Annotated in this window: 55 protein-coding genes (2 of these 55 only partly in view); 19 read left to right on the plus strand and 36 right to left on the minus strand. The window is 55.6% G+C overall.

Translation table 11 applies throughout. The features are described from left to right. From nth to blr, 10 genes are all read right to left on the minus strand, one after another. Positions 1–242: the 5' end (the start) of an endonuclease III gene (nth, locus tag B3511_RS08650; protein ID WP_046885983.1), read on the minus strand. The gene continues 394 nt to the left of window position 1, outside the view; the window shows 242 of its 636 coding nt (coding positions 1–242); it begins with the start codon at positions 240–242; its stop codon lies beyond the left edge, outside the window. Then, positions 242–931 (minus strand): electron transport complex subunit E, encoded by a 690-nt coding sequence (locus B3511_RS08655; protein ID WP_046885984.1) that lies wholly within the window; start codon positions 929–931, stop codon positions 242–244. The genes nth and B3511_RS08655 overlap by 1 nt, the downstream gene beginning before the upstream one ends. 2 nt (positions 932–933) lie before the next feature. Beyond that, positions 934–1,554 (minus strand): electron transport complex subunit RsxG, encoded by a 621-nt coding sequence (rsxG, locus tag B3511_RS08660; protein ID WP_046885985.1) that lies wholly within the window; start codon positions 1,552–1,554, stop codon positions 934–936. A gap of 10 nt (positions 1,555–1,564) precedes the next feature. Further along, entirely contained in the window at positions 1,565–2,614 is a 1,050-nt protein-coding gene (gene rsxD, locus B3511_RS08665; RefSeq protein WP_286781774.1) for an electron transport complex subunit RsxD, read from the minus strand. Beyond that, positions 2,615–4,717 (minus strand): electron transport complex subunit RsxC, encoded by a 2,103-nt coding sequence (rsxC, locus tag B3511_RS08670; RefSeq protein WP_286781776.1) that lies wholly within the window; start codon positions 4,715–4,717, stop codon positions 2,615–2,617. It abuts the gene before it with no gap. Beyond that, positions 4,710–5,285, minus strand: coding sequence for an electron transport complex subunit RsxB (gene rsxB, locus B3511_RS08675; protein ID WP_212477993.1), 576 nt, complete (start codon positions 5,283–5,285; stop codon positions 4,710–4,712). The genes rsxC and rsxB overlap by 8 nt, the downstream gene beginning before the upstream one ends. Further along, entirely contained in the window at positions 5,285–5,866 is a 582-nt protein-coding gene (gene rsxA, locus B3511_RS08680) for an electron transport complex subunit RsxA (protein ID WP_046887210.1), read from the minus strand. The genes rsxB and rsxA overlap by 1 nt, the downstream gene beginning before the upstream one ends. A 76-nt stretch (positions 5,867–5,942) precedes the next feature. Beyond that, positions 5,943–6,383: a DUF2569 domain-containing protein gene (locus B3511_RS08685; RefSeq protein ID WP_040075890.1), complete on the minus strand. Its 441-nt coding sequence runs from the start codon at positions 6,381–6,383 to the stop codon at positions 5,943–5,945. An 84-nt stretch (positions 6,384–6,467) separates the two neighbouring features. Next, positions 6,468–6,683 (minus strand): transcription modulator YdgT, encoded by a 216-nt coding sequence (gene ydgT, locus B3511_RS08690; protein ID WP_040078505.1) that lies wholly within the window; start codon positions 6,681–6,683, stop codon positions 6,468–6,470. A 230-nt stretch (positions 6,684–6,913) separates the two neighbouring features. Further along, positions 6,914–7,042 carry a division septum protein Blr gene (gene blr / locus B3511_RS08695; protein WP_172657838.1) on the minus strand — a complete coding sequence of 43 codons (129 nt, stop codon included), beginning with the start codon at positions 7,040–7,042 and terminating at the stop codon, positions 6,914–6,916. A 246-nt stretch (positions 7,043–7,288) separates the two neighbouring features. Between blr and B3511_RS08700 the strand changes: the two genes are divergently transcribed. After that, a complete protein-coding gene (locus B3511_RS08700; RefSeq protein WP_286781781.1) occupies positions 7,289–8,329 on the plus strand; it encodes an oxidoreductase in 1,041 nt (346 codons plus the stop codon). Between the two features lie 73 nt (positions 8,330–8,402). Here the strand turns inward: B3511_RS08700 and add are convergent, their stop codons facing one another. The 3 genes from add to malX all read right to left on the minus strand — a co-directional run bounded on the left by add (position 8,403) and on the right by malX (position 12,568). Continuing rightward, positions 8,403–9,404 (minus strand): adenosine deaminase, encoded by a 1,002-nt coding sequence (add, locus tag B3511_RS08705; protein WP_286781783.1) that lies wholly within the window; start codon positions 9,402–9,404, stop codon positions 8,403–8,405. Between the two features lie 350 nt (positions 9,405–9,754). After that, positions 9,755–10,927, minus strand: a complete 1,173-nt coding sequence (locus B3511_RS08710) for a MalY/PatB family protein (RefSeq protein WP_286781785.1) — start codon at positions 10,925–10,927, stop codon at positions 9,755–9,757. A gap of 48 nt (positions 10,928–10,975) precedes the next feature. Beyond that, positions 10,976–12,568: a maltose/glucose-specific PTS transporter subunit IIBC gene (gene malX / locus B3511_RS08715; RefSeq protein ID WP_040075885.1), complete on the minus strand. Its 1,593-nt coding sequence runs from the start codon at positions 12,566–12,568 to the stop codon at positions 10,976–10,978. Between the two features lie 177 nt (positions 12,569–12,745). Between malX and B3511_RS08720 the strand changes: the two genes are divergently transcribed. The 5 genes from B3511_RS08720 (at position 12,746) to B3511_RS08740 (ending at position 19,211) form a co-directional block, all read left to right on the plus strand. Beyond that, positions 12,746–13,774, plus strand: a complete 1,029-nt coding sequence (locus tag B3511_RS08720; RefSeq protein ID WP_207293644.1) for a Mal regulon transcriptional regulator MalI — start codon at positions 12,746–12,748, stop codon at positions 13,772–13,774. Between the two features lie 188 nt (positions 13,775–13,962). Next, the gene (locus B3511_RS08725) at positions 13,963–14,817 is read left to right on the plus strand and encodes a ChaN family lipoprotein (RefSeq protein WP_286781788.1); all 855 of its coding nucleotides are present in this window, start codon (positions 13,963–13,965) and stop codon (positions 14,815–14,817) included. Continuing rightward, on the plus strand, positions 14,814–15,596 hold the full coding sequence (locus B3511_RS08730; RefSeq protein WP_286781790.1) for an energy transducer TonB family protein: 783 nt from the start codon (positions 14,814–14,816) through the stop codon (positions 15,594–15,596). The genes B3511_RS08725 and B3511_RS08730 overlap by 4 nt, the downstream gene beginning before the upstream one ends. Before the next feature lie 185 nt (positions 15,597–15,781). Next, positions 15,782–18,001, plus strand: coding sequence for a TonB-dependent receptor domain-containing protein (locus B3511_RS08735; RefSeq protein WP_286781792.1), 2,220 nt, complete (start codon positions 15,782–15,784; stop codon positions 17,999–18,001). 34 nt (positions 18,002–18,035) lie between these two features. Further along, on the plus strand, positions 18,036–19,211 hold the full coding sequence (locus B3511_RS08740; RefSeq protein ID WP_286781794.1) for a YncE family protein: 1,176 nt from the start codon (positions 18,036–18,038) through the stop codon (positions 19,209–19,211). A 50-nt stretch (positions 19,212–19,261) separates the two neighbouring features. On the opposite strand, the gene B3511_RS08745 is transcribed toward B3511_RS08740, so the two are convergent. Continuing rightward, positions 19,262–20,797 carry a YdgA family protein gene (locus B3511_RS08745; RefSeq protein ID WP_286781796.1) on the minus strand — a complete coding sequence of 512 codons (1,536 nt, stop codon included), beginning with the start codon at positions 20,795–20,797 and terminating at the stop codon, positions 19,262–19,264. A gap of 100 nt (positions 20,798–20,897) precedes the next feature. Beyond that, positions 20,898–22,070 (minus strand): mannose-6-phosphate isomerase, encoded by a 1,173-nt coding sequence (manA, locus tag B3511_RS08750; protein ID WP_286781798.1) that lies wholly within the window; start codon positions 22,068–22,070, stop codon positions 20,898–20,900. 198 nt (positions 22,071–22,268) lie between these two features. Here manA and fumA point away from each other — a divergent pair, with 198 nt between their 5' ends. Both fumA and fumC read left to right on the plus strand, forming a co-directional pair. After that, positions 22,269–23,915: a class I fumarate hydratase FumA gene (gene fumA / locus B3511_RS08755; RefSeq protein ID WP_040075875.1), complete on the plus strand. Its 1,647-nt coding sequence runs from the start codon at positions 22,269–22,271 to the stop codon at positions 23,913–23,915. Positions 23,916–24,051: 136 nt separating this feature from the next. Further along, on the plus strand, positions 24,052–25,446 hold the full coding sequence (fumC, locus tag B3511_RS08760) for a class II fumarate hydratase (protein WP_040075874.1): 1,395 nt from the start codon (positions 24,052–24,054) through the stop codon (positions 25,444–25,446). On the opposite strand, the gene tus is transcribed toward fumC, so the two are convergent. From tus to B3511_RS08775, 3 genes are all read right to left on the minus strand, one after another. Further along, on the minus strand, positions 25,447–26,376 hold the full coding sequence (tus, locus tag B3511_RS08765) for a DNA replication terminus site-binding protein (protein ID WP_286781801.1): 930 nt from the start codon (positions 26,374–26,376) through the stop codon (positions 25,447–25,449). A 73-nt stretch (positions 26,377–26,449) separates the two neighbouring features. After that, positions 26,450–27,751: a two-component system sensor histidine kinase RstB gene (gene rstB, locus B3511_RS08770; protein ID WP_286781803.1), complete on the minus strand. Its 1,302-nt coding sequence runs from the start codon at positions 27,749–27,751 to the stop codon at positions 26,450–26,452. A 122-nt stretch (positions 27,752–27,873) separates the two neighbouring features. Next, positions 27,874–28,755, minus strand: coding sequence for an oxidoreductase (locus tag B3511_RS08775; RefSeq protein ID WP_286781805.1), 882 nt, complete (start codon positions 28,753–28,755; stop codon positions 27,874–27,876). A 135-nt stretch (positions 28,756–28,890) separates the two neighbouring features. Here B3511_RS08775 and B3511_RS08780 point away from each other — a divergent pair, with 135 nt between their 5' ends. Next, on the plus strand, positions 28,891–29,493 hold the full coding sequence (locus B3511_RS08780; RefSeq protein ID WP_207293653.1) for a TetR/AcrR family transcriptional regulator: 603 nt from the start codon (positions 28,891–28,893) through the stop codon (positions 29,491–29,493). 30 nt (positions 29,494–29,523) lie between these two features. Here the strand turns inward: B3511_RS08780 and B3511_RS08785 are convergent, their stop codons facing one another. Next, positions 29,524–30,858, minus strand: a complete 1,335-nt coding sequence (locus tag B3511_RS08785) for a PLP-dependent aminotransferase family protein (protein WP_286781808.1) — start codon at positions 30,856–30,858, stop codon at positions 29,524–29,526. 106 nt (positions 30,859–30,964) lie between these two features. On the opposite strand from B3511_RS08785, the gene B3511_RS08790 reads away from it, so the two are divergent. Then, complete coding sequence (locus B3511_RS08790; RefSeq protein ID WP_286781810.1) at positions 30,965–31,858, plus strand: DMT family transporter; 894 nt, start codon at positions 30,965–30,967, stop codon at positions 31,856–31,858. 84 nt (positions 31,859–31,942) lie between these two features. Here the strand turns inward: B3511_RS08790 and B3511_RS08795 are convergent, their stop codons facing one another. Continuing rightward, positions 31,943–32,548: a TetR/AcrR family transcriptional regulator gene (locus tag B3511_RS08795; protein WP_207293655.1), complete on the minus strand. Its 606-nt coding sequence runs from the start codon at positions 32,546–32,548 to the stop codon at positions 31,943–31,945. A gap of 145 nt (positions 32,549–32,693) precedes the next feature. On the opposite strand from B3511_RS08795, the gene B3511_RS08800 reads away from it, so the two are divergent. Together B3511_RS08800 and catA are read left to right on the plus strand one after the other, a co-directional pair. Next, the gene (locus B3511_RS08800; protein WP_286781813.1) at positions 32,694–33,095 is read left to right on the plus strand and encodes a RidA family protein; all 402 of its coding nucleotides are present in this window, start codon (positions 32,694–32,696) and stop codon (positions 33,093–33,095) included. Between the two features lie 325 nt (positions 33,096–33,420). Continuing rightward, positions 33,421–34,098 carry a type A chloramphenicol O-acetyltransferase gene (catA, locus tag B3511_RS08805; protein WP_286781814.1) on the plus strand — a complete coding sequence of 226 codons (678 nt, stop codon included), beginning with the start codon at positions 33,421–33,423 and terminating at the stop codon, positions 34,096–34,098. Positions 34,099–34,340: 242 nt separating this feature from the next. Here catA and B3511_RS08810 read toward each other — a convergent pair whose 3' ends face one another. After that, positions 34,341–35,444: an NADH:flavin oxidoreductase/NADH oxidase gene (locus B3511_RS08810; protein WP_286781816.1), complete on the minus strand. Its 1,104-nt coding sequence runs from the start codon at positions 35,442–35,444 to the stop codon at positions 34,341–34,343. A 105-nt stretch (positions 35,445–35,549) separates the two neighbouring features. Next, on the minus strand, positions 35,550–36,098 hold the full coding sequence (locus B3511_RS08815; protein ID WP_286781818.1) for a hypothetical protein: 549 nt from the start codon (positions 36,096–36,098) through the stop codon (positions 35,550–35,552). 120 nt (positions 36,099–36,218) lie between these two features. Here B3511_RS08815 and B3511_RS08820 point away from each other — a divergent pair, with 120 nt between their 5' ends. Beyond that, the gene (locus tag B3511_RS08820; protein WP_286781820.1) at positions 36,219–37,133 is read left to right on the plus strand and encodes a LysR substrate-binding domain-containing protein; all 915 of its coding nucleotides are present in this window, start codon (positions 36,219–36,221) and stop codon (positions 37,131–37,133) included. 52 nt (positions 37,134–37,185) lie between these two features. On the opposite strand, the gene B3511_RS08825 is transcribed toward B3511_RS08820, so the two are convergent. The 3 genes from B3511_RS08825 to rstA form a co-directional block, all read right to left on the minus strand. After that, a complete protein-coding gene (locus tag B3511_RS08825; protein ID WP_286781821.1) occupies positions 37,186–39,282 on the minus strand; it encodes a pyrroloquinoline quinone-dependent dehydrogenase in 2,097 nt (698 codons plus the stop codon). A 10-nt stretch (positions 39,283–39,292) separates the two neighbouring features. Then, positions 39,293–39,658 carry a hypothetical protein gene (locus B3511_RS08830; protein ID WP_046887235.1) on the minus strand — a complete coding sequence of 122 codons (366 nt, stop codon included), beginning with the start codon at positions 39,656–39,658 and terminating at the stop codon, positions 39,293–39,295. A gap of 215 nt (positions 39,659–39,873) precedes the next feature. Continuing rightward, positions 39,874–40,584 carry a two-component system response regulator RstA gene (gene rstA / locus B3511_RS08835; RefSeq protein ID WP_212478019.1) on the minus strand — a complete coding sequence of 237 codons (711 nt, stop codon included), beginning with the start codon at positions 40,582–40,584 and terminating at the stop codon, positions 39,874–39,876. A 129-nt stretch (positions 40,585–40,713) separates the two neighbouring features. Between rstA and B3511_RS08840 the strand changes: the two genes are divergently transcribed. Then, the gene (locus tag B3511_RS08840) at positions 40,714–41,049 is read left to right on the plus strand and encodes a GlpM family protein (RefSeq protein WP_040075852.1); all 336 of its coding nucleotides are present in this window, start codon (positions 40,714–40,716) and stop codon (positions 41,047–41,049) included. Here B3511_RS08840 and folM read toward each other — a convergent pair. The 3 genes from folM to ydgH form a co-directional block, all read right to left on the minus strand. Beyond that, entirely contained in the window at positions 41,046–41,768 is a 723-nt protein-coding gene (folM, locus tag B3511_RS08845) for a dihydromonapterin reductase (RefSeq protein WP_040075851.1), read from the minus strand. The two genes, B3511_RS08840 and folM, sit on opposite strands and share 4 nt — an antisense overlap. Positions 41,769–41,807: 39 nt before the next feature. Next, a complete protein-coding gene (locus B3511_RS08850; RefSeq protein WP_046887237.1) occupies positions 41,808–43,190 on the minus strand; it encodes an amino acid permease in 1,383 nt (460 codons plus the stop codon). A 187-nt stretch (positions 43,191–43,377) separates the two neighbouring features. Beyond that, positions 43,378–44,322 carry a DUF1471 family protein YdgH gene (gene ydgH, locus B3511_RS08855; protein ID WP_046887238.1) on the minus strand — a complete coding sequence of 315 codons (945 nt, stop codon included), beginning with the start codon at positions 44,320–44,322 and terminating at the stop codon, positions 43,378–43,380. Positions 44,323–44,854: 532 nt separating this feature from the next. Between ydgH and pntA the strand changes: the two genes are divergently transcribed. From pntA to B3511_RS08870, 3 genes are all read left to right on the plus strand, one after another. Next, positions 44,855–46,384 (plus strand): Re/Si-specific NAD(P)(+) transhydrogenase subunit alpha, encoded by a 1,530-nt coding sequence (gene pntA / locus B3511_RS08860; RefSeq protein WP_286781826.1) that lies wholly within the window; start codon positions 44,855–44,857, stop codon positions 46,382–46,384. Positions 46,385–46,394: 10 nt separating this feature from the next. Beyond that, positions 46,395–47,783, plus strand: a complete 1,389-nt coding sequence (gene pntB / locus B3511_RS08865; RefSeq protein WP_040075846.1) for a Re/Si-specific NAD(P)(+) transhydrogenase subunit beta — start codon at positions 46,395–46,397, stop codon at positions 47,781–47,783. A 112-nt stretch (positions 47,784–47,895) separates the two neighbouring features. Next, a complete protein-coding gene (locus tag B3511_RS08870; RefSeq protein ID WP_286781828.1) occupies positions 47,896–49,017 on the plus strand; it encodes a mechanosensitive ion channel family protein in 1,122 nt (373 codons plus the stop codon). Positions 49,018–49,052: 35 nt separating this feature from the next. On the opposite strand, the gene uspE is transcribed toward B3511_RS08870, so the two are convergent. From uspE to B3511_RS08885, 3 genes are all read right to left on the minus strand, one after another. Continuing rightward, on the minus strand, positions 49,053–50,003 hold the full coding sequence (gene uspE / locus B3511_RS08875; protein WP_040075844.1) for a universal stress protein UspE: 951 nt from the start codon (positions 50,001–50,003) through the stop codon (positions 49,053–49,055). A gap of 234 nt (positions 50,004–50,237) precedes the next feature. After that, positions 50,238–50,516 carry a biofilm development regulator YmgB/AriR family protein gene (locus B3511_RS08880; RefSeq protein ID WP_046887241.1) on the minus strand — a complete coding sequence of 93 codons (279 nt, stop codon included), beginning with the start codon at positions 50,514–50,516 and terminating at the stop codon, positions 50,238–50,240. Between the two features lie 11 nt (positions 50,517–50,527). Continuing rightward, entirely contained in the window at positions 50,528–50,767 is a 240-nt protein-coding gene (locus tag B3511_RS08885; protein ID WP_046887242.1) for a hypothetical protein, read from the minus strand. A gap of 477 nt (positions 50,768–51,244) precedes the next feature. On the opposite strand from B3511_RS08885, the gene B3511_RS08890 reads away from it, so the two are divergent. After that, positions 51,245–51,379 carry a hypothetical protein gene (locus B3511_RS08890; RefSeq protein WP_233804409.1) on the plus strand — a complete coding sequence of 45 codons (135 nt, stop codon included), beginning with the start codon at positions 51,245–51,247 and terminating at the stop codon, positions 51,377–51,379. A 94-nt stretch (positions 51,380–51,473) separates the two neighbouring features. On the opposite strand, the gene fnr is transcribed toward B3511_RS08890, so the two are convergent. The 5 genes from fnr to B3511_RS08915 all read right to left on the minus strand — a co-directional run bounded on the left by fnr (position 51,474) and on the right by B3511_RS08915 (position 57,278). Further along, complete coding sequence (fnr, locus tag B3511_RS08895; RefSeq protein ID WP_286781829.1) at positions 51,474–52,247, minus strand: fumarate/nitrate reduction transcriptional regulator Fnr; 774 nt, start codon at positions 52,245–52,247, stop codon at positions 51,474–51,476. A gap of 183 nt (positions 52,248–52,430) precedes the next feature. Continuing rightward, the gene (ogt, locus tag B3511_RS08900; RefSeq protein ID WP_212478022.1) at positions 52,431–52,946 is read right to left on the minus strand and encodes a methylated-DNA--[protein]-cysteine S-methyltransferase; all 516 of its coding nucleotides are present in this window, start codon (positions 52,944–52,946) and stop codon (positions 52,431–52,433) included. Positions 52,947–52,956: 10 nt separating this feature from the next. Then, positions 52,957–54,483 carry a p-aminobenzoyl-glutamate transporter gene (abgT, locus tag B3511_RS08905; protein ID WP_286781830.1) on the minus strand — a complete coding sequence of 509 codons (1,527 nt, stop codon included), beginning with the start codon at positions 54,481–54,483 and terminating at the stop codon, positions 52,957–52,959. A 39-nt stretch (positions 54,484–54,522) separates the two neighbouring features. After that, positions 54,523–55,968 (minus strand): M20 family metallopeptidase, encoded by a 1,446-nt coding sequence (locus B3511_RS08910; protein ID WP_286781831.1) that lies wholly within the window; start codon positions 55,966–55,968, stop codon positions 54,523–54,525. Continuing rightward, entirely contained in the window at positions 55,968–57,278 is a 1,311-nt protein-coding gene (locus B3511_RS08915) for a M20 family metallo-hydrolase (protein WP_286781832.1), read from the minus strand. Before B3511_RS08915 ends, B3511_RS08910 begins: the two co-directional genes overlap by 1 nt. Before the next feature lie 175 nt (positions 57,279–57,453). Here B3511_RS08915 and B3511_RS08920 point away from each other — a divergent pair, with 175 nt between their 5' ends. Further along, a protein-coding gene (locus tag B3511_RS08920) for a LysR family transcriptional regulator (protein WP_286781833.1) crosses the window boundary here: on the plus strand, positions 57,454–57,671 show its 5' end (the start). The gene runs 706 nt beyond the window's last position; the window shows 218 of its 924 coding nt (coding positions 1–218); the start codon lies at positions 57,454–57,456; the stop codon falls past the right edge of the window.

A 57,671-nucleotide genomic window follows, 5' to 3' on the forward strand; every position in this document is an offset into this window, starting at 1 on the left:
AGGCCAATCGTTTTGATGTACTGCTTTACGCCATCCACGCCCAGCGCCAGCATCGCTTCCGGGGTATTTGCCACCGGATAGAGTAGCGCGGTGGCCTTGTTGACGCTGACGTCCGTCGCCTGGGCTGAGAGCAGCACAGCAATCAGCAGTTCGAAAGGCGAAGTAAACTTCAGCTCCGTCGTCGGGTGCGGATTTTCATCGTGCAGGCGTTGCAGAATCGCAATACGCTTCTCTTTGTTCATCAGGCTTTCCCGGCCGCGCCATCTTCAACGCTTACGCTGCGGGCTGCCGCACGACGTTTGCGTTTCTCATCAATCAGGTATTTTACCGCCAGCATCATGCCAAGGCCGATAAAGGCACCGGGTGGCAACATAGCCAGCAGGAACGGAGTATCGGTATGGAAGACTTCAATGCGTAGCGCCTTCGCCCAGCCGCCCAGCAGTGCATCTGCACCGTCAAAGAGCGTCCCGTTACCCAGAATTTCACGCATCGAACCGAGCACAAACATGGCGCAGGTGGCGCCCATGCCAATAGAAAAGCCGTCTAGCGCAGAGATGGCCGGATCGTTCTTCACCGCAAAGGCTTCCGCACGGCCTACTACGATGCAGTTGGTTACGATCAGCGGAATAAAGATCCCCAGAGATTGATACAGACCAAAGGCATAAGCGTTGATCAGCATCTGCACCACGCTTACCACCGAGGCGATAATCATGACGTAGATTGGAATACGAATTTCCGACGGCGTCCAGCGACGCAGGGCTGAGATAGAGAAGTTGGTCAGGGTTAACACTAGCGTGGTTGCCAGCCCCAGACCCAGCGCATTGGTCGCTGTGGATGTCACCGCCAGCAGGGGGCACATCCCCAGCAGCTGTACCAATGCCGAGTTGTTCTTCCAGAGACCCTGGACGATTACCTCTTTAACCTGGCTCATGATTACTCCTCACAGGCCGGAAGATTGTTGAGTTGCGCAGGCAGCGTTTCCGCATAAAGCCCTGCACGTTTCACCGCGTTGACCACGGCGCGTGGCGTAATGGTGGCGCCGGTAAACTGATCAATCTCGCCGCCATCTTTCTTAACGGCAAAGGCGGTATCATTATCACCGTGAATCACCTTGCCCGCGAACTGCAAAATCCAGTCGCTCAGACGGACTTCAATTTTATCCCCAAGGCCTGGCGTCTCATGATGTTCGGTCACGCGGGTGCCAAGAACGGTACCCGCAAAGTCGGCCCCGACAAGCAGTTGAATAGAACCGGAGTAGCCGTCCGGCGCTGTCGCTTCCATGACTGCCCCAACAGGAGTATCGCCTTTACGGGCAATAAAGACGCGATGGTTCCCTTTCCCCAACTGCGGCGCCTGAACGATAAAGCAGCTTTGCTGCAGATCATTATCATAGACCTCTGACGGGATCACCTGATCGAACAGCGCTTTTTGCTGACGGGCAGCCTGCTGATCGATAGTCGGTTTGGTCAGCTCATTCACCAGCGCGGTGAGCCCGGTCAGGGCCGCGGCGAAAATCGCCAGGGTCACGCCGTGTTTCTGCATGGTTTTCAGCATGGCGGTTCCCTTAGCGATGGCCGTAAACGCGCGGACGCGTGTAGTAGTCAATTAACGGTACAGTGATGTTTGCCAGTAGCACGGCAAAAGCAACACCGTCCGGATAGCCCCCGAAGGAGCGAATCAGCCACACCAGCAGGCCTGCCAGCGCGCCGAAAATCAGACGTCCCCGATTGGTGGTAGAGGCGGTGACGGGGTCGGTGAGGATAAAGAACGCGCCGAGCATGGTGGCACCGGAGAGCAGGTGGATCTGCGGGCTTGCCAGCGATTCGGGAGAGAAGAGCCAACCGAGCGTCGCACATACCGCCAGCGTGGCAATAAAGCTCACCGGGATATGCCAGCGAATCGCCTTTTGTTGCAGCAGAAATACGCCGCCCAACAGATAGGCCAGGTTGACCCACTGCCAGCCCGCACCTGCCAGCACGCCGCTGTAAATCGGGTACTGCAAAATTTGCTCGACGGGATGCCCGGCGTGCAGTGAGGTTTTAAAGGTATCCAGCGGTGTGGCCTGGCTAATGCCATCTACGCCCATCCGGAGGCTGTCCATATCTCCGCTGGCGCTGTGGCCGGTGAAGATCACCTGAAGAGCATCCATAAAGCCCGGTACGGTGGCAGCTATTTCATGGGGGGGTAGCCAACTGGTCATCTGAACCGGGAAGGAGATCAGCAAGACGACATAGCCAATCATCGCCGGATTGAAGGGGTTATGCCCCAGCCCGCCATACAACTGCTTGGCGATAATCACGGCGAAAACGGTGCCCAGTACCACCATCCACCACGGGGCGAAAGGCGGAATACTGATCGCCAACAGCAGGCCGGTGAGCAGGGCGGAGTTATCGGCGACAATCTTGCTGACCGGCATCTTGCGCAATTTGAGCACCAGCGCTTCAGCGGCGAGGGCGCTGATACAGCCGAGGAATATCTGGAAGAGCGTTCCCCAGCCAAAGAACCAGAGCTGAACGGCAATGCCGGGTAGTGCCGCCAGGCAGACCAGCATCATGATGCGTGAAGTCTGGCGCTGGTTATGGGTATAAGGGGAACTTGCGATTCTAAAAACCATTTAATCCTCGTTTACTGCTTGCTGTGCGGCTTTTTTTGCCTGTACGCGCGCAATAGCGGCCGAGATGGCGGCTTTGCGCGGGTCGTCGTTGGCGGCCTGTTCTTCTTGTTGCGCTTCTTTACGGGCTTTAGCGCGGGCGATGGCAGCCTCAACGGCGGCTTTGCGTGGATCTACGGGCTCCGCCGGGATGACTTCCTGCGCCCCGGCTTTACGGGCCTTGGCTCGGGCGATGGCGGCCTCGACGGCGGCTTTACGCGGGTCGACCGGCTCTGCCGGGGCGTCGACCGGAGTTTCCTCGGCCTGTGCTTTACGGGCTTTAGCGCGAGCTATAGCCGCCTCTACGGCAGCTTTACGCGGATCCACGGTTGCTGAGGAGACCTCATCATGATCTTCCGCTTTACGCATCTCCGCCTGCGCAATCGCTTCTTCGACCGCCTCGACGGAGGGATCAATTTTCGGATCGTGAAGCTCGGCGGTTTTCTCAGCCTGACGCGCGCGGGCCTGGGCTTTACGCGCTTCCCGTGCGGCAATCGCTTCGCTGTTATCCGGACGGGTGCCGGACTGAATCACCACCTCTTCGGTGGCGTTGGCATTTTTCTCACGTACGCGCGCCAGCGCCGCCTTGATAGCATCCTGATCTTTCGCTGCAGGCTGCACCGCAGCCTGCTTGTGACGTGCCTGTCGCGCCTCTTTTTCACGCTCAAGACGAGCCTGACGGGCTTCAAAACGGGCTTTTGCTTCTGCAGCCCGTTTCTCTTCCATCGAAATGGCATAAATTTCAGCCTTCTCGACGCGGAAATACTGCACCAGCGGAATATTACTTGGGCAGACCCAGGCGCACGCGCCGCACTCAATGCAGTCGGCCAGATTGTGCGCTTTAGCTTTATCGTGCAATTGACCTTTGCTGTACCAGTAGAGCTGCTGGGGCAGCAGATCCGCCGGACAAGCATCGGCACAGGCGCTACAACGGATGCAGCCTTTCTCTTCCTGCTCCTCGCCCATCTCGCTGGCCGAGGGCGCCAGCAGGCAGTTCGTAATTTTTACGACCGGGACGTCCAGCCAGGGCAGGGTAAAGCCCATCAGCGGGCCACCCATAATCACCATCTGCTCAGGGCCTGGACAGAAACCTGCCTGCTCAAGCAAATGGCGAATTGGGGTACCCAGGCGCGCCCAGACGTTACCCGGCCGTGAAACGGATTCACCAGTCAGGGTCACGACACGTTCGGTCAGCGGCTCGCCGTCAATCACCGCGCGTTTAACCGCATAGGCGGTACCGACGTTTTGCATCAGCACGCCGATATCCGACGAACGACCCCCGTGCGGAACCTGCTTGCCGGTTAAAATCTGGGTGAGCTGCTTCGCACCGCCAGAGGGGTATTTTGTGGGGATCACCCGCAGGCTGATATCATGGCTGCCCGCCAGCACCGCACGCAGCATGGAGATGGCCTGCGGTTTATTATCTTCAATGCCAATCAGCACTTCGCGTGGCTGTAACACGTGCGCCAGAATGCGGATACCTTCCACAACCTGCGCTGCGCAGTCCTGCATCAGACGGTCATCGGCGGTGATATAAGGCTCGCACTCGGCGGCATTGATAATTAAGGTTTCAATCTTATCGCCACCGCCACGCAGTTTGGTGCCAGTAGGGAAACCCGCCCCGCCAAGGCCAGCCACGCCGAACTGGTGGATACGCTCAATCAGCGCCTCGCGGCTTTGGCTGCGATAATCACTCCAGCCCTCGCGCTCACACCAGCGATCCTCACCATCGGCTTCAATCACGACGCACAGTTCAGATAAGGCGGAAGGGTGGGGGACGGTATGAGGCGCGATGGCCACCACCTGACCTGACGTTGGCGCATGTACCGGCAACATCCGGCCACGACCAAAGGTCAGCGGCTGGCCGCGCAGTACAGTATCACCCGGCTTCACGCACAGTTCACCCTCAGCACCAATGTGCTGTTTAAGCGGGATGATAAAACGCGTTGCCAGCGGAATCTGACGCAGCGGCGTACCGCTGGACTGGTTTTTCATCTCCGGCGGATGAATACCGCCATCGAAATCCCAGATCTTCTCTTTTCTGAAGGCAGAAAATAACTTAAGCATGGTGTTCCACAGGAATAATACGAACCGGAATGGTTTGAAGATCCCATTTCCAGCTGTCAGTCGTAGGGCTGACCGGACGCAGCTCAATACATTGCGTTGGACACGGCGCAACGCAGAGATTACAGCCGGTGCACAGATCTTCAACCACGGTGTGCATGGCGCGGGTGGCACCGATGATGGCATCTACCGGACAGGCCTGAATACATTTGGTGCAGCCGATGCAGTTTGGCTCATCAATCACCGCCAGCATACGCACGGGCTCAGCGGCCTCTTCGCCGTCGGTCGGCTGGGGATCGACGTTAAGCAGCTCAGCGATTTTGAGCATTACCGCTTCGCCGCCAGGGGCGCAACGGTTTATTTTCTCTCCGCCGTTACCGACCGCTTCGGCATAAGGGCGGCAGCCGGGGTAGCCACACTGTCCACACTGGCTCTGCGGCAGTAGCTCATCAATTTTTTCAACAACGGGATCATCCTCGACCGCAAAGCGGCGGGAGGCATATCCAAGAATGAGGCCAAACACCAGACCCAGCACGCTGAGCGAGGCGATGGCGATCCAGATTGCATTCATTACAACTTCACCAGACCACTGAAGCCCATAAAGGCCAGAGACATCAGTCCTGCGGTCACCAGCGCGATGGCGTTACCACGAAACGGCGCCGGAACATCGGCCGCAACCATGCGTTCACGGATGGCGGCAAACAGTACCATCACCAGCGAGAAGCCAACCGCTGCAGAAAAACCATACAGCGCGGACTGCATAAAATTATGCCCAAGATTGATATTGAGCAGCGCCACGCCAAGCACCGCACAGTTAGTGGTGATCAAGGGCAGGAAAATGCCGAGCAGGCGATAGAGCGCCGGGCTGGTTTTACGCACTACCATTTCGGTGAACTGCACCACTACGGCAATGACCAGGATAAACGCCAGGGTGCGAAGATAGGTCAGACCCAGAGGAATCAGGATCCAGTTATCGATCCACCAGGCGCAGATAGAGGCGAGGGTCATGACGAAGGTGGTTGCCAGCCCCATTCCCATCGCGGTTTCGAGCTTTTTGGAAACGCCCATAAACGGGCACAGGCCGAGAAACTTCACCAGGACGAAGTTATTCACCAGCACTGTGCCGACAAAAAGCAGTAAGTAGTCAGTCATTATTCAGCCTGAAATAAAAAAGCCGCCTATTATCGGACAAAGCCCGGTAAGCGACAACAGGATAACTGTAAGGTTATTACGGGTTCACAAAGGTCTGCTTCACGCGTACAGAGCGCTTAAAGTAGGGAACGAAGAGCGCCGTAACCAGTAGCGGGAAGAGCAGTTGACGAACGGCCAGCGCATCAGAAACCGGCGAGAAAGCGAAGGCTTTCACCGCTAATAACACCGCAACCAGCAGCCAGATAATATAGTGTTTTGGTACGCATTGACGTCGCTTAAAGAAGGCGATAGTCAGCCACAGGGTGTAGTACCACATGGCGATGGCGAAACCGAAGGAAATAAACCACATCACTTTATTACTGGTATTTTGCGCACTGAGGGTCTCGAGAGCATGCGGCGTAATTAAAGCCGTTGAATAAAGCACCAGCGCCAGCGATGCGCTTAATAGTGCCACCAGCAACCAGGCGAGAGGGGCAAGTAACCAGCCTCCAATTCTTTCTCCAGCGGTTGTGGTCATGGTATCTCCCGAAAGTTAGCGCGAAATCGTAGGCAGAATAGCCGGGGCAAGATTATATAACATTTCGCGCTAATGGCTACTTTCTTATTGTACGAAGCGCCAGACGGACTTTGGCACCTCGCCGATATTAAACAAACGCCCACCGGAGACCAGTTCTGCGCGGCGATGATCGGCGGCGCGGTACATACTAATAATGTCCTGATTATCTGTAAGGGTGTAGTTCAGGTGATCAAACAATTTTTCCAGACTTTCAAGAGAATTGATCTTACGAAATTTTAATAAATAGTCCTGAACTGTCATTTTAATAAGTTTCCATTTAAGAGTTAGTAATACCAGCAGGGTAATTCGTTCGAATAATAAACGGATAAAAAAAGAGGTAAACAAATTGCACAGCGCACCATGCACAATTAAGAGTTTTCTTTGCCGATGAAGTCAGGCGTCGACCGACGCCTGGGGAAGAAGATTAGCGCTGTTCATCATCGCTGGCAATAAGCAACTGACATCATATGTCACCCTTTTTTAGGAGGGCGTTACTTATGCGGCGCCTCGCTGGTTACGGGGACGGGAGGCTGATAGTTATCAATATGGCTGGCGACACCCAGCAGGATCACAGAGACCCCCAGGACAATCCATCCCGTTAACTCAATAATTCGATTAATAATTGACGTCATCATCGTTGATATTTGTTTTATCCATAAATACAGGGGCTAAATTTTACAGCGCAGTACGCGTGGCGGCAAGCGCTTTGCGGACTGGGTTTGTGATGGTAAACAGTAGGTTATAATTTGATATAAGATTTTACTTATTTAAGGCGCGCCGGGGCTGCCTCCCCTTCGGTATTAATTTATTGTGAGGGCAGGAGAGATCGTGTGAAATAGAAGGGTCATAAGATGAGAGGCAACGTCATGAGCGATAAAATCCGCGTTGGATTAATAGGTTATGGTTACGCCAGTAAAACATTCCACGCCCCCCTGATTGCGGGAACGGCAGGAATGGAGCTGGCGGCAATATCAAGTAGTGATGCCACGAAAGTTCATGCGGACTGGCCAACCGTCCCGGTGGTTTCTGAGCCGAAGCAACTCTTCAACGACCCCAATATCGATTTAATCGTTATACCTACCCCGAATGATACACACTTCCCCCTGGCGAAAGCGGCACTCGAAGCGGGCAAACATGTCGTGGTCGATAAACCGTTTACCGTGACGTTGTCACAGGCCCGCGAGCTGGACGCGCTGGCGAAAAGCCTGGGACGTTTACTGTCTGTCTTTCACAACCGTCGCTGGGATAGCGATTTCCTGACGGTAAAAGCGTTGAATGCCGAGGGTGCGCTGGGCGAAGTCGCTTTCTTTGAATCACATTTTGACCGCTTCCGTCCGCAAGTGCGCGACCGCTGGCGTGAACAGGCAGGGCCGGGCAGCGGCATCTGGTACGATTTGGCTCCCCATCTGCTGGATCAGGCGGTCAACCTGTTTGGCCTGCCGGTCAGCTTGTCGGTGGACCTGGCCCAGTTGCGCCCTGGCGCGCAGGCGACGGACTATTTCCATGCGGTTCTGAGCTATCCCCAGCGTCGCGTTGTACTGCACGGCACCATGCTGGCGGCGGCGGAATCGGCGCGCTATATCGTGCACGGTACCCGGGGCAGCTATGTGAAATACGGCCTCGACCCGCAGGAAGATCGCCTGAAGAATGGTGAGCGTCTGCCGCAGAAAGACTGGGGTTATGACATGCGTGATGGCGTGCTAACCCGCGTGGAAGGTGAAGAACGCGTCGAAGAGACCTGGCTGACGCTGCCGGGGAACTATCCGGCTTACTACGCGGGGATCCGCGATGCCCTGAACGGCGACGGCGAAAACCCGGTACCGGCCAGCCAGGCGATTCAGATTATGGAGCTGATCGAACTCGGTATCGAGTCGGCGAAGCATCGCGCAGCATTGAATCTCACCTGATAGCCTGTCCTCTGGCGGTGGCTATGCCGCCAGGGACGACAACGCTAAACCCCGCCAGGCGGCGGGGAATCACTCAGCCGTTCTGCACGTGGGCAATCAGCGCCGTTTTTTCTGCCTGGCTGAGGAAGGCAATATCCAGTCCGTTAATCTGCGCCTGGCGGATCTGCTCCCGGCTAAGCCCCGCTTGCGGTGCCGCTACGTTGTATTCGTGAATGATATCCACGCCCTGAACCGCCGGATCGTCAGTGTTAATCGAGGCCAGTACGCCCTGTTCCAGGAAGGTTTTCAGCGGATGCTGTGCCAACGACGGTACGGTGCTGGTCTGGATATTGGAGGTCAGGCAGGATTCGATCCCGATGCGCTGCTCGGCAAGGAATGCCATCAGGGCAGGGTCTTCTACCGCTTTCACCCCGTGACCGATACGCTCAGCGCCCAGCTCACGAATCGCTTGCCAGATACTCTCTGGGCCTGCGGCTTCGCCCGCATGAACGGTAATGTGCCAGCCCGCATCACGCGCCCGGTTAAAGTGGGACAGGAAGAGGCTACCCGGGAAGCCCAGCTCGTCACCGGCAAGATCGATTGCCGTGATCTGATCGCGATGGGCCAGCAGCGCTTCCAGCTCTTGCAGGCAGGCGGACTCACCAAAGGTGCGGCTCATAATGCCAATTAAACGCGCCACTACCGGAAACGCGTTGCAGCCTTCACGTACCCCGGCGATAACCGCTTCTACCACACCGGCTACCGGCAGCTGGTGGGTCATAGCCATATACCCCGGCGAGAATCGCAGCTCCACATAATGCAGACCATTGCGCGCGGCATCTTCAATATTTTCAAATGCGACACGGCGACAGGCGTCCAGCGAGGCGAGCACTTTCACCCCCCAGTCCAGCTTGCTAAGGAAACTCACCAAATCCGGTTCGTTTTGAGTCACCTGAACGTGCGGAATTAGCGCCTCAAGGGACTGGGCGGGCAGGGTCAAATTAAACTGGCGGCCAAGGTCGAGGATAGTCTGGGCGCGAATATTGCCATCAAGGTGACGATGGATGTCGGTTAAAGGCAGGCGGGTATCAATCATGGACGCACTCTTATTTAGGTGAAGTGCAGGTCATTATACAACAGGTCAATAATGTATTAAAAATGCTGCGTTAACCCGCAGGTAAAAAGGTTGCTGCGGAGGAAGCGTACCGCAGGAGCAGTTTCTTTCGCTATCCAGCGGACCGGCAGCGCAGCGTATACCCGCTATAAACACGCAGGGTCATTAAAACCCCATGAGCCACTCGCGAACCGCCGCCGTTAAGCGGAAAGACTGGCGTATTATCACAATAATATCCTTAACTCATTGATGTAATGAACAAATATCGACGCGGTGCGACAAAAAAGCAAGCGCCCCGGTTACGACCAGGGCGCGGTTCTGGAAGGGTATCGCTAGTTTAAGGCATGAATACCAGCAATTAAGCGCGCCACCCCTTGTTCCAGTTTGCCGCGTGGACAACCCGCATTAAGGCGCACAAAGCCAGCCCCCTCCTGACCATAGGTATAGCCGGGCATTATCGCTACCTTTTGCTGCTCAATCAGCACTTTCTGCAGCGCTTTGTCGTCAATACCGAGCGGGCGAAGATCGATCCAGGCGAGGTAAGAAGCTTGCGGCGGCTGCCAGTTCAACTGCGGGAAAGCGTGGTTAAGCGTCGTGGCGACGTAGTGCAGATTCTCTTCAAGATAGTGGCGAAGGGCATCCAGCCAGGGTTCGCCCTGCTGATAGGCGGCGATGTGGGCAACCAGCGCCAGCACCGACGGTGATGACAACCCATCCCGGCCTTTGAGCGCATCCAGATAAGCCGCCCGGGTCGCCTCATCCCCAATCAGACCATACGCTCCCGTGAGCGCCGGAATATTAAAGCTCTTGGAACCCGAGGTGAGTAACGCCCACGGCCCCTGCGCTACTGCGCTCCAGGGAGTATGTTGATGGCCGCTCCAGACCATATCCATATGAATTTCGTCGCTAATTACTGCCACGTTGTGGCGTGCGCAGAGCTGGGCCATCCGGGTCAGTTCTTCCCGGGACCAGACTTTCCCCGTCGGGTTTTGCGGGCTGCACAGCAGTAAAATTTTATTCTGCGGCTGCGCAAGAGCATGCTCCAGAGCCGTCATATCGCACTGCCAGCCCTCAGCATCCCTGTGCAGGGGGAGGGCGACAACCTGGCGGCCATTTCCTTCAATCGCTTTGTAAAACGCATCGTAGGCGGGGGTATGAACCACGATGCCGTCGCCGGGCTGCGACCACTGACGAATCAGTTCCGAGACCATATAGATAACCGACGGGCCATAAACCAGGGCCTCGGTGTCGATTGCGCAGTGAAAACGCTGGCGGAACCAGTGGGCCACGGCGGCAAGAAACTCAGCATTCTTCCAGCGGCTATAGCCAAATACGCCGTGGTCAATTCGCTGATGCAGCGCGTCGATAATGCAGGGGGCGGTGGCGAAATCCATATCGGAGATGGTAAACGGCAGCAGATCGGCAGCACCGAAGCGGTCTGCCACATAATCCCACTGGGTACACCAGGTGCCGTGGCGATCCACGACGGTGGAAAAATCAAACATTTTTCGTCCTTAATGAAAAAGCCCCCTTCTGCAGAAGGGGGCGAGACGTCAGGCTTCTACCGTTCGCATCAGCGTCGCCAGCTCATCTTTTACTGACTGTACCTGTGGGCCAATGACCACCTGAAGGTTGTGCTGATTCAACTGCACGACGCCGATGGCGCGGTTTGCCTTCAGGGCGTTGGTGTCTACCAGGGACATATCCTTAACCGACAGACGCAGGCGGGTGATGCAGTTATCCAGCGAAGTAATGTTATCAGCGCCGCCCAGCGCCGCCAGAATGGCCGGGGTGTTATAGCCCGATTTACCGGTCACGCCGGCCACGGCCTGCTCAACGGCAGCCGCGGTATCGATATCGCGGCCCGGCGTCTTCAGGTTAAAGCGGGTGATGGCGAAGCGGAAAATGGCGTAATAGACTACAAACCAGATCGCGGCCACCACTGGCACCAGATACCATTTGGTCGACAGACCGTGCAGGATGCCAAACACCACAAAATCGATAACGTTGCCGTCGGTATTGCCGATAGTCACGCCCAGCACCGCCATGGTAGTAAAACCAATCCCGGTCAGTATGGCGTGGATAAGGTAAAGCACCGGGGCGACGAACAGGAACAGGAATTCGATTGGCTCGGTAGTGCCGCCGACTACGCAGGCGATCACGCCGGAGATCAGCAAGCCCTTAATTTTATGGCGGTTCTCAGGGCGAGCGCAGTGGTACATCGCCAGCGCAGCACCCGGCAGGCCGCCGAGGAAAGCGGGCATTTTGCCCTGCGATAAGAAACGGGTGGCGCTTTCAGAGAAGCCGTGGGTGGTAGGGCAGCTCAGCTGCGCCTGGAAGATGGTCAGTGCTCCGCTTACGGAGTTGCCACATACGTCCATGGTGCCGCCGGCTTCGGTGAAGCGGATGAGCGCCACCAGAATATGCTGTAAACCAAAGGGCAGTAGCAGACGCTCGCCGGTACCGAAAATCATCGGTCCAAAGTCGCCCGCGCTGTTGATGATGTGACCGATGCCGGTAATACCCAGCGCAAATACGGGCCAGATCAACGGGATCACCAGACCAAACAGCCCCATCACCAGGGTAGTGATGATGGGGACAAAACGGGTGCCGCCGAAGAAAGCCAGCGCATCGGGCAGGCGGATATTGTGGAAACGCTCATGCAGTAACCAGATAATGACCCCTGCGATCACCGCCCCGAGGATACCGGTATCAATGGACTGAATGCCGATCACGTTCTGGATATTGTTGGCCTTCAGGATGGCGGCATCGGTCGTTGGCAGGATACCTTTCGCCGTCAGCCAGAAGTTGACGGCGAGGTTCATCACCGCATAACCAACGAAACCTGCAAACGCGGCCACGCCTTTATTTTCGCGTGCCAGGCCCAGCGGTATAGCGATACAGAACATGACGGGCAGGAAGCTAAACGCAAAAGAACCGACCTTGCTCATCCAGACGAAAATGGCCTTCAGCACCGGGTTGCCCAGCACCGGGATCAGACTGATTACGTCGTGACTGCTTAATGAACTGCCGATACCGAGCATAATCCCACAGAAGGAGAGCAGGGCAACGGGCAGCATGAAGGTCTTTCCTAACTGCTGGAAAAATTCCCATAGCGAGACTTTTTGTGTTGTTTTCGTCGTCATCAAACGACTCCTTTATTGTTAAAATCAGTGTAGCGGCTTCGATGCTGCGAAAAGATAAAACGTTTTATCAAGATTTAGTGCGGTGTAAATCACATTCTCAGGCTTTGACAGGCAGTATAAATATAACCTATTGATAAAACGTTTTACCGGAATGGAACACAAGGGTGGCGGGAGCGTATGGCAGTAGCAAAAAAAATCACGATTAACGATGTCGCGCTGGCGGCGGGGGTCTCTGTCAGCACGGTATCGCTGGTTCTGAGCGGCAAAGGGCGAATCTCTCCCGCGACCGGCCAGCGCGTTAACGACGCCGTGGAGCAGTTGGGTTTTGTGCGTAATCGCCAGGCGGCATCGCTGCGCGGCGGACAGAGCGGGGTGATTGGGCTTATCGTGCGCGACCTGACCTCTCCCTTTTACGCTGAACTGACCGCCGGGCTGACCGAAGCGCTGGAGGCGCAGGGGCGGATGGTCTTTCTGCTGCATGGCGGGCGTGAGGCCGGGCAGTTAGTGCAGCGTCTCGAAATGTTATTAACTCAGGGTGTAGACGGGGTGATCATTGCCGGTGCTTCGGGAGTGAGTAGCGAGCTGTGTGAACGCGCGGCCGAAAAGGGCATCCCGCTGGTGTTTGCCTCGCGGGCAAGTTATCTCGATGAAGCCGATACGCTACGCCCGGACAATATGCAGGCCGCACAAATGCTGACCGAACATCTTATTCGCCGCGGTCATCAGCGCATCGCCTGGCTCGGCGGTAAAAGTTCTTCTCTGACCCGCGCCGAGCGCGTCGGCGGATACTGCGCCACCCTGCTGAAATATGGCCTGCCTTTCCATAGCGAGTGGGTGGTGGAGTGTGAATCCAGTCAGAAAAAAGCGGCCGAAGCGATGGGCACACTGCTGCGCCACAATCCGACCCTGAGCGCGGTGATCTGCTACAACGAAACCATTGCCATGGGGGCGTGGTTTGGCCTGATTCGCGCCGGGCGGCAGAGCGGGGAGAGCGGGGTGGGGACCTTCTTTGATCAGCAGATCGGGCTGGGAGCCTTCGCTGACGTCGCAGAAAACGCGCTCGACGATCTGCCCATTGTCTGGGCGACCACGCCTGCCCGTGAAATGGGTTATCAGCTGGCAGACCGTATTATGCAGCGTATCGAAAAAACCGAATTGCCGATGGGGCACCACATTTTCCCTGCACGCCTGGTTGCAACCAGCTAAAACGTTCTCTTCATTCCGGTTCCCGGCGACGCGTTTCGCGGGAACCGCCCCCTTGATGCAAATCTCCCCACTGGTTATGTGAATGCGAATGATCTTGATAATTATTATCATTACTGAATATAATTCTGCGCAAATTAATAGCATATAAAAATAATGCTAAAAAATGGCGTCTGAAACTGGGATTACGTATGAAATATGCTTTTACTTCGTTCTTGCTCTGCAGCGCATTGCTGCCTGGCGGCTGCCACAGTCTGCCGACCGAAAAGCAGCCACTCTCCTCTATCGACACCGCGCGCGCCTCGATACGCGATACCGCAACCGGCGAGACGTTGACCCCGGAGCAACTGTTTGCCCGCCTGGCGACCGCCCCCATGGTGATTGTTGGCGAAGAGCATACCAATGTGGAACATCACCGTATTGAAAATGCGCTACTGCAAAACCTGAATAAGCGTCGTCCGCAGGGGAGCGTGTTGCTGGAGATGATCAACAGCAGCCAGCAGGAGGCGGTCAATCGGGTGAAGGAGGCGACGCGATCTGGCACGACGGTAAGCAGTAACCGCGCGGCGCATGCCTTACGCTGGGATCCAGGCTGGCCGTGGACGCTATATGGTGAACTGGTTATGACGGCGCTGGAAGGACCTTATCCGCTGCTCGCCGCAAATATCAGCCGCCAGCAGGTCAGCGAACTTTACACGCACCCGGTTTTCCCTGCGGGGGAGCACGCCTCGCAGCCGAAGGTGCATGAAGCCTTGTCGGCCATCATCTGGCTGATGCACGACGGGAAGATCGAAGACGACCAGATGCGCGCGATGATCGCCATCCAGCAACAGCGAGATCGCTTTATGGCGGAACAGCTGCGCAAGGCGCCGCGCCCGGCTTTATTAATTGCAGGAGGCTACCATGCAGCGAAAGACATTGGCGTGCCGCTGCACATGGCGGATTTACACGCGGAGGCGCCGATAGTGGTCATGCTTACCACGGAGGGCACCACGGTATCGGTTAAACAGGCTGATTTTGTCTGGTCGGTGCCCGTTTCCCGATGAACGCTCAAATAACGGACTTACCGCGCGCTTCATGGCTCAGAAGCGGTGCTGCAAGCGTCCTCTTTCATTTAGCACTGGCCATGCCTTTTCTTCTTCATTTCACGCGGGAGCAGGATGCGCCGATGCCTGCCGCCGTAATGATGGAACAATCTACAGAGTTTGAGGTTTCGCTGATCCATCCTGATTCACCGCCCGGTATTAGTCAGCAGCGTAGCCTGGAGGCAATGAGTGAACAGGAGACCGTGCGGCAAAAGGAAGCGCCAGCGCTGCCTGAACGCGACGACGCTGAGGTTAAACTGGCCGCCGCCAGCCCGAATCCCGAAAGTAAAAAAAAGAGGGAAATAAAGAAAAAAGCCCAGCGAGAGCAAAAAGAGGAGAAGGGCAACGCAAGCATGACCAGTCTGGCCGCCCCGCCAGTTCAGACGGTACAGACGCAGCGTACCGCCGCCCCGCTGGATACCGATTCGGCGCATATCAGCCAGCGTAAAATCGGCTGGGAATCGCTGGTTAAAGGCAAGATCAACAAAATGCGCAACTATCCACAAGATGCTCGTCGGCGTAAACGCTCCGGTACGGCCGTGATTATGTTTCGCGTCAATGAGCGGGGCGATGTGCTGAGCTCACAGCTGGTCTCCTCGTCCGGCACGCTGTCACTGGACAGAGCGGCACTCATGGCGCTGGAGAAGGCGAGCCCGCTCCCACCGCCGCCAAAGGAGATTGTCAAAAGCGGCATGCAAATAGTCACATTGCCGGTGGAATTTGGTTTAACAAATATCTAATAAAAAACAGAACCACGTAATTCATTTTCGCGAAGTCGATTTCATTATATGCAGGGGCGCTAATTAACTAACACGCGCTCTGCGGATTTTTTTTGCTCTGAGCAATGCGCTGTCATCCTTCGAAATAAGAAGGAGGGGCGCGGCTGCTCATTTTTCCTTGAAAATAAAAATATCAGGAATTGATTATGGAAAAGTCACACATGGTTAAGGGGCTGCTGACCGGGCTGCTTATTGTGCACGGTCATGCCTTTGCGGCGGAACAGGAGGGGGAATCGGTCTTTTCACCGCTAACCATTACCGATAATCCGCTGGAGGAGAAACGACAGGTTGGCTCTTCTGTCGAGAGCTATACCCGGCCGGGCGCTTACAGCTCAAGGACGCTGAATAAAAATTTGCAGAGTCTGGATGCTTCGCTTCGCAGCATGGCGGGGACCTATACCCAAATCGATCCTTTACAGGGAACGGTGAGCGTAAATATCCGCGGGATGAACGGGCTGGGTCGCGTCAATACGATGGTGGATGGCGTTACCCAGACCTTCTTTGGGATGGCTCCGGCGAACTATCACGGCGGCGCCAACACCGCGGCAGGCGTGCCGCTCGATCCTAACTTCCTGGCCGAGGTCGATGTCACACGTGGAAATAGCGCCGGTTCTCAGGGGGTTAACGCTCTGGCCGGAAGCGCCAATATGCGTACCCTGGGCGTTGATGATGTGCTAATGGCGGGGCGACAGACCGGGGTGCTTTCACGCTTTAAGGTCGGAGATAATGGCCTGGGGCGCACCGGCATGGTGGCGGTTGCCGGGAAAACGGATCCCTTTGCCAACGGTGGCGGACTCGGGGCAATGGTCGGCATTAGCGGCACGCGGACCTATGCCACCTATAAAAACGGCGGGGGGCGCAGCAGTAAAGATTTTATCGGCGAAGATAATAAATACCTGCGCCAGGAGCCGCATTCAGAAATCTATAAACTGAATTTCAATCCGGACGAATTTAATAAAATCGAACTCTCCGGCAGAAATTACAGTAATACCTTTACCCGCAGGGATATTACCAGCGACGATTACGCTGTGCGTTATAACTATACACCGCTGAATGAGCTGATCGATTTTAATCTGCTGGCCAGCACCAGCCGCGGGAATCAATCTTATAAGCCCGAGTCGCTTTATAATTTTAACCGCTCGTCCACCACCAATAAATCCAATGCTGTCGATCTGAATAACACCAGCCGGTTTACGCTGGCAGAGGATCTGTATGCCGAATTTCAGGTAGGCGGCAAGGTGATGGACACGCGCTACAGTCGCCGTTTTGTGCAGAGTACGGAAACCGATCGCAATGCCTTTGCCCCGGCAGGAAAACAGAAGATTTCCGCCCTCTATACAGGACTGACGCTGAATAAAGATATCTACCAGCTGGATCTCAACCTGAATTATACCCGCAGCCAGGTCGAGGGGCACAAACCCGCCTGTGCCGATAACGAGAAATGTTTCCCACAGGGGGCCACCACGCTCCGACTGGATGACAAGGCCTTCAATCCGTCGGCCACGCTCTCTGCACAGGTCACCCCGTGGCTGCAACCTTTCGTGAGCTGGAGTCACTCGTCACGCGCGCCAAACGTGCAGGAGGTCTTCTTCGCTAACGAGGGCGGCGCCTCGATGAACCCCTTCCTTAAGCCCGAGAAAGCCGAGACCTGGGAGGCTGGTTTTAACGTGAACAAGAAAGGGTTGCTGCTGGAGCAGGACAGTTTCCACCTGAAGGCGCTGGCTTATCACACCCGGATAAAAGATTACATCACCAGTGAATCCTTTATGCTCTGCTACAGCGGCCAGCTCTGTCATGACCTTGAGAACTCCTTTGGTGGCTTCAACGCGAACGTCTACGTCAACACCACGTCACCTGTCACCACCAAAGGGTATGAGATCGAGGCGGGCTACGATGTGGGCTTCGCTTATGCCAACCTCGCGTGGAGCAAACAGCAGACCGACCAGCCCACTTCTATTGCCAGCACCGTTTACAGCTTCGCCTACAGCGATATGAGCGATCTTCCCGAGAGCTACGCCACGCTGGATATTGGCGGGCGTCTGTTCGATCAAAAAGTCACCCTTGGCAGCCTGGTGAAATTTACCGGTAAATCCAAACGCCTGAGCACTGAAGGGATAAGCACCGACACCAACAGCGTTCCTAAAGAGAAGATGCCCAATATCCCGACGGTGATCGACCTCTATAGCAGTTGGCAGATGACCGACAACGTCCTGCTGCGCTTTAGCGTACAGAACGTGACGAACCGCGATTACGCCGAAGCCCTCAATCGCATGAACCAGAGTCTCGACTATGCCCAGGAGGGTGCCAGCGTGAACACCACGGCGCGCGGGCGGACTTACGTCTTCGGCGGCGAAATTCAGTTCTGAGCATCAACTTTTTGTACACTGATCAGGAAATTTTATGAACCGTTCTCGTTTATCACTACAACTTGCCGGGCTCTGTCTGGCCACGCTCCTCCCCACCCTGGCGCTGGCCATCGATCCACCCGCACGCGAACTGACCCGCTTTGCGCTCTCAACGAACTATCTTGAGGATGCCAACGAAGGTCTTTACGAGCTGGCCTACGACAACAGTGGCCACCATCTTTTCGTCGCGGTGACAGACCGCATGAACCGGGCGGCCAATAAGGGCTTTCTCTATACCTTTAACCCGGAAACGCTGGCGGTAGAGCAGCGTCTTGAGATGCCATACCGCGCCTTCTCTCTGGCGCTCGCCCCGACGCGGCATCGGCTTTATGTGGGCCATACCCAGTCGGCTTCGCTGCGTATCAGCCTGCTGGACAGCGAAACGGGTAAACTGCTTAAAACCAGCGACAAGCTGAGTTTCAATCTCGCCAACGCGGCCGATGCGCGCTTCGAACATCTGCGGCATATGGTATACAGCCCGGCCTCTGACACGCTTTTCGTCAGTTACAGCAATATGCTGAAAAGCGGGGAAGGGATGCAGCCGGTGCATAAATTGTTGATGCTGGATGGGGCAACCCTGGCGCTGAAGGGTGAAGTGGAGGGAGCCTATAGCGGCACCGCCTATGGCCTGACGCTGGATGATAAGACACAGAAAATCTACGTGGGCGGCCGGGATTATATCAATGAGATCGATGCGAAGACGCAGAAGGTACAACGCACCATCCCCCTGAAAAATGTTAAGCCGCAGATCAGCAGCGTGCAGAATCTGGCCGTGGATTCGGCTTCGCAGCGCGCGTTTGTGGTGGTCTTTAACCATGAAGATCGCAGCGGCCCCGATGACGGCCTTTATATTTTCGATCTGCGCGATGGCAAACAGCTCGGCTTCGTGCACACCGGGGCGGGCGCCAATGCGGTAAAATACAACCCGAAGTATAACGAGCTTTACGTCACGAATTTTACCAGCGGTACCCTTAGCGTTATCGATGCGAAAAACTATAAGGTGACCAGAGAATTTGTGGTACCGGTCTACCCGAACCAGATGGCGCTCTCAGCGGATATGGATACGCTCTTTGTCGGCATCAAAGAGGGCTTTAACCGCGACTGGGATCCGGACGTGTTTGTGAAAGGGGCAAAAGAGCGCATTTTGCGTATCGATTTGAATAAATCCTGAAGCCAGATATAAAAAAAGCCCCGCATTGGCGGGGCTTTTCAGGTTCAGGCTTACTGCTGAGGAACAGCAGGCGCCGCAGGAGCAGCAGGTGCTGCCGGTGTCGGCAGACCCAGCGTTGGCATACCGAACATACCGATAAACTCTTCCAGCGACATCTTCTGTCCGTTCAGGGTGACCTGGCCGTTAGCGTACTGCAGGCTGGCGCCAATCACGTTATCTTGCAGGGTAGTGATGCGGAACATCTGGCCCATCGCCGCAACGCCTTTCACCTGTTGATTCGCCAGCTTGCCGGCATCCTCGTCCTTATACCCTTCCAGCTTCGCAATCTGGGTCATCAGCTCGGTCGCCATATCTACCGGCACCGTCAGTTTGCTCTCCAGCGATTTCACGCTGCGATCCACTTCCTGGGTCAGGGTCTGGGCTTCGCCGGTCGCGGTGGCCGGATCTTTCAGGAACAGCGACAGGTTGAAGTTCGTTTCGCCTTTACTGTTTTTCCAGCTCAGCGGCGCAATGGTGATCACCGGTTCGCCTTTCAGCAGCAGCGGCAGATTGCCATAGAATGCGTCCATCACTTTCTGCTGGTACAGCGCCGGGTTGCTCTCCATCAGCGCTTTGTCCGCCAACGCGGCCTGGCTCTGGGCGCGATACTGCTGGCTAAACTGGTGCCATGCCTGGCCGTCAATATTGCCAATTTTGAGGGCCAGCTTGCCGCTGCCCAGATCCTGATTCTGCACTTTCAGGCTCTTCAGGGTGTAATCCAGCTGGCTATCGATGCTCTTGCCATCTTTAGAGACCTCGGACTTGCCGTCCAGATCCATACCCTCCAGCACCGCCATCTCTTTCCCTTCCACGGCGATGGCCAGCTTATCCAGGGTCAGTTTCTGATCGCCGATGCGTTCGTCAAAGGAGGTCAGTCGGCTGTTGCCATCGGTTTTCAGGTTGTTGAAGGTCAACTGAACCTTTTGGCCATATTCGTTAACCGCGTTCACCAGCCCGCTGGCGGCGTCACCGGTCAGCGAGAAGACGTTGCCCTCGCGATCGGCATCCAGCTTGAAGTGACCGCCGCTAAAGGCCACTTTTTCGTCGCCTTGTTCATAGTTCAGCGCCTTCAGGTCGATGTCAGAGGAGGTGTCACCGCCGTAACTGATGCGCGTATTGACCTCAAACGGGGACTGGTTCTTCGCCAGATCAAACAGCGGCTTTGTCGCTTCGTTATTCACCAGGGTGGTTTTCACCGACGCCATCGAGGGGATGAGGTTGAAATGTTTTAGCTGCGCCGCAGGGAAGGGACCATGATCGACCACCTCATCCAGCACCACGCTCTGGCCTGGCTTCAGCCAGCTCTCCTGGCTGCCTGCAGCCGGCTTAACCACCAGCTGCATTTTGCTGCTGAACAGCCCGCGCTGATAATCCTGATAACTCAGCGCCAGCCCGGCTTCCGGGGCGGTGCGCTTAATTTCGTTGTTCGCCTGCGCCACCATCTCGGCCAGACGGGTGTCCAGCTGTTTTCCGGTGTACCAGGACGCACCCGTCCAGATCACGCCTAATGCAACAATAACGCCAACCGCTACGACCGATTTTTTCATTCTGATTATCCCTAAAATGAAACCAGGCGGTAAATACCGCCTGGTGATGGAAAAGGCTCTCACTAGCTTAGCAAGAGTTGTTAAAAAATTCAGTAAGTGACTATAGCTTATTGAAAACCCGGGCCAGTCGACCCACGCCGCTGACGCTGACCGGCGGCTCACTGGCGCTGATAATGGCCGATTCGCCAGGTTTGAGCACCAGACGCTGCTCGCCCTGGCTGAGTACCGCTTCTCCTTCAACGCAGAAGAGAATTGCCGCGCTTTGCTGGGCAATCGCCGTTTCGTTGTGGCTCAGGTCGTGCAGAGCAAAGGCAAAATCATCAACCGGGATAGGGAAGTCCAGTTCCGCACCGTTTTTCACCGGCTGGGTTAACAGCTCTGCCGCCGGTTTAGCTTCGAACTTGACGTTGGCCACCAGCTCCGGAATATCGATGTACTTCGGCGTCAGGCCTGCGCGCAGCACGTTATCGGAGTTGGCCATCACCTCCAGCGCGACACCCTGCAGATACGCGTGCGGCGTCTCGGCAAAGAGGAACATCGCTTCCCCTGGATTCAGCTTCACCACGTTCAGCAGCAGCGGAGAGAAGAGGCCGCTGTCGTCCGGATAGAACTGCGCAATCAGACGGATGGTCTCCCACGGCTCACCCTGCTGGCTGTTCAGCGCCGCGGCCAGCACGGCCAGCGCATGGGCTTTCTCCTCGCCCTGCATGTTCAGCAGACTGGCGAACAGCTGGCTTAGCCCTTCGGCATTGGGATTTTCCAGGAAATGGGCGATAGCGGTATGGGCCCCGGCTACCGGCTGCAGCAACGAGACGATTTCCGAAAACTCGCGGAACGCATTCATCGCCAGGAAGGGGGTAAGGGCAAAGACCAGCTCCGGCTTATGGTTCGGGTCTTTGTAATTCCGCTCGGCGGCATCAATCGGGATACCCGCCGCGTTCTCTTTGGCAAAGCCGATTTCAGACGCCTGTTTATTCGGATGCACCTGAATGGAAAGAGGCTGTGCGGCGCAGAGCACTTTAAACAGGAAGGGCAGTTCGCCAAAACGTTGATTAACGGCGTCGCCAAGCCATGCGGCTTTATCACCGTCAATCACGTCACGCAAGGATTTCACTTCGCCGTGAACGTCAATCTTTGAGCTGCTCTTCGGGTGGGCACCCATCCACAGCTCGGCCATTGGCTGCTGGTCTGGGTTGGCGATACCGTAGAGTTCCGTTAACGCAGTTTTACTTCCCCAGGCATAGTTCTGCACTGAGTTGATGAGTTTTTGCATTATCAAGCCCTGTTTCATAAGTAGAATTAACTGCCCGTATTAAAGCAATAAACCGCCCGGAAGTAACCTGCGGGCGCAAAAAGTCGTACTAGTCTCAGTTTTTGTTAAAAAATTGTGTAGGATAAGCTAACTCGCTTTTATAGAGGGCAACGGAAAATTGCCCGAACCATAATCTGCAATGTCGTAAGTGAGAGCACAATGTCGAACAAACCCTTTCATTATCAAGATCCTTTCCCTCTTGCGAAGGATCAAACCGAGTATTACCTGTTAACCCGCGACCACGTTTCCGTCACTGAATTTGAAGGCCAGGAGATCCTGAAAGTGGATCCCCAGGCCCTGACGCTGCTGGCGCAGCAGGCCTTCCACGATGCGTCCTTTATGCTGCGCCCGGCGCACCAGCAGCAGGTAGCGGATATCCTCAGCGACCCTCAGGCCAGCGAAAATGATAAGTACGTAGCCTTGCAGTTCTTGCGTAACTCCGATATCGCCGCAAAGGGCATTCTGCCTACCTGCCAGGATACCGGCACCGCGATCATCTCCGGGAAAAAAGGTCAGCGTGTCTGGACCGGCGGCGGTGACGAAGCCGCGCTGGCTCGCGGCGTGTATAACACCTATATCGAAGACAACCTGCGCTACTCGCAAAACGCGGCACTGGATATGTATAAAGAGGTCAACACCGGCACGAATCTGCCCGCGCAGATCGACCTCTACAGCGTGGATGGCGATGAGTATAAATTCCTCTGTATCGCCAAGGGCGGCGGCTCCGCGAACAAAACCTATCTCTACCAGGAGACCAAAGCGCTGCTAAGCCCCGGCAAGTTGAAAAACTATCTGGTGGAGAAGATGCGTACCCTTGGCACCGCGGCCTGTCCGCCGTACCACATCGCCTTTGTGATTGGCGGTACCTCTGCCGAGAGCACCCTGAAAACCGTTAAGCTGGCCTCCACAAAATATTACGATGGGCTGCCAACGGAAGGTAACGAACACGGTCAGGCGTTTCGCGATATCCAGCTGGAGCAAGAGCTGCTGACGGAAGCGCAGAATCTGGGCCTGGGGGCACAGTTTGGCGGCAAATACTTTGCGCACGATATTCGCGTGATTCGCCTGCCGCGCCACGGGGCTTCTTGCCCGGTGGGGATGGGCGTGTCGTGCTCTGCGGACCGTAACATCAAAGCTAAGATCAACCGCGACGGCATCTGGATCGAGAAGCTGGAGAACAATCCAGGTAAATACATTCCCGCCGAGCTTCGCAGAGCGGGAGAGGGTGAAGCGGTGCGTGTGGATCTGAACCGCCCGATGAGTGACATCCTGGCGCAGCTCTCTCAGTATCCGGTCTCTACCCGTCTGTCGCTTAACGGCACCATTATCGTGGGGCGCGATATCGCCCACGCGAAGCTGAAAGAGCGTCTGGATAACGGTGAAGGGCTGCCGCAGTACATTAAAGATCACCCCATCTATTACGCCGGCCCGGCCAAAACGCCGGAGGGCTATGCGTCTGGCTCCCTGGGGCCGACCACCGCAGGGCGTATGGACTCTTACGTCGATCAGCTACAGGCCAACGGCGGCAGTATGATCATGCTGGCGAAGGGTAACCGTAGCCAACAGGTGACCGATGCGTGCCATAAGCACGGCGGTTTCTATCTGGGGAGCATTGGCGGCCCGGCAGCGGTGCTGGCGCAGGGCAGTATTAAGAGCCTGGAGTGCGTTGAATATCCTGAGCTGGGGATGGAAGCCATCTGGAAAATTGAAGTAGAAGATTTCCCGGCGTTTATCCTGGTGGATGACAAAGGCAACGACTTCTTCAAGCAGATCCAGTCCTCTCAGTGCGCGGCTTGCGTGAAATAAAGATGTTTCTGCCGGGTAGCCCTGGGCTACCCGGTCTTAATAAGAGCGCACAAAGCGCCATGCGTTTTCTTTGAAGCCATCAATACTTATTCCTTAAGCACGTGAGCAATCCCATTTGTTTATCAAGGAGAAAGTAATGACAACGTTACGCAGTGAGAAAGATTCCATGGGCGCCATCGACGTCCCGGCGGATAAGCTCTGGGGCGCGCAAACGCAGCGCTCGCTGGAGCACTTCCGCATCTCGACCGAAAAGATGCCCGTCTCGCTGATTCAGGCCCTGGCGCTGACCAAACGCGCCGCGGCGAAAGTAAACCAGGATCTTGGCCTGCTGGTGGCCGAGAAATCCACTGCCATTATCAGTGCCGCCGATGAAGTGCTGGCAGGTCAACATCCCGACGAGTTTCCCCTCGCCATCTGGCAAACCGGGTCTGGCACCCAAAGCAACATGAATATGAACGAAGTGCTGGCTAACCGGGCGAGCGAACTGCTGGGCGGTGTGCGTGGGATGGAGCGCAAGGTTCACCCGAACGATGACGTAAACAAAAGCCAGAGCTCTAACGACGTCTTCCCGACGGCGATGCACGTGGCGGCGGTGATCGCTCTGCGTGAGCAACTTATCCCGCAACTGAATGTGTTAAAGCAAACGCTGGCGGCGAAATCCCAGGCGTTCAGCGATATCGTCAAGATTGGTCGTACTCACCTGCAGGATGCCACCCCACTGACGCTGGGTCAGGAGATCTCAGGCTGGGTGGCGATGCTGGAGCACAACCTGCGCCATATCGAACACAGCCTGCCGCACCTGGCGGAGCTGGCGCTCGGCGGCACGGCGGTAGGCACCGGTCTGAACACCCATCCGGAATATGCCGTGCGGGTGGCTGAAGAGTTGGCGGCCATCACCGGCCAGCCGTTTGTAACCGCACCAAACAAATTTGAAGCGCTGGGCACCTGCGATGCGCTGGTTCACGCTCACGGCGCCCTGAAAGGGCTGGCCGCCTCGCTGATGAAAATTGCCAACGATGTCCGCTGGCTCGCCTCGGGCCCGCGCTGCGGCATCGGCGAAATCAGCATTCCAGAGAACGAACCGGGCAGCTCCATCATGCCGGGTAAGGTCAACCCTACCCAGTGCGAAGCTATGACCATGCTCTGCTGTCAGGTGATGGGCAACGACGTGGCGGTCAATATGGGTGGTGCATCCGGTAACTTTGAGCTGAACGTCTATCGTCCCATGGTGATCCATAACTTCCTGCAGTCGGTGCGCCTGCTGGCGGACGGAATGGAGAGCTTCAACGAACATTGTGCGGTGGGCATTGAACCGAACCGGGAACGCATCAGCCAGCTGCTGAATGAGTCTCTTATGCTGGTGACCGCGCTCAATACCCATATCGGCTACGATAAAGCGGCAGAAATCGCCAAAAAAGCCCATAAAGAGGGGCTGACCCTGAAGGGAGCAGCCCTGGCGCTGGGCTATCTTAGCGAAGCCGAGTTCGACAGCTGGGTCCGCCCGGAAGAGATGGTCGGCAGCATGAAATAATCAGGTCGCCACATAGAGGTGCAGCCGCGGAATAATCAGATGCAGCGGCTGCGCCTCGGGCTTATAGCGATGCTGAATATTTTCAGCATCGTAATTGAGCAGTTCCCCGATATCCGGCATCACCGCCCCCTGATCCGCATCGTACAGCGCAATCAACGGCGTGGGGCAGGCGTACTGTACCTGCTTCTGCTGCCCGGCGTACCAGACGCGGGCGATAGGCTGCACCTTCACCGGACGTTTTATTTTCAGCCGCGCATCGGTCGGCAATGCGGCGATGGCCGTGTATTCCGCCTCCAGACGCTCCAGCCACTGTTCCCGTGACCAGGGGGCGACGGTGCGGGGTGCTTTAATGCTCTTTTCCAGCATCTCCAGCACCTCGTTGCGGGTAAAGTTCTTAATGATGTGTTTATTCGCCCAGCCGAAGCGCAGCGTAGCCGGGTGGCGCAGCACCGTGAGGGTACGGTAGGCATTAAGCGTGATCAAGCCGGGCAGGTGGCGGTGCACCCATTCAAAGCGGGCGGCGGGGGCGAGGCCCGACTCCTCAACGACGATCTTCTCGAACGCCGCTTTCAGCTCATTAATCTGCGTAATGCGGTTTTCAACCGTTTCGCGCCGTTCGCTCTCTAACTGAAGGCAGATCACCCCTGGCAACCTGACGGCGGCTTTGCTGCTGCGCCGTTCGGATTGCTGCTGAATAAACAGGTGCCGGTAGTGCTGCAAGGCCATCAATAGCGCCTCTTGCCCAAGATGTTGTTTTACCTCAATCGTATTCAGCGGATCCTGTTCGGCCCCTTTTACCACCTCCGGCAGGGAAAACACCCGGGCGGCCAGCAGGCGGCACTGCTGAAGATCTTCGGTTAGTGCGGCCAGAGCCTGCTCCATCTCCCGGAAGGTGCCGTTAAGCCGCTCGATAAGATCGTAAGTCGCCATAGTCACTCTCATTAGTTACAACATACTCACTGTATAGCACAGCACGCCGTGTCAGGCCAGCGTGCGCGTGGGGTCAGGCAGGGGGGGGAAGGGTAATAACGTGGTAAACCGGCCAGCTAAAGCAAAAACGGGCGCCGCCCAGCGTGCTCTCATCGCACTGTACGTCGCCGCCCATGGCCTGCGCGATTGAGTGAACAATCGCCAGCCCCAGGCCGCACCCGCCGGTAGCACGGTCGCGGCTTGGGTCAAGACGGACAAAGGGCTCGAAGACCCGCTGGCGTGATTCCGGAGCGATGCCGGGGCCATCGTCTTCCACCGTCAGGCTTGCCCGGCTTCCCGTCAGTTCCAGCGCGATGTGCAACGTCTGATTGCTGTAACGCAGCGCGTTATTCACCAGATTATCCAGCACCCGCTCCATCAGGCGCATATCCAGCGCGCCGTACTCCCCGGCGGTCACCTGGCTCAGGGCCAGCGTGCGCGTGGGGGTGACGCTCTGGACGTCGTCCACATAGCTGCGGATCCAGGCAGGGAGGTCAGGGGTGCTGAGCTGTAGCTCATTTTGCGGGCGATCGAGGCGGGCATAAGTCAGAAGCTCCTCAATCAGTGCCTCAAGCTGTCCGATATCCCGGTTCAGCGCCTGCGACTCCCCGGCGGTGAGGTTTTCGCTCATCTCCAGGCGATAACGCAGGCGTACCAGCGGCGTACGCAGCTCATGGGCAATCCCATCGATAAGCTGTTTTTTGCTGGCAATCAGGGCATTGATATTGTCCGCCATCTGGTTGAACGCGACGCCGAGCCGTTCGAAGCTGGATGCGCTGTCAAAATGGATGCGCTCGGTCAGGTGCCCCTCACCAAAGCGCTGGGCGGCGGCCTCCAGCCGCAGCATCTCTTGCCAGTGAGGGCGCATCCAGATAAAGACCGGAAAGGCGAGAGAGATGGCGATAAAAGCCAGCAGGCCAATATCCAGCAGCCGCATCTGATGTAAGAAATAGAGATAGGGCACAGGGCCGACTGCCAGCACGTAATGGCTGCGGGGGATGCGCTGGATGAAGGTGTATTCATCATCCAGCGCCACGATATCGCCGTCGCGCAGGCGCTGAGTGGTAGCGGCATCCAGCCGGTAATGGTTCAGCGGCTCGATGCGCAAATCGAAGGAGAGGTTCAGATCCAACTCTTTCAACGTCTGCGCCCAGTCGCGCGGCGGGATCTCGCGCAGCTCGCTGCGCATCAGGTAGAGCGAGCTTTTCATTAAATCATCCAGCGACTGTCGGCCCGCGCGCTCGGCGGTAAATTTATAGACCAGCCCGACCAGGATAGTCATCACCAGAAAGCAGACGAACAGCAGGAGATAAAACTGCACAAACAGTTTTTTCACGGATCACCACCAAAACAACGATTTAACCTTGCCGTATTGCAGCAGAGTCGTACGAAGGCGCTAGTGTATCGCTAATTGCACTGCTTCTGAACCGGGCTGCTTCAGTTACCTTATTCGTCAGGCTAACCGTGGCCGCCACTGGCGCTAAGCGTGTTGAGCCGGTTCATCTGCTCCGGTGAGAGCAACACCTCCGCTGCCGCCAGATTTTCCCGCAGATGCGCCACCGAAGAGGTGCCGGGGATAAGCAGAATATTCGGCGAGCGTTGAAGTAGCCACGCAAGCGCTATCTGCTTCGGCGTGGCGCCCGCCTCCTCGGCAATCTGATTGAGCAGCGACGACTGTAGCGGTGTGAAGCCGCCTAACGGGAAGAAGGGTACGTAAGCAACGCCCAGCCCGGCAAGTGAGTCGATAAATGCGTCGTCGTTTCGGCTGACGATATTGTATTGATTCTGTACACAAACAATGTCCGTGATGGCCTTAGCCTCGGCGAACTGGGCAGGCGTGATGTTGCTCAATCCCAGATGGCGAATAAGACCCTGTTCCTGCAGCCTGAGCAGCGCCTCCAGAGGGGCTGCAAGCGATCCCGCTTCGGGCCCGTTTACCCCACCAAGCCTCAGATTCACCACATCCAGCGCCTGCAGGCCCAGCGTCTCCAGGTTTTCATGCACGGCGCGTTCAAGCCCGTCCGGGCTGATCTCAGGCTGCCATGACGCGTCAGCGCCGCGCACGTAACCCACCTTGGTAACCAGCGTCAGGTCTTCAGGATAGGGCCAGAGCGCTTCGCGTATCAGCTGGTTGGAAACGTCAGGGCCATAAAACTGCGCCGTATCCAGATGATTTACACCGAGCGCAACAGCCTCGCGCAGTACCGAAAGGGCCGCCTCTTTATCGCGTGGGGGACCCCATACCTGTGGGCCGGGTAACTGCATGGTGCCATAACCCATCCGGCCCAGATTAAGCCGGGTGCCGGCGGGGGTGTACGTTTTAGGCATGTGATTGATCATGAAATTATCCTGGAATGGGAGAAAGAAGGCCGATGGAGCGCTTGTAGAGGCCGGGTTTGCCGGGCTAATATTGCACCGGGTGCAAATAAATATATTGCACTGAGTGCAATATTTCAATGGTGACGGGAAAGTAACGTGTCGGACGGATTAAAAAAAGCGGAAGGTACCCGTGAAAGAAAGCGACGGGAAACGCATCGAAAACTCACCGAAACGGGGTTAACTCTGTTTGCGCAGAAGGGGTTTGAGGGCACAACGCTGGATGACATTGCCAGTGCGGCGGGTATTGCACGCCGAACCTTTTTCCACTATTTCAGCTCCAAAGAAGAGATTATCCTCGCATGGCAGAACGGCCTGCCCGAATCTTTGTATGCAGAAATAGTCAGCCGTGGCAACAGCACGACGCCGTTCGGCGTCGTCAGTGAAGCGCTGCTGGCCATGACCATCAGCATGGATCCGGATATTGCCGCACTGATTGCCCGACTGACGCAATCGAACGAACAACTGCGCATGGGTAATCAGATGAAGTTTCTCAGAATGGAAGAGGCCGCTTATGCCGCACTTTGCGCGCTCTGGCCTGCACCACAAGGCGCGCCGGCGCTAAAAATGGCGGCCATGGCAGCCACAGGCGCGATGCGCCTCGCAGTCGATGACTGGCTGTGCGAAGCGTGCCAAAAGCCTCTTGGCGATTACCTCAGGGCGAATATTCTCTCTTTGCAGTCTGAACTGTTTGGCGATTAAGCCCCGGGCGCCGGTCATTCCAGGGTTCGCTTAACGATCGGTCTCCCAGGCAATGGCCGCGTTCACTGCAGTCAGGGCGTCCTTTAGCTGCGTCATGCTGACTGAACCAAGGGCGAGGCGAATGGCGTGCGGCACATGCGTTGAGGTGCAGAACGGTTCTGCCGTTGAGACCGAAATCTGTTGCTGGGCTAACTGCTGAACTAGCCGGTCAGCCCGAACCTCCTGCGGAAGCGGTAACCAGAGAAAGTAAGCGTTGGGATGGCTTACGCAGGCATAGTCAGAGAGTATTTTTCGGGCCAGCGCCTGGCGTTGACGTGCATCCCGTCTTTTGAGTGATTCGAAGCGTTTAATCGTGCCATCTTTAATCCAGCCGCAAACGATGGAGACCATCAGGGAAGGGGTATTCCATGTCGTTGCTCTGATAGCCCGTTCCAGCGCACCCCGCATCATCACAGGGCAGACGACGACGCCGACGCGTAAGCCGGTCGCCACGTTTTTCGCGAATCCGGTTACGTAAACCGTCCGTTCGGGCGCGTAGGCGGCAAGCGGGGGCAGGGGGCGCTGAACAAGAAAAGCATAGGCTGCATCTTCAATGATGAGCAGATTGTAGGTTCTGGCGATCAGCGCGAGTTCGCGTCGTTGGGCATCACTCAGAACCCAGCCAAGCGGATTATGTAGCGTGGGCATCGTATATATCGCGCGAATGCGTCTGCGCTGGCACAGCTCCCTGAGCGCGTTAAGATCGGGGCCGGTAGCTTCAACAGGGATGGCGACAAGCTCCAGATGATACAAACGGGCCAGCGCGATAAAACCGGGATAGATCAGCGCATCAACGGCCACCACATCCCCCGGATTCAGTAACCCCATCACCGTAACCGCCAGACCGTGTTGCGCACCATTCACGATCAGGACGTCATCTGTAGAACGCTGAATACCGGCTGAGCTAAGCCATGACGCAATGGTTTCCCTGTCGTTTTGTCTTCCGGCGTGCGGCTGATAACGCAGGAGGGAAGCCAGATCGCCTGAGGTGGCCAGTTGCCGCATGGCTTCGCGTAACCGTTCCGCCTGATCCGGCAGAGAGGGGTAGTTGAAGTTGAGGTCCAGAATATCCGAGGCTACCGCGTACTGGTCAACGCCCAACCCTGCGGGCAGGGAAATTTCTCTGACGAACGTTCCTCTGCCGGTTTCTCCACTCACCAGACCCATGGCTTCCAGTTCAGCGTAAACGCGGGTAGCGGTGGCCAGCGAAATATGTTTCTCAGCAGCAAGCGCCCGGTGCGTGGGAAGACGTGTGCCCGGAGCAAGTATGCCGCTGCGGATGGCGGAGGCAAACGCATCCACGATGGCTTTATACCGCGCTTTCATAGATTGTATCCATGACGATTATTTGATTGTCATAAATGGTGGGCCTTAGCATGGCGGGAGTCAACTTCAGTCGCTGAAGTAGTGTCCTAACTTTGAGGGGTCTAAAATGGTAACAAACGAAGTCAGTGAAACGCGCCCAGGGGGCAGGTCCGGCTGGTTAAGCGGCCTGATGGGAGTGGTTATTTTCAGTGGTTCGCTCCCCGCAACCCGGATAGCGGTACAGGAAATCGATCCCTTTTTTCTGACATTTCTGCGCGCCTCCCTTGCCGGTGGGCTGGCATTAGCATTGGTCTTATTTTGCCGACAACAACGCCCCAGGGCTCAACAATGCCTGTCGCTGATTATTGTCTCCCTGGGCGTGGTGGTGGGTTTTCCTTTGCTGACTGCCATGGCGCTGCAGCATGTGACCTCCGCTCACTCCATTGTATTTTTGGGGCTGTTGCCCATGGCGACCGCTACGTTTGGCGTTGTCCGAGGGGGGGAGAGGCCCCGGCTGGCTTTCTGGCTATTTTCTGCGATTGGCAGCCTGCTGGTGATGGGTTTCGCGCTGTCGCAGGGATCAACCGTCTCGTTTACGGGCGATCTGCTAATGCTGGCCGCCGTGGTTGTCTGTGGTCTTGGCTATGCTGAAGGCGCAGTGCTCTCACGTGAACTGGGAGGCTTGCAGGTGATCTGCTGGGCGTTGATCCTCTCTCTGCCGCTGATGCTGCTCGCTACTTTTGCGACAATGCCAGAAAACATGGCGGTGATAAGCCTGCAAGGGTGGGCCGCGCTGGGGTATGTCTCCCTGTTCAGTATGCTGATCGGTTTTATTTTCTGGTATCGGGGGCTGGCGGCTGGCGGCATTGCCGCGGTAGGGCAGCTCCAGTTGCTGCAGCCCTTCTTCGGCCTGGGCCTCTCGGCAACACTGCTCTCTGAAACAGTCAGCCCAATTATGCTGTTGGTTACGCTGGGGGTGATCCTCTGCGTCATCGGATCCCGCAGGTATGCTCAGGTATGAGGGCGGGCTTCCGGGTATCGGCTATGGCCGAATACGGGTGGCGCTGTATGCACTCTGCGTCCGCCTTTGAGCCCTGCACAACGGTCAGGCGGTTTCGTTTCCTGTATTACGTAAGCCGCCTGCAAGTAAGGTAAATACCTCAATCACTTTTGGCAGCGTCTGTTGCGGAGCATCGCTGGCGGCGATCAAAAGTGCCGCATTCAGCGCAGCGCTGTTCAACAGGTGAGCAGCGGCTTTCGCGTCTACCTCTTTAAGAATGTTGCGCTCGATTAGCTCACTAACAGTCTGCCGGGTGGCTTCCAGGCAGCTATTCTGGCTTGGCCATTGGGAGGGGTCGCCCAAAAAAGCCGGGCCATCAAGCAGCACGATGCGCCTGACTTCAGGATCCAGGGCCATTTTTATGTAGGCAATGCCTTCTGCCAGGATCCTCTCCCAGTCGTCGCGAGCCGTCACGGCGGCCGCTTTCGCTCGTTGCGCCATTTCGCCATCCACCTGAGCAACAACCGCGGCGAGTAACCCTTTTTTATCGCCAAAGGTGTGGTAGAGCGCCCCGCGGGTGAGACCTACGCTTGCGGTCAACTCATCCATTGAAACCTCGGCAAAGCCCTTTTCAGCAAATGCTTTACGCGCTGCGGCAATCATTTTTGCGCGGTTTTCTTCCATCATCTCGACGCGGCGTTTCGCAGCCATAGCACTCTCCTTTTGACATACGCTGTGTATCTCACTTGACATACATTGCGTATGTGATATCTATTTAACATACGTAGCGTATGTTAAACCAACTGCAGCTCTCTTGCTTATCGAATTCTACCCTGGAACAAAAAGAGGAATCCCTGTGATCCAACGCGAACCTGTTTTTCCCCCAAACCGCCATGCGCTTTATGATGCGCACGGTTATTCTGCGGCAATTCGTTCAGGCGATTTGCTTTTTGTTTCAGGCCAGGTCGGAAGTCGCGATGATGGCACACCCGAACCGGATTTTGCCGCCCAGGTCCAGTTAGCCTTCGATAACCTGGAAGCGACGCTTTCGGCGGCCGGCTGCACATTCGATGATCTTATTGATGTCACGACCTTTCATACCGATCCAGAAAACCAGTTCCCTATCATTATGCAGGTTAAAAACGCAATATTTCAGCAGCCCCCTTATCCAAACTGGACCGCAGTTGGCGTAACCTGGCTTGCTGGGTTTGATTTTGAAATTAAGGTTATTGCCCGTATCCCTGGCGCTGCGCAATAACGCTGACTCTTTATCCACGCTGGCGGGTCGGTTGTGAGACTCGCTAGCGAAGCAGGCCAAAACGTTAATTCTCTGAAATAAAGGTTAACGACCCGCCTGGCGCTGCTCTGTAGGCGATTCCCTGGCGATAAAACACCCCTGGATAGCACAACCAGAATTAATGTCAGGCTTATCGGCGTAAGACCCTTCTCTTCCCTGCCGTATAAAGATGCGCTACTCTGATAAATGCGTTTGTACTCAATGCTATATGGAATCTGTGTACTTGCTTAATTCATCAAAGCAGGTGGCCTGACATTTATAGGTAATTGTCATCAAAGGTTAGAGAATGAAAAAAATAACGCCTGGATATACGCCTGTCGATTTATCTCGTTGGCCCAGAAAAGAGCACTTTGAGGTATTTCAGTCCTTTGCGCAAAGTACAATCAACCAGACCGTAGAACTGGATATTACCGCGCTGCACAAACATATCAAAAACGTTGGCTGGAAGTTTTACCCGACGATAATTTTTCTTATTTCGAAAATCGTTAATAGCCATGCGGAGTTCCGCATGGCTATAAAAGATAACGAGCTTGTCATCTGGGATGAAATACATCCGCAATACACTATTTTCCATAATGAAACGGAGACCTTTTCATCATTATGGAGCCATTACGATGGCAATATTCACCATTTTCAGCAGGTCTATTCAGAAGATGTGGCACGCTATGGGGATAATTTAGCCTATTGGCCTAAAGAACAGTCGCTGGAAAATGTCTTTTTCGTCTCGGCTATTCCCTGGGTCACCTTTACCAGTTTCAATGTCAACGTCGCGAACATGCAGAACTTTTTTTCTCCGATGTTTACGCTTGGTAAATATCATCAAAAAGAGGAAAAAATGGTCTTGCCGCTCGCCGTTCAGGTGCACCATTCCGTGTGCGATGGCTTCCATCTGGCAAGACTGTATAACGAGTTGCAAGCGCTGTGTAATGACATCGAGAGCCTGGCAGATGCCCAGCAAGCGTAGAAGGGCACCTGCATAGATTCAGTCCGCAGCAGATTGTTGCAGTGACTGTAAATGACTCATTGTGTCTCCTGTTTTCTCGATGATTTCGACAACGCGGTGGCACTGTCGCGTTGAATTCAGGAACACGTTAAGACGAAGGCGGCGGAGGAAAAAGAGGGCTTTTCAGGTAGGTGTTTCTCTCTGAAAGAGAAAATGCCAGCCAAATGAGGGCGCGACCGCGTTGCCGGGATCGCGCCCATTCGTCAGGATTTAAACAGGTTTTTCAGCGTATGGGGCTGGCAACGCAGATACTGATCCGGGGCATGCACCTGGGCTCCCAGCGCAGCGGCGGCGTGCCATGGCCAGCGCGGGTTATACAGCGCGCCACGGGCAATGCCGATGAAATCGGCGTCGCCGCTGGCCACGATCGATTCTGCATGTTCAGGCTCGGTGATGAGTCCTACCGCCACCACCGGAATGTTAACGGCCGCTTTCACCGCTCTGGCCAGTGGAACCTGATAGCCGGGATAGACCTCAATCTTTTGATCCGGATGCAGGCCGCCGCTGGAGACGTGAATCACATCCACCCCACGCGCTTCCAGCATTTTAGAAAAGGCGACGGCCTCTTCCAGGTCAAAGCCGCCTTCCACCCAGTCCGTTGCCGAAATTCGCACGCTGATCGCTCTCTCTGCCGGGAAGGCTTCGCGTACCAAGTCGAAAATTTCCAGCGGGAATCGGGCACGGTTCTCCAGGGAACCGCCGTATTCATCCGTGCGCTGGTTAGAAAGTGGAGAGAGGAACTGATGCAGCAAATAGCCATGTGCGGCATGGATCTGGATCAGGTCAATATCCAGCCGGGCGGCGCGTTTCGCGGCGCTGGCGAACTGCTCGCGGATTTCGGCTAAACCCTCTCGGTCAAGGGCGGTGGGTACGGTATAGCCTTCGCTGTAGGGGAGCGGAGAGGGAGCCAGCGTCTGCCAGCCACCCTGCTGGTCGGGTGCGATTTGTCCCGGCTTCTCCCAGGGTCTGTGGGTGGAGGCTTTACGGCCTGCATGCGCCAGCTGAATGGCAACGGGGATAGGGGACCACTTACGAATGGTTTCCAGCACCCGGCCCATTGCCGCTTCGGTTTTATCATCATAAAGCCCGACGTCCGCCCAGGTGATCCTCCCTTCCGGGGAGACGGACGCCGCCTCAATCGTCAGCAAGCCAGCACCGGAGAGGGCCAGCTGTCCCAGATGGAGCGTGTGCCAGTCAGTCATGCAGCCCTCTTCGGCGGAATACTGACACATCGGGGCGATGACGATACGGTTTTCAATTTCCAGATTACGAATACGTAACGGTGTAAACAATTTAGGTTTAGACATGCTTATCGCTCCAGCTTTAACGTAAAGATTCTCTACCTTACTGATACTTATTTCTAATCCGGTTACGCATTTGTGCCCTAAAGGCGCGGTGACTGGCAATCCAGGTCAGGGGGCTTGCTGCACGATTTTACAGTAGAGCGCTCCCAGTAAAGCCAGATCGACCAGCAGGGCGACCGCAGGGTTTACGCCTGGCAGCGCAGAGACGTTCAGGATCAGCAGGCTGCTCAGGATGACAAAGAGTACAATGACAAGGCGCAGTAAACGTCCGGGACGTTCGCCCTGCCACTGGCATTGCACTGCTCTGCTCGCTACTCCCTGCCCAGCCCCAACGCAGACCATGCCGACAAGCTGCCCATACTCCTGAAGGTAATGATGCGTAGCAAAGCGTATCAGTATCAGTCCGCCAGCAGTGGCGACAAATCCATAGCATAGACGACGTAACGTCGGCAGGGGGGACATCATGCCTCTCTTTGTCAGCTGGTAGCTGCAAAAGAAGGCCATCAGCCAGACTGCGGCATCAATGAGGCTGAGTCTGGTTTCAGCCGTAAAAAACAGCGTCAGCTCAGCGCCCAGCAGACTGAATAGCATACAGGAGGCGATGTTTCGCGCCTCTGCCGGGAGGCGACCTGCGTTGTGTAAAGTGGACAGTGACATAAAAACCTCAGGGTAAGCGAAAATAAAATTCATCCATTAAGAGATGTGTAATAAGCTTATTGCCTGCGTTATCAGTTAATCAAAGTCATTGTTTTCAGCCATAGATGAGATTAATTCATCATGAAGTTATCCCGTTTACCGCCGCTCGGCGCGCTACGCGCTTTTCATGCCGTTGCCACCGCGCTGAGCTTTAAAGAGGCTGCAAAGCAGCTTAACGTGAGTGCGACCGCTGTCAGCCATCAGATCCGGCTCATCGAATCGACGCTGGCGTGCCGGGTATTCGAACGTAATGCCCAGGGGGTAAAGATGACCCAGGCCGGTGAACTGCTTTATGCGGGAACCTCCAGCGCGTTTATCGCGTTAGCCTCGGCGGTTAAGCAGATAGAGCGGGCCAGACACCCGCCTGCGCTGACGATCACTACTACCTCCAATTTTTTAACGAACTGGCTGGTGCCGCGTCTGGCGGATTTCAAGGCGCAGTTTCCGCAGATAGATTTGCATCTGCACACCAGCGTTGAAAGAGTGGATTTAACACAGCGTACCGTTGATGTGGCGATCCGCTATCGCGAAACCCCTGAGGAGGGGCTGCACAACACGCTGCTGTATGAGGACAAGTTTGTCGTGGCGGCCAGCCCGGCACTCAGGCTGCAAAACCCGGAGGATTTGCTTAACGCCACGCTTTTCCATGTGGAGAACCGGCACGTACCGGCTGAATCCCCGGACTGGCAGCACTGGAAAAGGCGCTACGGGCCGGAAACGCTCAATGCCAGTAAGGGGCTCTATTTCAGCGATGAAACACACGCGCTGCAGGCAGCCGTGGCGGGACAGGGGGTCGTCATTGCCAGCAGTCTGTTGGCGGAAGATCTGATTACGCGCAACATGCTGACGACGCCGTTTAATTGCTCGTTACCGGGTGCCAATTATTATCTGGTGACGATGAACGAGAGTGCCGGGCGGCCGGAGGTGGTGCTGCTTCGGGAGTGGATCGTTCAGGAGATGCAGCGATCGACCGCCTCCGTACACGCGAACACGTAAAACGTAGCCATAAAAAAAGGGGCCCTTGGGCCCCTTGCTGTTGACTGGCGCTTTACTCAGGCAGCGCGTAAACCACTACCTGGTCGCCCACCTGATCCTTCAGGATAGTGTTCCCCCCGGCAACGAACGCCACGTACTGGCGGCCTTTGTACTCATACACGGAGGGGTTGGCCACCGCAGGCGCTTCAACCTGATCGGACCATAGCTCATCGCCACTCTCCACCGAGTAGGCGCGTACTTTTGCATCCATTGAGGCACCGATGAAGACCACGCCTCCCGCCGTTACAGCCGGCCCGCCAATGGTCGGTGAGCCCCAGCTTTCCGGCATAAAGAAGCCATACTGCTGCGATGCGCCAACCGGACGACGCCATTTGACATCCCCGGTGTGCATATCCAGCGCGACAATCTCGCCGAATGGCGGTTCCCAGCACGGCATGCCCAGCCAGTTATTGGCGACCATCAGACGCAGGCCGTAAGGTGCCCCTTCCTGTGGCGCAAAGCCGCTCTCATTGCCAGCACTTTTGTCCGCCTTATCGTAATCTTCGCGGCTATAAAGCTTCACATACTGCACGATATGCGAGGTGTTAACGATGGCAATCTGCTTATGCGGATCAAAGGCCACGCCGCCCCACTGAACGCCACCGGCGCTGTCCGGATAGGTTAATGCACCTTCACCTTTCGTGGTGGGCGGGGTATACATCCCCTCGTAGGTCAAATTGTCCCACAGGCGGCTACACTGCCCGGCGCCGACAATATCCGCCAGTTTCCAGATAGCGGGCTTTTTCGACTGGTCGAGCAGCGGCGCGGGCTTGGTCGGGAAGGGCTGCGTAGGCGAGAGAACTTCCCCCTGCACCGAGCCATCACCCTGTGGTACAGGACGCTCTTCGATAGGCCAGACATCTTCCCCCGTCAGGCGGTTAACCACAAACAGGAAGCCCTGTTTAGTGGCCTGAATCAGCGCCGGGATCTGCTTGCCGTCGACGGTGATATCCATCAGGGTTGGCGCAGAGTTGATATCGTAATCCCACACGTCATGGTGCACCCACTGACGGGACCAGACCACTTTACCGGTGTTGATATCCAGCGCGGTGGTGGAGGTGCCAAGAGGGATAGGTTTGGTGCGGTTACCGCCCCAGTAGTTAGGTGACGGGGAGGAGACCGGCAGATAGACCAGGCCATTAGCCTCGTCGGCAGACATATGCGTCCAGACGTTGGCCGTACCGGTGCGTTTGCGGATGTCGGCCGGTATTGCGTCAAAGGTCCACTCGCGCTCGCCAGTACGTGCATTAATTGAGAACACGCTGCCCGGAGGCGCTTCCGCATAGGCCCAGTCCTTACCGGCCCAGCCTACGATCAGGTGATCACCCACCACGGTTGGCGGCTGCAGGATAGAGAGCGGGAATTTGGCATTCACCGTATTCCACTGGTTAACGTCCAGCATGCCGTTATCTGCAAAGTCGCTGCATGGCTTGCCGGAGTCAGCGTCTATCGCGTAGAGCTTGCCATCCACCGTGCCCATATAGACGATCTTCTCGCAGGCTTCGCCGGCAACCGGATTTTTGGCCTGCCAGTAAGAGACGCCGCGGTTCTTCAGCACCGGCTGGGTCAACGCCTTGCGCGGTGATTTGGTGTCATAGTGCCACTTCTCTTTGCCGGTACCCGGATCCAGCGCAATCAGGCGATCGAAGGGGGTACCAATATAAAGGGTGTCATTGGCAAAAATAGGCGTCGCTGACCAGACGGTAGCGGGCGTGTCGCCTTTACCATCCGATACGTCGCCCGTATGAAACTCCCACACCTTGGTTAACTTGCCCACGTTCTCTGCCGTGATCTGCTTCAGCGGGCTGTATTTCTGCGCGTTTAGCTGCCCGTGGAAGCTGTCCCAGGTGGCTGTAGAGGGCACCAGCGGCGTGGCCGGCTGGTTGGCCGAGGCAACTTTTTGCCCCTCACTTTTGCCGGTGGAGGCTTCATCGGTAGTTTTAGTGGTGCCCGGCTGTTGTTGATCGGCCGCGTCCACGTTGAGTTCTTCCTGGGTCCCCTGGGAGGCCTCAGCGGCTTTATCCTGCGCCTGCAGCGATAGCGGAGCAACCAGCAGCGCTATCGCCGTCAGGCTGACCTTCATGAAGGGATAGTGTTTATCGTTATGCACGGGTGGCTCCTCAGACGTTGACGTGGTGATTGTGACGAACGGAATTGCTGCTCAACGCAATCAGACCAATCAGGCCGACTACCATCGCTGCCGTGATGATGTACTGATGCAGCAGCGCGGCCGCAAAGCCAATACCCACCAGTACCACAAGGGTGATAATAATCAGGAAAATGCGGGAACCGCGACGGGAGGCGGCCCGTAACATCAGGGTAAGTACCGCCAGCACCACGCAGGCGATAGCCACACCCAGCGCGCCGATAGTACCGGTGACGCCGGTTAGCGGCGTCAGCCAGGCGTATAACGCCACGGCGAAGCCAATGACCGCGGCCAGCAGCAGCAACAGGCTGCCGACGCGCGAAGGTTGAGATTGCAACATACCAGGAACTCCCCCTATCAAAAAAAAGAACAAATCATCACTATGTTGTTATCGGAAACACTGCGGCCGGGACCCTGAAAGCAACCATAAATAAATCAAGGTGCTGGGAATAACGACCACAGAATTCTCTGAACGTAAATGAGTATAGAAGAGGATTTTTTTAAGGGGAGAGGAAACCTGGCGCAAAATGATGCTTTGCGTCCAGGTGATGGGTTTTACATCTCCCAGGCATGGGGTGCAAAGAGATAGCCTTTGTTACGCACGGTTTTAATACGGAACGGCTCGGTGGCATTATCGAGCAGCTTCTTACGCAGGCGCGAAATAGCCACGTCAACGCTGCGATCCAGACCGTCATAACTGACGCCGCGCAGGTTTTTCAGCAGCGCATCCCGATCCATTATCTGCCCCGCGTGGGTGGCCAGCTCCCATAACAGATCAAAATCGGCAGTTGAGAGCGCAACCTCGTCGCCCGAGAGCATCACCTGGCGATTAACCGGGTCGATGGAAAGCGTACCGAAGCGCAGCATTTTATGGGGCGTTAGAGCCGGGGCATCCGCCGGGGCACCCACGCGCTGGCGTAAATGCAGACGCAACCGCGCTAACAAGACGGCGGGCGGTGTCGTTTTCAGAATATAGTCATTTGCCCCCATCTCCAGCGACAAAATGTGGTTCATGTCGCTATCAAGTGATGTGAGTAAAACGATGGGGCCGCTATATTGTGAACGCAGATCCCGGCACAGGGTCATGCCGTCTTTGCCGGGCAACATGATGTCCAGCAGCACCAGATCAGGTTTTTGCTGGGCCACCACCTCCTCGGCGCGATCGCCGCGAGGTTCAACGATGACCTCGATATCATGTTTTCCCAGGTAGGCTGCAATCAGCTGGCCCACTTCCGGTTCATCTTCTACATATACAATCTTATTCATACAACGTCTGAGATGGCGAAAAAAGCCAACATACACCGCACTTCCTTAACCTTCCATTAATCTTTCGCAAATTGCAGCCGTTCCGTTATGCTGCTCATTATTGTGAATAAATTGTTGCAGGGAAGAGGGATGGGATTGCTCATTAAAGCCGCGCTGGGTGCGCTGGTGGTGGTACTGATAGGGGTATTGGCCAAAACCAAAAATTACTATATCGCGGGGCTCATTCCGCTCTTTCCGACCTTCGCCCTGATTGCCCACTATATCGTTGCGTCAGAACGGGGAATCGAAGCCTTACGGGCAACGATTGTCTTTGGCATGTGGTCGATCATTCCCTATTTTCTTTATCTGCTCTCGTTGTGGTACTTCACCGGTTTTCTGCGTTTGCCCCTGGCGCTGGGCGGGGCCGTGGTCTGCTGGAGCCTCAGCGCCTGGGTACTCATCTTCTTCTGGAGCCGTTTCCACTAACGCAGCGGGCGTCCGCCGTCGACGCCAAACGTGCGACCCGTTACGTAGCAGCTGGTAAAGATATAATCGATAAGATCGATCACCTCTTTCTCTCCCGGCGCGATCTTCATCAGCGATTTATTCAGCGCCTCACGACGGTAATCCGCGTCGTCGTGGTCGTTAAACAGAATGAGAGAGGGGGCGATGGCGTTCACTTTCACTTCCGGCGCCAGTTTGCGCGCAAATGAACGCGTCATATTATCCAGCGCCGCTTTACTGGCGGCATAGGCGATGTGCTTATCGCTGCCGCGCTCCACGACATAATCGGTGAAATGAATAATATCGCTCGCCGCATGCCCGTGCCCGCGAAGCAGATCCTGCAAAGCATGGTTAAGAAGATAGGGGGCGTGAACGTGGATCTGCAGCATGCAGGAGAGCGTCTCGCTCAGCGAGGTGCCCGGCTTTTCAGCACGCCAGTCGCTGGCATTATGAATAATTCCGCGCAGGCCGCGATTATCGGCTTTCACTTTGTCGGCAAAGGCCAGAATACCCTCGTCGGTGGAGAAGTCGGCCTGAACGCAGACCGCGCCAGCCTTGCGCAGGGTATCAATGGTGGGATATTCCGTACGATAACTGACGATGACGGGCTGGCGTAGATTTAAAAAATGGTGAGCCAGAGCGAGGCCGATACGACGGCCCCCACCGGTGATCAGAATCGGGAGCGGTTGCGCGTTTCCCATCGTTTTCTCCTTAACCGTAAGACGATGGGTAACGGCAAGTTAGCCCATCAGCATCCACGTTGCCGGCACAGCGGCAACCAGTAACAAACCTATTAACCACAGCTCTTTGCGCTGCAGCGAACTTTCAATCTCATGCGTTCTGCGGGCGTAGATAAACACCAGCAGGCCAGGTGCATAAAGCACCACAGAGAGCAGCAGGTGCATCGGACCGGAGGCATACAGCAGCCATAACCCGTAGAGGCAGGCGCCGATCCCCACCGCCTGATGCAGGGGTCTGGTGGCTATTTTTAACAGATATGCGCCTACCAGGAAATACGGTACCAGAATCATCTCTGAGGCGATGGTTAACAAGGTGTTATAGTCAGAACCTGTGAGCCAGATCAGTACCAGACACGCTTGTACACTGATATTGGTCAACCACAGCGAAGCCGCCGGGGCATTATTTTTATTCTGGCGGGCAAACAGGCGGGGAAACGCTTTATGCGTTGCGGCCAGGAAGGGCACTTCCGCCGCCATAATTGTCCAGCTCAGGTAGGCTCCGCATACCGAGATAATCAGCCCTGCGGCAATCACCACTTCGCCCCAACTGCCCATCATTTTGACCATCAGACCGGCCATCGACGGGTTACGCATACCAGCCAGCTCAGGACGGGCTACCACCCCCAGCGACAGCAGAGTGACCAGCAGGTAGACCCCCAGCGCCGCCAGCACGGCAAGCAACGTGGCGCGGCCGACGTCACGCTTGTTACGGGCACGGGCAGAAACCACCACTGCCCCCTCTACGCCAATAAACACCCACAGGGTTATAAGCATGGTGTTTTTGACCTGCTCCCAGACGGGCACGCCCAGCGCCAGGCCGGAAAAATCCATACTAAAGACATCGAGGCGAAAGCCAATAAAGGCCAGCACAACAAACAGACCCAGCGGCACCAGCTTCGCCAGCGTAGCGACCAGGTTGATGCTGGCCGCCGTCTGCACGCCACGCAGCACTAACCAGTGGACAAACCACAGCAGGACCGAGGATCCCACAATAGACTGCCAGGTGTTGCCGTCGCCAAAGAGTTTCAGTTCCGGCGTATCGGTGAAGAAACTGAGGGCAGAGAAGACGATGACCAGATAGGAGACATTGGCGATCACCGCACACAGCCAGTACCCCCACGCCGAGCAGAAGCCAATGAGCTCGCCAAAGCCTTCACGGGCGTAGGTGAAAATGCCGCCGTCGAGATCCGGGCGAAGCCGCGTGAGCAACAACATGGCGAAGGCCAGCAGCAGAATACCCGCACCGGTTATCCCCCAGCCAATCAGCAGGGCGGCAGGGCTGGCGACGGCGGCCATGTTTTGCGGCAGGCTGAATACGCCCGCGCCGAGCATGGAGCTTAATACGAGTGCAGTTAATGCACTCAGGCCAAGTTTCTTTTCCATTGGCTTCCTGTTAAAAAACGGACCGAATCCAGAATAATTATTTCGCTATGGCGCATAAAAATGGTGGATCACACTAAGGCGCGGGATTTTACGGAGTGTTAGGAAGTCATGCAATGCGCAACGCTCTAAAAGTGCATAAAAAGCATAAAAAAAGGCGGCTATGCGCCGCCTTAATCAACCTGGATAATTACTTATACAGGTCAGCACTGATGGTCATGTTATTACCACGCTCCTGCCACTGGCGGGTGATGTGGTAATACTTAGCCCCTTTTTTGGCTGCACGCTTCGCGACCTGGTAGGAGATCTCGGTCATGTTCGGGTAGTTACCCGTGAACTTAATGCTGTCGAACGGAACCATCTGCGCTGCGGTGGCGTTGTTCAGCTCTTCTACTTTCGTCCCATCCGGCAGCGTAACGCTGTAACGGCCACCTTTGGTGGTCTGGGTTTCGAAGAAACGGCCAACATCAGAACTTGGGGTCGCAGTCGTCGCGACGCCCGGAATTTCAACGTTTTTCGCCGCTGCGCCGCCTGCAGCGATCGCCGCACGGCCTGCGTCAGAATCTGCCGGAATCACGTCAGGACTCTGCAGTACGCGTTTCTTCGCATCTTTTTTATAGATGAAAGCGGTAATACGCTGGTTACCACCCGAGTTGGCATCGATCTGACGCACAATGTAGAAAGAGTCCGCGCCTTTGTTTTTGGCCGCTTTGGTAATGGCGTCGTTCACGTCAGGCTGGCTACGGTAGAAGCCCTGAACGGTCACGGTGTCGTACGGCTCCAGTAAGATGGCCTGATCTTTTGGCAATTCCATTACGCCATTAATGACGCGATTGCCTTTGGTTTCAGCTTTTGGCGCATCTTCTTTATAAAGATCGGCAATAACGCGCTGGTTGCCGCTGTTGCCATAATCTGCGGAGTCCACTACATAAAATGATGCGGCACCTTCTTTATCCGCGCGGCGGGAAGCGGCGTCTACCCCATCGCCGATGGAATTAAAACGTCCTACGATAGTAATACGATCAAAGGGTTTTAACGCTGCCGCTTGCTCCGGCGTTAACTCTGTCGCGGCATTCGCGGACAGGGCGGTCGCAGAAAGGAGTGCGGACGCCAGGAGAGTGTTCTTAAGCTTCATAAAAATAATCCTTCGCCTTACGCAAACCAGGTACTGGTGTTGTTGTTAATTTGAAAACGTTGATGATTATTGCATTTAATCCCAGTCGCTGTCTGCGCCATTTTTCACACCGGGTGCTACCCTGCAATCTAGTTTCTATAACATTTAGTGATATGTTGAAAAAACAGGCGTTAGACCAGCAAAACTGATGAAGCCTATAACTTTCACAAGTAAAATTAATGTTAATAAGTTGATCTACGCTGGGGCTATATCGTGTTTTTCCCGCTTCGCCTGAGTATTTATCGGCTCTCGAGAAGAATTTAAGGCAAATATCTCTGTCAGCGACCCGGATCACCTATTTTTGACCGATATAAAAAGAAATACTCTTTTCTGACGGTGGATCACAGGCGTTATTTTCAGTAGGTTATAGAAAGTTTGTTACTGTTTAATTTTCTGCGGGTAATTTGTGGTTACCGCTGAGCGCTCTCAGTGGCGATGGCGCCCGTAGAAGCGACCAACAAACCATCATCACAAACCGATGGAAGGGAAAACTATGCGTATTGGGGTACCAAAAGAACGGTCGGCCAATGAAACCCGCGTTGCAGCAACACCGAAAACGGTGGAGCAACTGCTTAAACTGGGTTTTACCGTCGCGATTGAAAGTGGCGCCGGCAAGCTGGCTAGCTTCGACGATGAAGCGTTTATTCAGGCTGGTGCAGAAATTGTAGACGGCGCGGAAGTGTGGCAGTCACCCGTCATTCTGAAGGTTAACGCACCGGAAGAGAGTGAAATCGGCCTGCTGAACGCGGGTACGACGCTGGTGAGCTTTGTCTGGCCAGCGCAAAACCCGGAGCTGATGGAAAAACTCGCTGCGCGCGGCGTCACCGTGATGGCGATGGACTCCGTGCCGCGCATCTCGCGCGCCCAGTCTCTGGATGCGCTGAGCTCAATGGCGAATATCGCCGGTTACCGCGCCATTGTCGAAGCCGCCCACGAGTTCGGCCGTTTCTTCACCGGACAGATCACCGCAGCCGGTAAAGTGCCGCCTGCCAAGGTGATGGTCATTGGTGCGGGTGTTGCCGGTCTTGCTGCGATTGGTGCGGCCAACAGTCTGGGCGCTATTGTCCGGGCTTTTGATACCCGTCCGGAAGTGAAAGAACAGGTGCAGAGTATGGGCGCCGAGTTCCTGGAGCTGGACTTCAAAGAAGAAGCGGGCAGCGGCGATGGCTATGCGAAGGTGATGTCAGAGGCCTTTATTAAAGCCGAGATGGCGCTGTTCGCGGCGCAGGCGAAAGAGGTGGACATTATCGTCACCACCGCGCTGATCCCAGGCAAACCTGCACCGAAGCTGATCACCCGCGAAATGGTCGACACCATGAAACCCGGAAGCGTCATCGTTGACCTGGCGTCACAAAACGGCGGCAACTGTGAATACACGGTGCCTGGCGTGGTGACCACCACCGATAACGGCGTCAAGGTCATCGGCTATACCGATCTGCCGGGTCGCCTGCCAACGCAGTCTTCTCAGTTGTATGGCACCAACCTCGTTAACCTGCTGAAACTGCTCTGCAAAGAGAAAGATGGCAACATCACCGTCGATTTTGAAGATGTTGTGGTGCGTGGCGTGACCGTCGTACGCGAGGGTGAAATCACCTGGCCGGCCCCGCCAATTCAGGTGTCTGCTCAGCCTCAGGCGGCGGCGAAAGCTGCACCGGAGCCGAAAGAGCCTGAAAAACCGGCATCGCCATGGCGCAAATACGCCTTTATGGCGCTGGGTATCATCCTGTTTGGCTGGCTGGCCGACGTGGCGCCAAAAGAGTTCCTCGGACATTTCACCGTCTTCGCGCTCTCCTGCGTGGTGGGCTACTACGTCGTCTGGAACGTTTCTCACGCGTTGCACACGCCGCTGATGTCGGTAACCAACGCCATCTCCGGGATCATCGTCGTCGGTGCACTGCTGCAGATTGGCCACGGCGGCTGGGTCAGCTTCCTGAGCTTTATCGCGGTGCTGATCGCCAGTATCAATATCTTCGGTGGTTTCACCGTGACTCAGCGCATGCTGAAAATGTTTCGTAAAGGCTAAGGGGTAGCATATGTCTGGAGGATTAGTGACAGCCGCATACATTGTTGCTGCGATCCTGTTTATTTTCAGCCTGGCGGGGCTCTCAAAGCACGAGACCTCCCAGCAGGGTAACAATTTTGGTATCGCCGGGATGGCGATTGCGCTGATTGCCACCATCTTTGGGCCGGATACCGGCAACGTGGCGTGGATTCTGGTGGCAATGATCATCGGTGGTGCAATCGGTATTCGTCTGGCGAAGCGCGTTGAGATGACCGAAATGCCGGAGCTGGTAGCGATTTTGCACAGCTTTGTCGGACTGGCGGCGGTGCTGGTAGGCTTCAATAGCTACCTGTATCACGAGCCTGGCATGGAGCCGATTCTGGTGAATATTCACCTGACGGAAGTGTTCCTGGGCATCTTTATCGGTGCGGTGACCTTCACCGGTTCAATCGTGGCCTTCGGCAAACTGCGCGGCAAAATTTCGTCAAAACCGCTGATGCTGCCTAATCGCCACAAGCTCAACCTGGCGGCGCTGGTGGTATCCTTTGTACTGCTGTTGATCTTCGTGCGTACCGAAAGCGTAGGGATGCAGGTACTGGCGCTGCTGGTGATGACCATGATCGCGCTGGCGTTTGGCTGGCATCTGGTGGCTTCCATCGGCGGGGCAGATATGCCAGTCGTGGTCTCAATGCTGAACTCCTACTCGGGCTGGGCAGCGGCAGCAGCGGGCTTTATGCTGAGCAACGACCTGCTGATCGTCACCGGTGCGCTGGTGGGCTCTTCCGGTGCGATCCTCTCCTACATCATGTGTAAAGCGATGAACCGCTCGTTTATCAGCGTCATCGCCGGCGGCTTCGGTACCGACGGTTCTTCTACGGGGTCTGAAGACGAAGTGGGCGAGCACCGTGAGATTTCCGCCGAAGAGACTGCAGAAATGCTGAAAAATGCCCATTCGGTGATCATCACTCCGGGCTACGGCATGGCGGTTGCGCAGGCGCAATATCCGGTGGCGGAAATTACCGAGAAGCTGCGGGCGCGTGGCATCAAGGTGCGCTTCGGTATTCACCCGGTTGCCGGGCGTCTTCCTGGGCACATGAACGTGCTGCTGGCAGAGGCGAAAGTCCCTTACGATATCGTGCTGGAGATGGATGAGATCAACGATGACTTCGCCGATACCGACACCGTGCTGGTTATCGGCGCGAACGATACCGTCAACCCGGCGGCGCAGGACGATCCAAAGAGTCCTATCGCCGGCATGCCGGTGCTGGAAGTATGGAAAGCGCAGAATGTTATCGTCTTCAAACGCTCTATGAATACGGGCTATGCAGGCGTTCAGAATCCATTGTTCTTCAAAGAGAACACCCACATGCTGTTTGGTGACGCCAAAGCCAGCGTGGACGCGATTCTGAAAGCGTTGTAACGCAACCATTGGCCGTAATGACAAACCGCTCTTCGGGGCGGTTTTCTTATTTCTGCGGTCAGCCTTTCTCGTCTGTCTATACTTTTAGCTTTGCGCAAGACGAGGAGGTGTAATGCAATTTCTGTCCCGCTTCGACATCATTGACCTGATGATGAGACCCACTTTCTGGATTGGCGTCGCCACCGTTATCATCGTGACGCTGTTGGTCTACTGGCTGCTCACGCGCCTGATAGGGTTCATCAAAAAAGGGATCACCACCTGGGGCGACAAGCATCCCACCACAAACCGGATGCGCTTTGTACTGATGGAGATGCTGAACAGAACCAGCCGTTTCCTGCTGTTTGTGGTGGCGCTGCTGGTCAGTCTACGATTTGTTGATTTGCCGTCCCATCTCTCCGGGACGCTGAGCCATGCCTGGTTCCTGGTCTTTGCCATTCAGGTGGCCTTGTGGCTGGATCAAGGAGTGGTCTCCTGGCTGCGTCACATCATGCTGGCGCCGGGAAGCCACAAGAACCCCGTTACCCTGGTGATCACCGGGTTGATTCTGCGGGCGGTGGTCTGGTCGGTCATGCTGCTCTCTATTCTTGCCAATGCGGGCGTCAATATCACTGCGCTGGTGGCCAGCCTGGGGGTAGGGGGTATCGCCATTGCGCTGGCGGTGCAAACGATTCTTAGCGATGTCTTTGCGTCGCTCTCCATTGGTTTTGATAAACCCTTTGAAATCGGCGATTTCGTGGTGTTTAACGATGTCGCCGGGACGGTGGAACATATTGGCCTGAAAACGACCCGTATTCGCAGCCTGAGCGGCGAACAGATTGTTTGCGGGAACGCGATTCTGCTCCAGCAAACGCTGCATAACTATAAGCGCATGCAGACGCGCCGTATCGTCTTTACGTTTGGGGTGGCCAGCGACACGCCGCCGGAAAAATTACGCGTGATTGGCGATAACGTGAAAAACATCATCACCGATGTCGGTGAAACCCGGTTTGACCGTGCGCATCTGCTGGGATTTGATACTGACAGGCTCACCTTTGAGGTGGTGCATATCGTGAATACGGCGGATTACAACAAGTACATGGATATTCAGCAGGAGATCAATATCCGGATTCTTGAAAGCCTGAATAAAGCCGGCGTTAAGCTTGCTCTGCCCAGTATGGTGCTGCACGCCCCCTGGATGCAGAAAGGCGAGAACAGACAACAAACTGCGCCTCAGCAGAGGGCAGCAGAAAGCTAAAAAAAAGCCCGCCATTGCGGCGGGCTTTTTCATCTCTAGTCGTCCTCTTCGTCATCCAGCTCAACCGGCGTCTGATACTGATCCGGTTTAATGACCAACAGGTCGCAGCGCAGATGGTCAATTACCTGTTCCGCCGTGTTACCGAGGAAGGCTGCGGAGATACCGGTGCGTCCCACGGTACCTAAGACCACAATCCCCGCCTGGAGATGTTCCGCCAGATCCGGAATCACCTCTTCCGGCAACCCTTTCTCTACATGGGTGAGCTTTTCATCAATACCAAATTTCTGCCGTAGGGCCTTCATGGCCAGCAAGTGCTGTCCACGAATGGCATCGTTATAAACGCTGGGATCAAATTCCGGTAATTCGATGGCGATATTGATAGGAGTAACGGGATAAGCACCGACGAGATGCACTTCGGTATGGTTAACCTGCTCGGCGAGTTGGATGGTCTCTTTAAGCAGTTTCTCGTTCAGGGAGTTGTGATAGTCCTCTTCACTGGCGAGATTAACGGCGACTACGGCTTTGCCGCCTTCTGGCCACGGCTGATCTTTTACCATCCACACCGGGCAAGGACATTTTCGCAACAAGTGCCAGTCGGTCGGGGTGAAGATCACGGCTTCAAGTTTGTCATGCTGGTGGGCCATTTTCAGCAGCAAGTCATGCTCGCCTGCGATCACTTCCTGAATAATGGCCTCGAATGGACGGTTATGCCAGACCACTTTGATATCGATAGGCACGCCGGCTTCAAGATAATATTTTGCCTGCTCGCGGATCCACGCGGTTCGCTGACTGATCACTCCCTGACGCATAGCGGTGCGCTCGTCAGGCGACAGAAGGGTGGTCATTTCGTAAGAGAAGTCATAGATCGGCAAAAACGCTTTGATTTTGCCACCAATCCGTTGATGTAAATAGACAGCTCTTCGTAACGCTGGTTGATCGTCCTGATTAGGATCGATGGCCACCAGCATGTTTTGATACTTTGCCATACAGGTCTCCTTACAACTGTCACCACAGTCTGTAATTCAAAGAGTAACCCATATATGTGGAATGAAACAGGGGGGAAGTTTTCGTCAGATCAATAAATCAGGAAATTTTACTTCCACGCCGGTTTCCCTGTGATATCACGGGTTTTAATGGTTTTAGCCGTTCACCCAAAAGAGAAAAAGCCCACTGGATGGGGCTTTTTGCCGTTTTTATTTTCAGACGTTTTTCCTGGGTTCCTAGATATCATCGCGGGTATACCCGACAACGATTTCAAGCGTATTACGAATGATATCGCAGGCTTCAGGATCAGTAGTCACATCAAGCGCATGTATCAGTTGCAAGATTAGCTCTTTATTAGACAGGCTCTCTCCACACACCATCATGCAGCGAATGGCGGCACCAAGAACCGCAGCTTCATCCTGCAGTGACCCCCCCGCCGTACTAAAATGTTGAGCCAGTCCGCGGTCATGCAGGGCATCAAAAAGGTAAGTGTGCTGAGTGCTGACATTATTCATGGAATTCTCTCTTAACGATCAAAAAACAGGGCGATGAGACTGTTGTAATGCGCGATTTCATCTTCATCAGTCGCCATCTCAATTTTGCCAAGCAGCTTCGAGCAAATAGTCATACGACTAAGTTGTACACGTTCTTTCAAAATCTCACTGACGATCGCACCCAGCGTCTCTTCCGGCGTTGGGAGCATTTTTTTATTGAAATAGACTACCAGAGCAGCTTCAGCTGCTGATCTTGCGCGATTGTGACGCATTTAATCCGCCAGTTAGTTATTAGCCCAGAGTTGGAATGACCTAAATCTAAACTAGTCGCGCAAATCTGTACAGTGGTGTTGTACAACTTTTTTCGTCTTTACCTGGTTTTGTGATGTCCATAGCTCGTTCGGGTATTCATGTATGGCACACGAGGAGAGTGAAAAATAAAAAAAGTGTAAACGATAATATGAGGGAATTATTGCAAAGGGAATGTTTATATATCTTTAAACTCTACAATTTCAATAAGATGGAATTAATTGGCTGCCGATTCGCTCGAATATATAGTAAGCAGAACTTATACTTTCAATGCAGCACAAGCTGTAGACCCTACTGGAGTTTCAAATGAAATCCATACTCTCTAGCGTAAATAAAGAGCAGCCTAAACAGCCGCAAAAGATGCCTGATGATAAACAGGGCAACAAACAACAACCGAGCAAAAGTAAATAGCTCAAGCTATCCTGTCTGACGGAGGCGTAATGGCTGATCGTCCTGATTTAATTGATCCTTTACCAGAAGATGACACCGTTCCTGGTGATGATGTGCCTGATGTGCCAGATGTGAATGACCCGCTGGCGCCTGAAGATCCGGATGGTGTGAACAAACCACTCTGATCGGCTCGCATCTAAACCGCCTTCGGGCGGTTTTTTGCTGGGTAAAGAAAAGAGGAGGGGGTAGTACAAGGAGAGCCCGACCGATAATATCGCATTACCGATCGGGTATAACGTTTAAACAGACGTTACGCGTATGGCCGGCCAGTACCGCCAGCGCTTCACCGTTTTCGATGGTGATATATTTACCTTTCACCGCCAGCATGCCGCTTTTCTGGAAACGACCCAGCAGACGGGAGATGGTCTCAACGGTGAGCCCCAGGTAGTTACCGATATCGCCACGCGTCATAGTCAGACGGAACTCGCGTGGTGAGAATCCTCGCTCGGCAAAACGGCGAGAGAGGTTATAAATAAAGGCCGCCAGGCGCTCTTCGGCATTCTTCTTGGAGAGCAGCAGGATCATATCCTGATCGCCTTTGATTTCGCCACTCATCAAACGCATCATTTGCTGACGCAGGCTCGGCATTTTGCCTGACAGGTCATCCAGAGTCTCGAACGGGATTTCACACACCATCGAGGTTTCCAGCGCCTGTGCAAAGCTTGGGTGATGGCCCGTACCGATAGCATCAAATCCAACCAAATCGCCGGCCAGGTGGAAGCCAGTGATCTGCTCGTCGCCCTGTTCGGTAATGGTGTAGCTCTTGATGGTGCCAGAGCGGATAGCGTAGAGGGATTTGAGTTCGTCGCCGGCTTTGAACAGCGTCTGACCTTTCTGAATCGGCTTTTTACGCTCGATAATATTATCAAGCTGGTCGAGTTCATGCTCATTCAGCGTAAAAGGGATACAGAGCTGGCTGATGCTGCAATCCTGACAGTGAATAGCACAACCGCCAGACTGAATGCGTCGAATAATTCGCTTTTCCGGGATCATAGGTATGCTCAAGCCTTAATTGATATTGGTCAATTTTAACATCTTTTTGGGGCTGGCGTAAGCCTGGTAAACCATCAATAAAGGCAAGAAAAGGGCATGCAGAGGCATCTTCTTGAAATTCCACAGAATGATTGAGGAGATGCCCCCTAAGACGAGGAAATTTAAGCACTAAAAGCCTGGTATTTACAACAGCAAGTAACCCTCGTGGCGCAATAACCACTCCTTACGTTGCACCCCGCCAGCATAGCCAGTCAGGGTGCCGTTACGCCCAATAACGCGATGACACGGCACCACAATACTGACCGGGTTTGAACCGTTGGCCGCGCCAACCGCACGGGCGGCGCCTGGGCGTCCAAGCAGCGCAGCAAGCTGACCATAATGCATTACCTGGCCGCAGGGGATCTGCCGTAGCGCTTTCCAGACTTCGCGCTGGAACGGCGTACCCGCAGTGGCGGTAGGCAGGTCATCAATGATGCTGAGTTCACCCTCAAACCAGGCGGTGAGCTTATCGCTCAGGCCGCCCGGATTGCTGGCGCCGATACGCTCGTAGCCTTGCGAGCGATAGTGGATATTGAGCAGTTCGACCATGCGGTCGCTGTGTTCTTCCCACTCTACGGCGCGAAGACAACCCTGCTCGTCCGCCAGAATCCACAGAGGCCCCAGCGGGGTCGCAATTTTGTCTTCGAGTAATCTCAGCATCCTGTTTTCCTTAGTTCAGACGTGGGTAAATCCCCGGTCCAATGGGCAGGCCGACAAGATACCATGCCACCAGCATCAGCAACCATACCCCTAAAAAGATAAGCGGATAGGGTAATACCAGCGAATAGTAGGTACCCAATTTTGCCTCTGGTTTATACCGTTGCAGGAAGCCTAAAAACAGCGGCACGAAGGGGGAAACTGGTGCCAGCGGGATCACCGACGAATCTGCCACGCGGAAAAGGATCTGGGCAAACGCCGGATGGAAGCCCAGCAGCATAAACATCGGGACAAAAATCGGTGCCAGAATCGACCAGATTGCCGAGCCGCTGGCGATAAACATGCAGAGCAGAGAGGATAAAAGCGCCAGCCCGACAAAGGCGGGGACGCCGCTCAGACCGGCGGATTCTAGAATATCGGTCAGGCCTACCGCCATAAATTTGCCCATGTTGCTCCAGTTGAACATGGCAACGAACTGGGCCAGCGGGAAGACCATCACGATAAAACCGGCCATCTCTTTCATGGGCTCGATCATCAACTGCGGCAGATCGGCCTGACGGCGGATTTTGCCCACCGCAATGCCATACGCCAGCGAGACCACAAAGAAGAAGAGAATGATCAGCGGCACGATGCCCTTAATGAAGGGTGAGGGCAGGACGGTGTGCTGTACCGGGTCACGGAGTATGCCGTTTTCGGGTACCACCATCAGGGCGATCAGGCCAATAAACAGCAGTGAGACCACGCCAGCCACCCGCAGACCAAAACGCTGCGCGGGCGATAAGGTATCGAGTTTCTCCTCGCTGCTGCCATGCCACTCACCGAGGCGCGGCTCCACAATTTTATCAGTGATCAGCCCACCCACGAGGGTGAGGAGGATTACAGAGCTGGCCATAAAGTACCAGTTGTCGATCACGCTGACGTGGAGTGATGCGTCCAGGGTTTTGGCTGCTTCAGTACTAATGCCCGAGAGCAGGACGTCGGTGGTCACGATCAAGAGATTAGCCGTAAAGCCACAGCCCACGCCGGCGATAGCCGCCAGCAACCCCGCCACCGGATGACGGCCAACGGCCAGGAAGATCAGCGCCCCCATTGGCGGCATGATCACCAGCGCGGCATCCGAGGAAATATGGCTAAAGAAGGCGATAAACAACACCATATAGCTGGCGTAACGCGCACTGACGTGCGACGCCATTTTTACCATCAGTGCTGGCAGCAGCCCCGATCGCTCTGCCAGCCCGGCCCCCAGCACCAGCGCCAGAATCGCCCCCAGTGGGGCAAAGCCGCTGAAGTTTTTAATTACGTTGGGCAAAAACCAGTGCAGCCCCTCTACGCTCAGCAGGTTTTTTACGGCCACCATGCTGCCATCGGCCGGGTTGCGGGCACTGACGCCAAAGGCGGAGAGTGCGGCAGTGGCCACCATCAAAATCACAATCAAGTAGATGAACAGCAGGAAAGGGTGCGGCACTTTGTTGCCGACTCTTTCGACCCAACCATAGAGCTTACCGGATGGGGAATGCGAAGGTATGGAAGACATACTCATGGGCGTTCCTCGAACGTATTGGATGTTGTGTTGTGTTTATTATTTTAAAGGTGACGGTGTCACGCCATGTGGGATCGGGCAGACATACGGTGTGTCGGCCACTATTTTTTCGAACTCCTCACGGCACGCCTGCAGCAGGGAACGATCCTGCAACAGGGAGAGCGCGGTCGCGCCCATGACTTTCGCAGCCAGCAGCATCCCCTTATGTGCAATAGAGGTGCGCCCCTGGGCCACCAGCTGCCAGGTGTGCAACGGGGTGCCCACGGTAAAGCAGGGGCTGCAGCACTGCGCCACCGGCATCTTCCAGCTCACGTCGCCCACATCGGTCGATCCCGCCAGAACGTTATCGGTGACGGCATAGGGGGCCACCTCGTCTACCAGCAGGGTCTGCTGCTGTCGACGGGCAAAGGTTTTACCGGCCTCACCCCCGGTGGCGGCTATATTTTTCAGACTGTTGTGCAGATCGTTATCGGTAAGGGTGGCGCGGATCTCCGCTGCGAAGGCCCGCTCTTCATCACTCCACTGGGGCGTACCGTAATGGGTGAGAGCAGAATACATCGCGGCCTCCAGCGTGCGATTAGGCAAGTAGCTGGAGCAGGCTTTGTCGAAGCGCTGCTCGACGGTGGTTTCGGTCATCAGCGCCGCGCCTTGCGCAATCTTCTCGATACGCTGGTAGATCTGCTGCGCATCGGCCATCTCCGGCGCGCGAATGAGATAGAGCACTTCGGCCTGCGCCTGTACCACGTTCGGCGAGATACCCCCGGTATCGGTAATAGCGTAATGGACGCGGGCTTTTTCGATAATGTGTTCATTAAGGAAGTTTGTGCCGGTGGTCATCAGCGTCACGGCATCAAGGGCGCTGCGACCCAGATGAGGCGAGTTGGCGGCATGCGCCGCTGTACCCTGGAAGCGCCAGGCGGCCTGGATATTTGCCAGGGTGCTGACGTTGAACATGCCAGCAAAAGCCTCCGGATGCCAGGTGACGGCGGCATCCACATCATCGAATAGCCCTTCGCGTACCATAAAGGTTTTTCCGGAGCCACCCTCTTCGCCAGGGCAGCCGTAGAAGCGCACGGTACCGCTGCCGCCGTGTTGCTCGAGCCAGCTTTTCACCGCAACGGCACCCGCCAGGGCGGCAGTGCCGAGCAAATTATGGCCGCACCCGTGGCCGTTCGCGCCGGGGGTGTCACTCTGCTGAGTGGCACAACCCGCACGCTGGCTAAGGCCTGCCAGCGCATCATACTCCCCCAGCAGCGCGATAACCGGTTTACCGCTGCCGAAGCTGGCAATAAAGGCATTGGGAATATCGCCGGGGGTGCGCGTTACGCTAAACCCTGCCTCCTGCAGCGCCGTGGCCAGCCGTTCGGCCGACCAGAACTCTTCAAAACGCGTTTCCGGATGATCCCAGATATCGTCAGCCATGTCGGTAAATTGCTGAGCCCGTGTTTCGATCGCATCGTCGATAAAGCGGTAAATCGCCTCCATCACACACCTCGCGCCCACGGAAAATTGAGCGCAGTACGCGCCAGGGTTTCGACCGCGATCTGCATGATCTGCTCATCGAAATCGAATTTTTCGTTGTGATGTCCGGCGCTGAGGGAGGTGCCAAAGACCATATAAGATGCCAGACCGCCGTTCTGCTGCACCCGGGCCATCATCAGGGTGGCATCTTCTGAGCCCGCCGGCGCAGCCACCTTATCAAGCACCTGTTCAACGCCAGCTACCTGTGAGGTTTGCTCTCGCAGGTAGTCGACCCATGCGGGGGATGGCGAGCTGGAGGTGGCGGCGCCCATCAGGCGCATCTCGCTCTGTACGCCATACATCGCCGTTGCGCCGTCGATAACTGATTTTGCCCGTTCAAAAACATACTGGTTAATGGCCTCGGTCTCGCCGCGGGTCTCCACCTTCAGCAGGGCGGTGGCGGGCACCACGTTACGACCGGTACCTGCCTGCATTACGCCAACATTCACCCGGGAAGCGCCTTCGCTGTGCGGCGCAATAGCGTGCAGACCCAGGGCAGCCTGCGCGGCGGCGAGCAGGGCATTGCGACCCTCTTCCGGTTTGCCGCCTGCGTGCGCCGCCACGCCGGTAAAGCGCACGTCGAATTTGGTGGTGGCCATAAAGTTATCGCTACCGCAAATCACAGTGCCCGCCGGCTCGCCCGTGCCGATGTGGATGGCGGTAAAGTAATCCACACCGTCCAGCGCGCCGGCGGCGACCATCGCCCGGGCCCCGCGCGTACCTTCTTCAGCAGGCTGGAAGATCAGCTTAATGGTGCCGTTAAGCTTCGCCTCGTTCTCTTTCAGGAGATGGGCCAGACCGAGACCGATAGTGGTGTGGCCGTCGTGTCCGCAGGCGTGCATCATGCCCGCGTTACAAGAGGCAAAACCTTCCCGGTAAGGGCGGTGTTCCTCATGCAGGGCTTCGTCGAGATCCAGCGCATCCATATCTACCCGGTAGGCAAGCGTCGGGCCAGGACGTCCGGTATGGAGGGTAGCCACGATTCCGGTAAAACCGCCTTCGAAAGCGCTCAGCCATTTTTCCGGCGCCCCCTGCGCACGGGCGCGCGCAAATTCACGGGCAAGGGTTGCTTCATCCGGCAGGCCCATCCGGCTGTCGGCGTCCACAACGTCACGGCCCAGGGCCAGTTCATATCCCAGCCGATCAAGAATTTCAGCCACTTTTGCGGCGGTACGAAACTCCACCCAGCCGGATTCGGCATAGAGGTGGAAATCGCGCCGCCATGCGGTAAGTTGCGGAGATAACGTCTCAAGGTAGTGCGCTAATGCCTGCATAGTGTTTCCTGTCATCATTAGATTATGTGAACTCCCTCACGGTGTGATAGTTTTTACTTATCACTCACCGCTTTTTCACAGATTTAACCTTTCGGGAATTACCCTGACACAATCATTTCCATTAAAGTAGATGACAGTTTCTTTTCTCTGATAAACAACGGTTATCGGTGCAGCTATGACATTTCAGGTAAAATTTCATCAAATTCGGGCCTTTGTGGAAGTGGCGCGTCAGGGGAGCATTCGCGGTGCCAGCCGGGTATTGAATCTGTCGCAACCGGCGCTGACGAAATCAATCAAAGAACTGGAGGAGGGGATCGCCGCCCAGCTTTTTATCCGTCGCAGTAAAGGGGTGACGCTGACTGAATGTGGCGAGAGCTTTTATCACCATGCCAG

Origin of the sequence: Leclercia sp. UBA1284 (assembly GCF_002308415.1) — a bacterium.
GTDB lineage: Bacteria > Pseudomonadota > Gammaproteobacteria > Enterobacterales > Enterobacteriaceae > Enterobacter > Enterobacter pneumoniae.

Coding starts and splice junctions, on each gene's coding strand:
- B3511_RS08655 (WP_046885984.1), bottom strand. CDS start 931: ATGAGCCAGGTTAAAGAGGTAATCGTCCAGGGTCTCTGGAAGAACAAC.
- rsxG (WP_046885985.1), bottom strand. CDS start 1,554: ATGCTGAAAACCATGCAGAAACACGGCGTGACCCTGGCGATTTTCGCC.
- rsxD (WP_286781774.1), bottom strand. CDS start 2,614: ATGGTTTTTAGAATCGCAAGTTCCCCTTATACCCATAACCAGCGCCAG.
- rsxC (WP_286781776.1), bottom strand. CDS start 4,717: ATGCTTAAGTTATTTTCTGCCTTCAGAAAAGAGAAGATCTGGGATTTC.
- rsxB (WP_212477993.1), bottom strand. CDS start 5,285: ATGAATGCAATCTGGATCGCCATCGCCTCGCTCAGCGTGCTGGGTCTG.
- rsxA (WP_046887210.1), bottom strand. CDS start 5,866: ATGACTGACTACTTACTGCTTTTTGTCGGCACAGTGCTGGTGAATAAC.
- B3511_RS08685 (WP_040075890.1), bottom strand. CDS start 6,383: ATGACCACAACCGCTGGAGAAAGAATTGGAGGCTGGTTACTTGCCCCT.
- ydgT (WP_040078505.1), bottom strand. CDS start 6,683: ATGACAGTTCAGGACTATTTATTAAAATTTCGTAAGATCAATTCTCTT.
- B3511_RS08700 (WP_286781781.1), top strand. CDS start 7,289: ATGAGCGATAAAATCCGCGTTGGATTAATAGGTTATGGTTACGCCAGT.
- add (WP_286781783.1), bottom strand. CDS start 9,404: ATGATTGATACCCGCCTGCCTTTAACCGACATCCATCGTCACCTTGAT.
- B3511_RS08710 (WP_286781785.1), bottom strand. CDS start 10,927: ATGTTTGATTTTTCCACCGTCGTGGATCGCCACGGCACCTGGTGTACC.
- malX (WP_040075885.1), bottom strand. CDS start 12,568: ATGACGACGAAAACAACACAAAAAGTCTCGCTATGGGAATTTTTCCAG.
- B3511_RS08720 (WP_207293644.1), top strand. CDS start 12,746: ATGGCAGTAGCAAAAAAAATCACGATTAACGATGTCGCGCTGGCGGCG.
- B3511_RS08725 (WP_286781788.1), top strand. CDS start 13,963: ATGAAATATGCTTTTACTTCGTTCTTGCTCTGCAGCGCATTGCTGCCT.
- B3511_RS08730 (WP_286781790.1), top strand. CDS start 14,814: ATGAACGCTCAAATAACGGACTTACCGCGCGCTTCATGGCTCAGAAGC.
- B3511_RS08735 (WP_286781792.1), top strand. CDS start 15,782: ATGGAAAAGTCACACATGGTTAAGGGGCTGCTGACCGGGCTGCTTATT.
- B3511_RS08740 (WP_286781794.1), top strand. CDS start 18,036: ATGAACCGTTCTCGTTTATCACTACAACTTGCCGGGCTCTGTCTGGCC.
- B3511_RS08745 (WP_286781796.1), bottom strand. CDS start 20,797: ATGAAAAAATCGGTCGTAGCGGTTGGCGTTATTGTTGCATTAGGCGTG.
- manA (WP_286781798.1), bottom strand. CDS start 22,070: ATGCAAAAACTCATCAACTCAGTGCAGAACTATGCCTGGGGAAGTAAA.
- fumA (WP_040075875.1), top strand. CDS start 22,269: ATGTCGAACAAACCCTTTCATTATCAAGATCCTTTCCCTCTTGCGAAG.
- fumC (WP_040075874.1), top strand. CDS start 24,052: ATGACAACGTTACGCAGTGAGAAAGATTCCATGGGCGCCATCGACGTC.
- tus (WP_286781801.1), bottom strand. CDS start 26,376: ATGGCGACTTACGATCTTATCGAGCGGCTTAACGGCACCTTCCGGGAG.
- B3511_RS08775 (WP_286781805.1), bottom strand. CDS start 28,755: ATGATCAATCACATGCCTAAAACGTACACCCCCGCCGGCACCCGGCTT.
- B3511_RS08785 (WP_286781808.1), bottom strand. CDS start 30,858: ATGAAAGCGCGGTATAAAGCCATCGTGGATGCGTTTGCCTCCGCCATC.
- B3511_RS08790 (WP_286781810.1), top strand. CDS start 30,965: ATGGTAACAAACGAAGTCAGTGAAACGCGCCCAGGGGGCAGGTCCGGC.
- B3511_RS08795 (WP_207293655.1), bottom strand. CDS start 32,548: ATGGCTGCGAAACGCCGCGTCGAGATGATGGAAGAAAACCGCGCAAAA.
- catA (WP_286781814.1), top strand. CDS start 33,421: ATGAAAAAAATAACGCCTGGATATACGCCTGTCGATTTATCTCGTTGG.
- B3511_RS08810 (WP_286781816.1), bottom strand. CDS start 35,444: ATGTCTAAACCTAAATTGTTTACACCGTTACGTATTCGTAATCTGGAA.
- B3511_RS08815 (WP_286781818.1), bottom strand. CDS start 36,098: ATGTCACTGTCCACTTTACACAACGCAGGTCGCCTCCCGGCAGAGGCG.
- B3511_RS08820 (WP_286781820.1), top strand. CDS start 36,219: ATGAAGTTATCCCGTTTACCGCCGCTCGGCGCGCTACGCGCTTTTCAT.
- B3511_RS08830 (WP_046887235.1), bottom strand. CDS start 39,658: ATGTTGCAATCTCAACCTTCGCGCGTCGGCAGCCTGTTGCTGCTGCTG.
- rstA (WP_212478019.1), bottom strand. CDS start 40,584: ATGAATAAGATTGTATATGTAGAAGATGAACCGGAAGTGGGCCAGCTG.
- B3511_RS08840 (WP_040075852.1), top strand. CDS start 40,714: ATGGGATTGCTCATTAAAGCCGCGCTGGGTGCGCTGGTGGTGGTACTG.
- folM (WP_040075851.1), bottom strand. CDS start 41,768: ATGGGAAACGCGCAACCGCTCCCGATTCTGATCACCGGTGGGGGCCGT.
- B3511_RS08850 (WP_046887237.1), bottom strand. CDS start 43,190: ATGGAAAAGAAACTTGGCCTGAGTGCATTAACTGCACTCGTATTAAGC.
- ydgH (WP_046887238.1), bottom strand. CDS start 44,322: ATGAAGCTTAAGAACACTCTCCTGGCGTCCGCACTCCTTTCTGCGACC.
- pntA (WP_286781826.1), top strand. CDS start 44,855: ATGCGTATTGGGGTACCAAAAGAACGGTCGGCCAATGAAACCCGCGTT.
- pntB (WP_040075846.1), top strand. CDS start 46,395: ATGTCTGGAGGATTAGTGACAGCCGCATACATTGTTGCTGCGATCCTG.
- B3511_RS08870 (WP_286781828.1), top strand. CDS start 47,896: ATGCAATTTCTGTCCCGCTTCGACATCATTGACCTGATGATGAGACCC.
- uspE (WP_040075844.1), bottom strand. CDS start 50,003: ATGGCAAAGTATCAAAACATGCTGGTGGCCATCGATCCTAATCAGGAC.
- B3511_RS08880 (WP_046887241.1), bottom strand. CDS start 50,516: ATGAATAATGTCAGCACTCAGCACACTTACCTTTTTGATGCCCTGCAT.
- B3511_RS08885 (WP_046887242.1), bottom strand. CDS start 50,767: ATGCGTCACAATCGCGCAAGATCAGCAGCTGAAGCTGCTCTGGTAGTC.
- B3511_RS08890 (WP_233804409.1), top strand. CDS start 51,245: ATGGCTGATCGTCCTGATTTAATTGATCCTTTACCAGAAGATGACACC.
- fnr (WP_286781829.1), bottom strand. CDS start 52,247: ATGATCCCGGAAAAGCGAATTATTCGACGCATTCAGTCTGGCGGTTGT.
- ogt (WP_212478022.1), bottom strand. CDS start 52,946: ATGCTGAGATTACTCGAAGACAAAATTGCGACCCCGCTGGGGCCTCTG.
- abgT (WP_286781830.1), bottom strand. CDS start 54,483: ATGAGTATGTCTTCCATACCTTCGCATTCCCCATCCGGTAAGCTCTAT.
- B3511_RS08910 (WP_286781831.1), bottom strand. CDS start 55,968: ATGGAGGCGATTTACCGCTTTATCGACGATGCGATCGAAACACGGGCT.
- B3511_RS08915 (WP_286781832.1), bottom strand. CDS start 57,278: ATGCAGGCATTAGCGCACTACCTTGAGACGTTATCTCCGCAACTTACC.